The organism is Aeromonas sp. SrichE-2G, from assembly GCF_017939565.1.
GTDB lineage: Bacteria > Pseudomonadota > Gammaproteobacteria > Enterobacterales > Aeromonadaceae > Aeromonas > Aeromonas taiwanensis.
On sequence record NZ_JAGKRG010000004.1, the window covers coordinates 167912 to 223949 of the forward strand.

The 56038-nt window shown below is 64.0% G+C and carries 53 protein-coding genes, 2 tRNA genes and 1 other annotated feature (1 of these 56 only partly in view); of the genes, 30 read left to right on the forward strand and 25 right to left on the reverse strand.

Going from position 1 to position 56038, the window contains the following annotated elements:
- Positions 1 to 750 carry the 5' portion of a TraB/GumN family protein gene (locus J9885_RS02810; protein WP_210548022.1) on the reverse strand. 138 nt of this gene lie to the left of the window's left edge, so 750 of the gene's 888 nt are visible here — the first part of the coding sequence; its start codon is at positions 748 to 750; the stop codon falls past the left edge of the window.
- 70 nt (positions 751 to 820) lie between these two features.
- Here J9885_RS02810 and J9885_RS02815 point away from each other — a divergent pair, with 70 nt between their 5' ends.
- A complete protein-coding gene (locus J9885_RS02815) occupies positions 821 to 1153 on the forward strand; it encodes a DUF1904 family protein (protein WP_210548023.1) in 333 nt (110 codons plus the stop codon).
- 48 nt (positions 1154 to 1201) lie between these two features.
- Here the strand turns inward: J9885_RS02815 and J9885_RS02820 are convergent, their stop codons facing one another.
- The 10 genes from J9885_RS02820 to ltnD form a co-directional block, all read right to left on the reverse strand.
- Entirely contained in the window at positions 1202 to 2032 is an 831-nt protein-coding gene (locus J9885_RS02820; RefSeq protein WP_210548024.1) for an SDR family oxidoreductase, read from the reverse strand.
- 114 nt (positions 2033 to 2146) lie between these two features.
- On the reverse strand, positions 2147 to 3547 hold the full coding sequence (locus J9885_RS02825; protein ID WP_134695435.1) for an OprD family outer membrane porin: 1401 nt from the start codon (positions 3545 to 3547) through the stop codon (positions 2147 to 2149).
- Positions 3548 to 4188: 641 nt separating this feature from the next.
- Positions 4189 to 6129, reverse strand: coding sequence for a methyl-accepting chemotaxis protein (locus J9885_RS02830; protein ID WP_210548025.1), 1941 nt, complete (start codon positions 6127 to 6129; stop codon positions 4189 to 4191).
- A 59-nt stretch (positions 6130 to 6188) separates the two neighbouring features.
- Positions 6189 to 7079, reverse strand: a complete 891-nt coding sequence (locus J9885_RS02835) for a DMT family transporter (protein WP_210548026.1) — start codon at positions 7077 to 7079, stop codon at positions 6189 to 6191.
- Positions 7080 to 7169: 90 nt separating this feature from the next.
- A complete protein-coding gene (locus J9885_RS02840; protein ID WP_210548027.1) occupies positions 7170 to 8675 on the reverse strand; it encodes a gluconate:H+ symporter in 1506 nt (501 codons plus the stop codon).
- A complete protein-coding gene (gene denD / locus J9885_RS02845) occupies positions 8672 to 9622 on the reverse strand; it encodes a D-erythronate dehydrogenase (protein WP_210548028.1) in 951 nt (316 codons plus the stop codon). Before denD ends, J9885_RS02840 begins: the two co-directional genes overlap by 4 nt.
- Before the next feature lie 35 nt (positions 9623 to 9657).
- Complete coding sequence (otnI, locus tag J9885_RS02850; RefSeq protein ID WP_210548029.1) at positions 9658 to 10431, reverse strand: 2-oxo-tetronate isomerase; 774 nt, start codon at positions 10429 to 10431, stop codon at positions 9658 to 9660.
- Positions 10428 to 11060 carry an aldolase gene (locus J9885_RS02855; protein WP_210548030.1) on the reverse strand — a complete coding sequence of 211 codons (633 nt, stop codon included), beginning with the start codon at positions 11058 to 11060 and terminating at the stop codon, positions 10428 to 10430. Before J9885_RS02855 ends, otnI begins: the two co-directional genes overlap by 4 nt.
- Positions 11053 to 12303: a 3-oxo-tetronate kinase gene (otnK, locus tag J9885_RS02860; RefSeq protein ID WP_210548031.1), complete on the reverse strand. Its 1251-nt coding sequence runs from the start codon at positions 12301 to 12303 to the stop codon at positions 11053 to 11055. Before otnK ends, J9885_RS02855 begins: the two co-directional genes overlap by 8 nt.
- Complete coding sequence (ltnD, locus tag J9885_RS02865) at positions 12300 to 13208, reverse strand: L-threonate dehydrogenase (RefSeq protein ID WP_043758497.1); 909 nt, start codon at positions 13206 to 13208, stop codon at positions 12300 to 12302. Before ltnD ends, otnK begins: the two co-directional genes overlap by 4 nt.
- A 255-nt stretch (positions 13209 to 13463) precedes the next feature.
- On the opposite strand from ltnD, the gene J9885_RS02870 reads away from it, so the two are divergent.
- A complete protein-coding gene (locus J9885_RS02870; RefSeq protein ID WP_210548032.1) occupies positions 13464 to 14252 on the forward strand; it encodes a DeoR/GlpR family DNA-binding transcription regulator in 789 nt (262 codons plus the stop codon).
- A gap of 42 nt (positions 14253 to 14294) precedes the next feature.
- Here the strand turns inward: J9885_RS02870 and J9885_RS02875 are convergent, their stop codons facing one another.
- Complete coding sequence (locus J9885_RS02875; protein WP_210548033.1) at positions 14295 to 14450, reverse strand: entericidin A/B family lipoprotein; 156 nt, start codon at positions 14448 to 14450, stop codon at positions 14295 to 14297.
- A 16-nt stretch (positions 14451 to 14466) separates the two neighbouring features.
- Positions 14467 to 15528, reverse strand: coding sequence for a PQQ-dependent sugar dehydrogenase (locus tag J9885_RS02880; RefSeq protein ID WP_210548034.1), 1062 nt, complete (start codon positions 15526 to 15528; stop codon positions 14467 to 14469).
- A 190-nt stretch (positions 15529 to 15718) separates the two neighbouring features.
- Between J9885_RS02880 and J9885_RS02885 the strand changes: the two genes are divergently transcribed.
- Positions 15719 to 17398 (forward strand): SulP family inorganic anion transporter, encoded by a 1680-nt coding sequence (locus tag J9885_RS02885; RefSeq protein WP_246876787.1) that lies wholly within the window; start codon positions 15719 to 15721, stop codon positions 17396 to 17398.
- On the opposite strand, the gene ppk2 is transcribed toward J9885_RS02885, so the two are convergent.
- Both ppk2 and J9885_RS02895 read right to left on the reverse strand, forming a co-directional pair.
- On the reverse strand, positions 17379 to 18203 hold the full coding sequence (ppk2, locus tag J9885_RS02890) for a polyphosphate kinase 2 (protein ID WP_210548035.1): 825 nt from the start codon (positions 18201 to 18203) through the stop codon (positions 17379 to 17381). The two genes, J9885_RS02885 and ppk2, sit on opposite strands and share 20 nt — an antisense overlap.
- A gap of 321 nt (positions 18204 to 18524) precedes the next feature.
- Positions 18525 to 20549, reverse strand: a complete 2025-nt coding sequence (locus tag J9885_RS02895) for a TonB-dependent siderophore receptor (protein ID WP_210548036.1) — start codon at positions 20547 to 20549, stop codon at positions 18525 to 18527.
- A gap of 218 nt (positions 20550 to 20767) precedes the next feature.
- Here J9885_RS02895 and J9885_RS02900 point away from each other — a divergent pair, with 218 nt between their 5' ends.
- The gene (locus J9885_RS02900; RefSeq protein ID WP_210548037.1) at positions 20768 to 21652 is read left to right on the forward strand and encodes a LysR family transcriptional regulator; all 885 of its coding nucleotides are present in this window, start codon (positions 20768 to 20770) and stop codon (positions 21650 to 21652) included.
- A 37-nt stretch (positions 21653 to 21689) separates the two neighbouring features.
- Here J9885_RS02900 and J9885_RS02905 read toward each other — a convergent pair whose 3' ends face one another.
- Genes J9885_RS02905 through J9885_RS02920 form a run of 4 tightly spaced genes read right to left on the reverse strand, consistent with a single transcriptional unit; the run spans position 21690 to position 25547 of the window.
- A complete protein-coding gene (locus J9885_RS02905) occupies positions 21690 to 22499 on the reverse strand; it encodes an ABC transporter ATP-binding protein (protein WP_349237373.1) in 810 nt (269 codons plus the stop codon).
- Positions 22496 to 23536: an iron ABC transporter permease gene (locus J9885_RS02910; RefSeq protein ID WP_210548038.1), complete on the reverse strand. Its 1041-nt coding sequence runs from the start codon at positions 23534 to 23536 to the stop codon at positions 22496 to 22498. Before J9885_RS02910 ends, J9885_RS02905 begins: the two co-directional genes overlap by 4 nt.
- A complete protein-coding gene (locus J9885_RS02915) occupies positions 23536 to 24564 on the reverse strand; it encodes an iron ABC transporter permease (RefSeq protein ID WP_210548039.1) in 1029 nt (342 codons plus the stop codon). Before J9885_RS02915 ends, J9885_RS02910 begins: the two co-directional genes overlap by 1 nt.
- A gap of 5 nt (positions 24565 to 24569) precedes the next feature.
- Positions 24570 to 25547, reverse strand: coding sequence for an iron-siderophore ABC transporter substrate-binding protein (locus J9885_RS02920; RefSeq protein WP_210548040.1), 978 nt, complete (start codon positions 25545 to 25547; stop codon positions 24570 to 24572).
- Positions 25548 to 25724: 177 nt separating this feature from the next.
- Between J9885_RS02920 and J9885_RS02925 the strand changes: the two genes are divergently transcribed.
- Entirely contained in the window at positions 25725 to 26294 is a 570-nt protein-coding gene (locus J9885_RS02925; RefSeq protein ID WP_210548041.1) for an MSMEG_1061 family FMN-dependent PPOX-type flavoprotein, read from the forward strand.
- 418 nt (positions 26295 to 26712) lie between these two features.
- Here J9885_RS02925 and J9885_RS02930 read toward each other — a convergent pair.
- Positions 26713 to 26789: transfer RNA gene (locus tag J9885_RS02930), tRNA-Arg, on the reverse strand.
- A 50-nt stretch (positions 26790 to 26839) separates the two neighbouring features.
- Positions 26840 to 27991, reverse strand: a complete 1152-nt coding sequence (locus J9885_RS02935) for a flagellar assembly protein FlgT (RefSeq protein ID WP_134696890.1) — start codon at positions 27989 to 27991, stop codon at positions 26840 to 26842.
- A 263-nt stretch (positions 27992 to 28254) separates the two neighbouring features.
- Between J9885_RS02935 and J9885_RS02940 the strand changes: the two genes are divergently transcribed.
- Together J9885_RS02940 and J9885_RS02945 are read left to right on the forward strand one after the other, a co-directional pair.
- The gene (locus J9885_RS02940) at positions 28255 to 28875 is read left to right on the forward strand and encodes a FlgO family outer membrane protein (RefSeq protein WP_210548042.1); all 621 of its coding nucleotides are present in this window, start codon (positions 28255 to 28257) and stop codon (positions 28873 to 28875) included.
- 13 nt (positions 28876 to 28888) lie between these two features.
- Positions 28889 to 29314 (forward strand): LPP20 family lipoprotein, encoded by a 426-nt coding sequence (locus tag J9885_RS02945; protein ID WP_134696891.1) that lies wholly within the window; start codon positions 28889 to 28891, stop codon positions 29312 to 29314.
- Between the two features lie 107 nt (positions 29315 to 29421).
- On the opposite strand, the gene pheA is transcribed toward J9885_RS02945, so the two are convergent.
- Complete coding sequence (pheA, locus tag J9885_RS02950) at positions 29422 to 30594, reverse strand: prephenate dehydratase (protein WP_043758512.1); 1173 nt, start codon at positions 30592 to 30594, stop codon at positions 29422 to 29424.
- A gap of 38 nt (positions 30595 to 30632) precedes the next feature.
- Positions 30633 to 30766, reverse strand: a sequence feature (Phe leader region).
- 163 nt (positions 30767 to 30929) lie between these two features.
- On the opposite strand from pheA, the gene J9885_RS02955 reads away from it, so the two are divergent.
- From J9885_RS02955 to galE, 20 genes are all read left to right on the forward strand, one after another.
- A complete protein-coding gene (locus J9885_RS02955; RefSeq protein WP_210548043.1) occupies positions 30930 to 31529 on the forward strand; it encodes an HAD family phosphatase in 600 nt (199 codons plus the stop codon).
- A 143-nt stretch (positions 31530 to 31672) separates the two neighbouring features.
- A complete protein-coding gene (locus tag J9885_RS02960; RefSeq protein ID WP_210548044.1) occupies positions 31673 to 32503 on the forward strand; it encodes a hypothetical protein in 831 nt (276 codons plus the stop codon).
- Positions 32504 to 32597: 94 nt separating this feature from the next.
- Entirely contained in the window at positions 32598 to 33152 is a 555-nt protein-coding gene (locus J9885_RS02965; protein ID WP_210548045.1) for a DUF3157 family protein, read from the forward strand.
- 178 nt (positions 33153 to 33330) lie between these two features.
- Positions 33331 to 33960 (forward strand): autotransporter, encoded by a 630-nt coding sequence (locus tag J9885_RS02970; protein ID WP_134696894.1) that lies wholly within the window; start codon positions 33331 to 33333, stop codon positions 33958 to 33960.
- Between the two features lie 173 nt (positions 33961 to 34133).
- Positions 34134 to 35078, forward strand: a complete 945-nt coding sequence (locus tag J9885_RS02975) for a DUF523 and DUF1722 domain-containing protein (RefSeq protein ID WP_210548046.1) — start codon at positions 34134 to 34136, stop codon at positions 35076 to 35078.
- A 139-nt stretch (positions 35079 to 35217) separates the two neighbouring features.
- Positions 35218 to 36105, forward strand: a complete 888-nt coding sequence (locus J9885_RS02980; RefSeq protein ID WP_210548047.1) for a MerR family transcriptional regulator — start codon at positions 35218 to 35220, stop codon at positions 36103 to 36105.
- Complete coding sequence (phrB, locus tag J9885_RS02985; RefSeq protein WP_210548048.1) at positions 36102 to 37526, forward strand: deoxyribodipyrimidine photo-lyase; 1425 nt, start codon at positions 36102 to 36104, stop codon at positions 37524 to 37526. The genes J9885_RS02980 and phrB overlap by 4 nt, the downstream gene beginning before the upstream one ends.
- 1 nt (position 37527) lies before the next feature.
- On the forward strand, positions 37528 to 37956 hold the full coding sequence (locus tag J9885_RS02990) for a nuclear transport factor 2 family protein (protein ID WP_134696898.1): 429 nt from the start codon (positions 37528 to 37530) through the stop codon (positions 37954 to 37956).
- Entirely contained in the window at positions 37953 to 38687 is a 735-nt protein-coding gene (locus J9885_RS02995) for an SDR family NAD(P)-dependent oxidoreductase (protein WP_210548049.1), read from the forward strand. Before J9885_RS02990 ends, J9885_RS02995 begins: the two co-directional genes overlap by 4 nt.
- Complete coding sequence (locus tag J9885_RS03000) at positions 38684 to 39943, forward strand: FAD-dependent oxidoreductase (protein ID WP_210548050.1); 1260 nt, start codon at positions 38684 to 38686, stop codon at positions 39941 to 39943. The genes J9885_RS02995 and J9885_RS03000 overlap by 4 nt, the downstream gene beginning before the upstream one ends.
- Entirely contained in the window at positions 39940 to 40716 is a 777-nt protein-coding gene (locus tag J9885_RS03005) for a DUF1365 domain-containing protein (protein ID WP_210548051.1), read from the forward strand. The genes J9885_RS03000 and J9885_RS03005 overlap by 4 nt, the downstream gene beginning before the upstream one ends.
- Positions 40716 to 41972, forward strand: coding sequence for a cyclopropane-fatty-acyl-phospholipid synthase family protein (locus J9885_RS03010; protein ID WP_210548052.1), 1257 nt, complete (start codon positions 40716 to 40718; stop codon positions 41970 to 41972). Before J9885_RS03005 ends, J9885_RS03010 begins: the two co-directional genes overlap by 1 nt.
- 2 nt (positions 41973 to 41974) lie before the next feature.
- On the forward strand, positions 41975 to 42454 hold the full coding sequence (locus J9885_RS03015; protein WP_210548053.1) for a DUF2878 domain-containing protein: 480 nt from the start codon (positions 41975 to 41977) through the stop codon (positions 42452 to 42454).
- On the forward strand, positions 42451 to 42669 hold the full coding sequence (locus J9885_RS03020) for a TIGR02450 family Trp-rich protein (RefSeq protein ID WP_043758546.1): 219 nt from the start codon (positions 42451 to 42453) through the stop codon (positions 42667 to 42669). Before J9885_RS03015 ends, J9885_RS03020 begins: the two co-directional genes overlap by 4 nt.
- The gene (locus J9885_RS03025) at positions 42626 to 43168 is read left to right on the forward strand and encodes a chalcone isomerase family protein (protein WP_210548054.1); all 543 of its coding nucleotides are present in this window, start codon (positions 42626 to 42628) and stop codon (positions 43166 to 43168) included. The genes J9885_RS03020 and J9885_RS03025 overlap by 44 nt, the downstream gene beginning before the upstream one ends.
- 11 nt (positions 43169 to 43179) lie before the next feature.
- The gene (locus J9885_RS03030) at positions 43180 to 43722 is read left to right on the forward strand and encodes a DUF3833 domain-containing protein (RefSeq protein ID WP_210548055.1); all 543 of its coding nucleotides are present in this window, start codon (positions 43180 to 43182) and stop codon (positions 43720 to 43722) included.
- A 130-nt stretch (positions 43723 to 43852) separates the two neighbouring features.
- The gene (locus tag J9885_RS03035) at positions 43853 to 44320 is read left to right on the forward strand and encodes a Dps family protein (RefSeq protein ID WP_210548056.1); all 468 of its coding nucleotides are present in this window, start codon (positions 43853 to 43855) and stop codon (positions 44318 to 44320) included.
- 229 nt (positions 44321 to 44549) lie between these two features.
- A complete protein-coding gene (hcp, locus tag J9885_RS03040; RefSeq protein ID WP_210548057.1) occupies positions 44550 to 46199 on the forward strand; it encodes a hydroxylamine reductase in 1650 nt (549 codons plus the stop codon).
- Between the two features lie 101 nt (positions 46200 to 46300).
- On the forward strand, positions 46301 to 47308 hold the full coding sequence (locus J9885_RS03045; RefSeq protein WP_210548058.1) for a hybrid-cluster NAD(P)-dependent oxidoreductase: 1008 nt from the start codon (positions 46301 to 46303) through the stop codon (positions 47306 to 47308).
- 83 nt (positions 47309 to 47391) lie between these two features.
- On the forward strand, positions 47392 to 48405 hold the full coding sequence (gene galE / locus J9885_RS03050; protein ID WP_134696908.1) for a UDP-glucose 4-epimerase GalE: 1014 nt from the start codon (positions 47392 to 47394) through the stop codon (positions 48403 to 48405).
- A 99-nt stretch (positions 48406 to 48504) separates the two neighbouring features.
- On the opposite strand, the gene J9885_RS03055 is transcribed toward galE, so the two are convergent.
- Positions 48505 to 49254 carry a DsbA family protein gene (locus tag J9885_RS03055; RefSeq protein WP_210548059.1) on the reverse strand — a complete coding sequence of 250 codons (750 nt, stop codon included), beginning with the start codon at positions 49252 to 49254 and terminating at the stop codon, positions 48505 to 48507.
- A 200-nt stretch (positions 49255 to 49454) separates the two neighbouring features.
- Between J9885_RS03055 and J9885_RS03060 the strand changes: the two genes are divergently transcribed.
- Positions 49455 to 49542, forward strand: a tRNA-Ser gene (locus J9885_RS03060).
- Between the two features lie 231 nt (positions 49543 to 49773).
- Here the strand turns inward: J9885_RS03060 and J9885_RS03065 are convergent.
- Complete coding sequence (locus J9885_RS03065) at positions 49774 to 52902, reverse strand: multidrug efflux RND transporter permease subunit (RefSeq protein WP_210548060.1); 3129 nt, start codon at positions 52900 to 52902, stop codon at positions 49774 to 49776.
- Positions 52903 to 52916: 14 nt separating this feature from the next.
- Positions 52917 to 54074, reverse strand: a complete 1158-nt coding sequence (locus J9885_RS03070; protein ID WP_210548061.1) for an efflux RND transporter periplasmic adaptor subunit — start codon at positions 54072 to 54074, stop codon at positions 52917 to 52919.
- Between the two features lie 155 nt (positions 54075 to 54229).
- On the opposite strand from J9885_RS03070, the gene J9885_RS03075 reads away from it, so the two are divergent.
- Both J9885_RS03075 and J9885_RS03080 read left to right on the forward strand, forming a co-directional pair.
- Positions 54230 to 54958, forward strand: coding sequence for a response regulator (locus tag J9885_RS03075; RefSeq protein ID WP_210548062.1), 729 nt, complete (start codon positions 54230 to 54232; stop codon positions 54956 to 54958).
- On the forward strand, positions 54955 to 56034 hold the full coding sequence (locus tag J9885_RS03080) for an ATP-binding protein (RefSeq protein ID WP_210548063.1): 1080 nt from the start codon (positions 54955 to 54957) through the stop codon (positions 56032 to 56034). Before J9885_RS03075 ends, J9885_RS03080 begins: the two co-directional genes overlap by 4 nt.
- Positions 56035 to 56038: the final 4 nt, after the last annotated feature.

Genomic DNA, 56038 nt, shown 5'->3' on the forward strand with positions numbered 1-56038 from the left:
CCACTTCTTGATCCAGTTGCGGTTGCGCTCCGCCAGCAGGGTCTGCTCCAGCCAGGCTTGCAGCTTGGGCGGTGCCATCTCCTCCTTCAGCAGGCTGATGAGGGTGGCCTCGTCCCCACGCTGCCAGGCCGTCATCACGGCGGCGAACCCCTTCTCGAGTTCGGGCAGTTCATCCAGGGTGCTCTCCAGCATCAGGGTCTGGTTGTCGCCGACGCTCGCGAGGTAGCCGAGCTGTTCCAGCAGGGTCTCCAGCCCGACGATGGGCTTGCCGCCGTCGCTCGCCCGTTTCGCGAAGTGCTGATCCACCCCGAGATCGCCGCGAAAACCGGTGCGCTCCAGGGCCGCCTGGGTCAGGGTGATGGCCGCAAACCAGGGACGCAGCGGGGCCAGCATGCTCTCGTTCAGGCCGTTCTGGCCGGCGGCGATCAGGGTGCGCCGGTAGAGATCCTCCGGCAGGTGATCCTTGAGGGTCTTGCCGTCCACCAGCCGCGTGATGGCGCCCATCTCCTGCCACTGGGTCTGGCTGATGCGGGTCATGTCGACCTCCATCACCAGGGCCCGGCTCTGTTGCCAGGCCCGCTCCACGGGATCCGGCAGGGGATAGAGGGAGGGCTTGCCCGCATGGATGGACCCCAGCAGCCAGTGCTGCTCCTTGCCCTTGTTGATGCGGTAGAAGGCCGGATCCGCGAAGGCGTACAGCGGCAGCAGCAGGCAGAGCAGGAAGGAGAGCAGCGTGGGATGGAATCTCATGAGGCACCTTATGTGAGCGGGATGAGTGCTCTATGATAAGTCCTCATTTGTCACAGCCAAGAGGTTTCCCATGCCCCACCTTCGTTTTCGGGCAGTTTCTGTCGACACCCTTCAGCGGATAAGCGTGCCCCTGACGGCGGAGCTCTGTGCCCTGACCGGCGGCAAGCCGGAGTTCGTCACCCTGGAGTGCGTCCCCACGACCCAGGTGCGGGACGGGGTGATCGAGGCCGGTTCCCCCTTCGTGGAGCTGGTCTGGTTCGAGCGCCCGCAGGAGGTGCAGGATGCCGCCGCGGCGCTTATCACCCGTCATCTCAAGGCGGTCCTGGGAGAGCAGACCTATGTGGTGGTGCAGGTGTTGCCTATCGTGAAATCCCACTACTACAGCAACGGCCAGCACTACTGAAAGATGCCGCCCCCTGGCCTCTGGCTGCGGGGCGGCGTTTGTCTGGCGTCAGGCGGATTTGATCAGCAGCCGGTCCAGCAGGCGGCTTGGCAGCAGGCGGCGTAGCACGGCGAACAGCCGGGTCGGGAAGGTGACGGGGTAGCGGTGCTTGGGGCGCCGGCTGCTGAGCGCGTGGATCAGCGGCGGGATGCAGGCCTCGCTTGGCAGGGTGAAGCCACGGGCCCCCCCTTCACGCTCCAGCCTGGCCAGCGTCTGGGTGTAGGCGGCCTGATGGCGGCTCGCACTCGGGTCGATGTGGCGCAGGAAGGCGTCCCGGGCATTGGCGCGAAAGCGGGTGTCGATGGGGCCGGGCTCTATCAGGCTGATGTGCACGCCGCTGCCCGCGAGCTCCAGGCGCAGGGTGTCGCTGTAACCTTCCAGCGCGAACTTGCTGGCGTTGTAGGCGCCGCGATACTTCATGGCCACCAGACCGAGCACGGAGCTATTCTGCACGATGCGTCCCTCGCCCGCAGCCAGCATGGGGGGCAGCACCTGACGAATGAGGTGGTGCCAGCCGAACAGGTTGGTGTTGAACTGCTCCCGGAGTGCCTCGGTGGGGAGATCCTCCAGGGCACCGGGCTGACCGTAGGCACCGTTGTTGAACAGACCGTAGAGGCGGCCCCCGGCCAGGGCCAGCGCCTCTGCCGCACCGTGCTCTATGCTGGCGGTGTCGGCGAGATCCAGCTGCACCGCCAAGAGACCCTGCTGCTGCAACAGAGCGACGTCCCCAGCCTTGCGGGCGGAGGCGATGACGGTGAAGCCGTGGGCGCCGAGCGCCTTGGCGGCGGCGAGGCCGATGCCGCTGGAGCAGCCGGTGACAAGCACGAAGGGGTGGGGCATGAAGATCATCCTGATTGGCGGCCGGCGGGTGGCCCGAACCGGCATGGTAGCGTGGCCGCGCCAAAAACAAAACCGGGCCAAGGGGCCCGGTTTTCGGTCACGTCAGATGCGTTATCACAGGATGGTGAACGGCATGATGATGTGGAACTTGACGTCATGCTCGGAGCTGAACATGTTCGGGTAGTACCAGCTGCCCTTGTCGTCCTGTTCGTTGTTGTAGTCGGTGTAGTGCAGCTTGAACAGCGTGCCCTTCAGCTTGCCATCCTGCACCGTGTACATGACGTCGAAGTTCGCCGCCCACTCTTTGCCGCCTTCCAGGGAGCTGTCGCCGTTGTTGGCATCCCAGCCGTAGGCACCGGAGACACCGACACCCCAACCCGGTGCGCCCACCAGATCATCCAGGGAACGGGTCACGCCGAAGAACACGGCCTTCTCGTCGTTATGGTTCCAGTCAGAGCGGGAATCCCACCAGATCTCGTTCGCACCCTGGGAGTTGCCGTAGCCGCGGGTCAGACGGGGCAGGTAGTTGCCCTGATCACCCTCGGCCTTGGTCCACAGACCTTCCAGACGGAAGCCGTACTGGGCGTAGTTCCAGCTGGCGGTCAGAGCCTGTTGCCATGCCAGACCATCGTAATCGTTGTTGTCGGTCTCGGAGCCGTAGAACTGGTAGCTGGTGTTCAGGCCACCCAGTACGTCGAACTTGTGGGCCAGCTTGAAGTGGTAGCTGTCCATGTAGCCTTCGGACTGACCGAAACCACCTGTGATGGCGGTGCCGTTCTCGAAGGTGTAGCGCGCGGCCAGACCGTGGATGTAGTCGATCTTGTTCGCGTCGCTGAAGGGATCGCTGGCGTAGGGGCTGCTCTTGGAGAAGCCTGCGGTGTTCTTGAACCAGGGAGCCTTGTACTCGTCGGCGATGGCGTAGGTCAGGTAGAGGCCGCCGAAGGTGCCTTCGATCTGGCCGCCGCGGTAGGTACCGGGTTGATAGGACCAGTTGACCCCCAGGATACCCGGGACGTAGAGCTGGGTATAACCACCCTTGGCGGTGACATGCTCACCGAACTTGAATTTCAGGGCGGCGTTGGAGAGGCTGAAGCCGTTCTCGGGCACGCCGTCACCACCTGAACCCCACTGGTCGCCCCAGAAGGAGAATTCGTTCTCTTCGTTGACGCCATTGCTCTCGTCAACGGCCAGGTCATAGGCGCCGAAACCGCCCAGATCGATACCCACGACGTCCCAGGCATAGCCGGAGTTGAAGTTCAGGGCTGCCTGGGTGGTGGCATGGCTCAGGTTGGAGTGGTATTTGCCATCTTGGCCGGGACCGGCCTGCTTGCGGTCACGTTCACGCTGGAAGTAGAACAGACCGCCGGTGACTTTGGCATCGTCGGTGAACGCCTGGTAGGACTTGCCGTATTCCGGGCTCATCATGTCCTGGGCAGCCAGTGCCATGCCCGGGGCGACCAGCGCCGCGACCACGGCGGCACTCAAGGCGGCGCGCTTGAAGATCACTTTTTCCATTTGTTATTGCTCCTGATTTTATGGACTTAGCTTTTTTATCCGGCAGTCGGGTACGGGCCCGCCGCTCGGTATTGGCATTGCAATCAACACCCCGAAGGGCAAAAAAATTCTCTGTGTCGTGTCCCTGTGTCCGTATGCCTTGGCGCATCGTCACGGGACAATCTGCATCGTTTCAGTCGTTATTTTTTGAGTCTGGATCCTTGGCGATCTGACATCACCAAGAGTACGTTCGCGGTGCGAAATATCAACATGAAGTTCCCGCCAAGTTTCAAAAATATGACCGAGTGCAAATAATCATGATGCTTGATGTGGGCACTCTCAGGCCACTCATGTCGGCAATGAGAACGCTTTCAAGGTGTGTTCACCGTTATCCTGAGCGGATCTTGACGAGAAGGCTGAACTTTCTTTGTTAACTTGATGGCAACATATAATTTTGTGTCACAAAAAAAGATGTGGCCGACCCCGGGGCGGGCGCAGCCATGCTGGCATGGGGATCAGGCCTGCCACCCTGTGCGGGTGTCTGGGGTGGTCGCAGCCGCTCGGGAGGCGGCCTTGCAAGCCCGCCGGGGATGGCTGGCTCTTGCTGGAGACAGAGGGGGACGTGCGGGGAACCGCGACCCGGCGTGGTGCCGGGCCCGGAGTCAGGCCTGGCTCAGGATCCGTGGGATCTGCTGGGCCTGGTGGTGGATGTGCTCCGACACCTGGACGGAGAGCCGGCTGCCCTGGCGGGCGTGCTGGCTGATGCGGCCGATGAGGTCGGCAAAGCTCGCCAGCCTGCGCTCCTGGCTCTTGGCGTTGTCGGCCCCCTGCAGGGCGATGACGGCGGTGCTGCGCGCCATCTCCCGCACCGTCTGGGTGGTCTGGCGCAGCTGCTCGGCCTGCTGGCGCTGCCCGGCCGCCTCGGCGGTGATGCGGGACAGCACGGTGGCGAGCTGATCCCCCGCCTGGGTGAGACTCGCCAGGATCTCGGTGATCTGGCCGAGGGATCGCTGGGTGTCGGCGGAGAGGTGGCGCACCTCGTCGGCCACGACCGCGAAGCCGCGTCCCTGCTCCCCGGCCCTGGCCGCCTCGATGGCGGCGTTGAGGGCCAGCAGGTTGGTCTGCTGGGAGATGTGGCCGATGACGTCGACGATGGCGGTCACGTCCTCCACCGAGCGGGTCAGCTGGGCCAGGGCGCAGCTGCTCTCGTCGATGGCGAGCCCGGTCTGGGCGGTGGCCGTCAGCATGCCTCCCACCAGCCGCTCGCTCTGGCTCATGGAGTGCTCGTTGTGCTGGGCGTGCTGGGCGATTTCGGCGGCGACCTGATGCACCTCGCTGGCGAGCTGGTTGAGCTCCTGCATCATGGTGTCGCTCTCGTCCACCGCCTGTTCCGTGGTACGGGTGCTGTGATGGATCTCCTGCACCTGGGCCACCATCTCCTGCAGGCTGGAGGAGACGCTGGAGAGCTGCCCCGCCTTCTGCTGCTGATCCTGCTGCAGCCGCTGGATCAGGCGGTTGTAGCTCGCGACTATGTCGGCCAGCTCGTTGCGCTCGCGCCCCTGGGCCAGCAGCTGCGCCTGACCCGTGGCATCGAGCTGCAGGAAGGCGGCCCGCAGTTGGAGCAGCGGCCTGACCAGCCAGCGGCGCTGCACCAGGGCAAACAGCAGGGCGACCACCACCAGGCAGAGTGCCAGCACGCCGAGCACGGTGGCGAGCTCCCGGTTCACCGTCTGGCGGGCGGCGGCGAGCCGCTCACCGAGCTGCTCCCCCGCCTGCAGCAGGTGCGCGATGTCCTGCTGCACCATCTGACGGGCGGCCTGCTGCTGTTGCAGCGCCTTGCGGCTGTTCTCGAGCTCCATGGGGTAGCGTTTGAGCAGGGAGACCAGCTCGGCCTTGGGCAGATCCCCGAGCTCCTGGCGCTGCGGCTCCCCCAGGGTGAACTCGTCGGCGGGGGCCTCCTTGAAGAGGTTCAGGCTCGGCAGGGCCGCCAGAGCGTCCGCTTGCTTTTGCAGGGCGGCGAGCTCGAAACGCAGCCCTTCGAGGCGCTTGGCGCTCGCCTGCTCCATGTAGTTCTGGCGCTGGTGGGCGAGGGCGGGCAGGGCGGCCAGGATGTCGGCGGCCCCCTGGCGATACTGTTCGGCGAGCGCGGGATCGGCTCCCTGGGTGGCAGCCCCCTGCTGGCCATAGCGCAGCAGGGTACGGGCGTGGGCGGCGAGCTCGTTCTCGGCATTTTGCAGGAGCCACTGGCTGTTGCCCGACAGCTTGCCCGCCGCTAGGTAGTCGCCGTCGATGCGTGCGCCCATCTGCTCAAGCCGGGCGTTTAGCGGCTGGGTCTGGGGATCCGCCAGGCTGGACAGCAGCGCCAGCGCCTGCTGGCGCACCCCCTGGGCCTGGGCCAGCAGCAGGGGATCCCCGCTGCCGAGGTAGTCGCGAAGCGCCCCCTGCAGCGGGCCGCTCAGCTGCCGTTGCAGCTGCTCCTGCTGGCGCTGGGCCTGTTCGGCCCGATTGAACTGCTGCCACCCCTGATAGAGGGCGGCGGCCTGCACCCCGGCCACCAGCAGCAAGACGAGAGAGGAGAGGGAGGCATAGTGGGCAATTTTCACATCAGATTCCTGCTTGAACCACGCAATGGGCGCGAGCTTAAGCAGGCCTGATGGCGTTTTTATGACAGAGGCTCTGCAACTGGCTGAGTCTTGGGGTTTTTCACCAGCAGACCGAGCAGGGCGCCGCCCATGATGAGGGCCCCCGCCAGCAGGTGGCGCGGGGTGAGCGCTTCGCCGTTGAGCCAGACCAGCAGCAGGGTGCTCAGCAATGGGGTGAGGTAGGCCAGCGAACCGATGCGGCGAGGATCCCCGTCCCGCAGCGCCAGATACCAGGTGACAAAGGCCGCCCCCATGGGACCAAGTGCCAGCCCGACGATAAGCAGCCAGTCCGCGGTCGGGATCTGGACGAGGGGCAGGGGCCCTTCCAGCACCCATGCCAGCTGCAGGGCCAGGAGCCCGGCGGGCAGGCAGGCGGCGGCCGTCACCACGGCGGGGGCGGGGGGCAGGCGGCGGGAGAGCACGGAGTAGGCGCCCCAGACGATGGCAGCGCCGAGGGCCAGCAGGTAGCCGGGCAGATGGGCCTGTTGCAGCTGCAGGCTGCCATCGACCATCACCAGCACGGAGCCCGCGAGGCCGAGGGCCCCGGCCAGCAGATGGTGCAGGCTCAAGGGGTGACCCGGCAGCAGCAGTGGGGTGAACAGGATGATGCACAGCGGCCAGAGGTAGTTGATGAGGTTCGCCTCCAGCACGGGGGCGTGGCGAAAGCTTGTGAACAGCAGCAGGTGATAGAGCAGCAGGGCGGTGATGGTCACCAGCCAGGTGAGGGGGCTGGCGCGCCACTGACGCCAGAATGGCACGGTGCCCGCCCCGCAGAACAGCAGCACCAGCCCCACCAGCACCAGGGGCGAGACGCTGGTGATCCGGGAGGTGAGCGCGGCGAGGGAGGCCCACAGCAAGATGGTGAGCAGGGCAAAACCGGTGGACTTGTCCCACCAGGAAGACGCAGACATCCAACACTCCTTTGCAAGATGAATGAACGAAAAAGAGGGCCAGTCTAGCAGACTGGCCCTCGTCACACAGCGTTGCCGTGGCGCCCGGGATTATGACTCCCGGCTCGGGATGGCGTCGGCCACCGGAGCCAGGGACTGGCCCTTGACGTACCAGACGATGAGCGCCAGCACCAGCAGCGGCAGCACGGGGTCTAACCAGGTGCCGCCGGAGCCGAACATCAGGTTCAGCAGGGCGACGCCGGTGCCGCCGATGGCCCAGGCGATGGTGGTCGGGATGGACCAGACGATCATCTGCTGCTTCACGTCCGAGATGCCCATCATGCGGTTGACCACCCAGAACAGGCTGTCGTTGAAGTAGCCGAAGAAGAGCGACCCCATGGTGGCGGCCTGGGCGGCCAGCAGCATGTTGACCCCGGGGATCTGCGCCAGTATGGGGGCGGAGATGGAGGCCGCCGTCACCATGGCCACGGTGCCGGACCCCTGGATGAGGCGTACCAGGGTCGCCACGATGAAGGGGATCAGGATGGGGGAAATGGGCAGCTGGGCGATCTGCTCGGCCAGTTGCTGGCCCGCGCCGCTGTCGCGCAGCACGGCCCCCAGCGCCCCGCCGGCACCGGTCACCAGCAGTATGATGCCGGCGGATTGCAGCCCCTCTTCCAGGCGGGCGGCGGTGGCGTGCCTGTCCATATGCGGCACCAGGGTATAGACCGCCAGCAGCACGCTGATGGCCAGCGCTATGATGGGGGTGCCGATGAAGTTGACGCCCTGCACCAGGGGATTTGCCATCAGGCCGTCCATGCCCTCCAGGGTGGCCAGGGTGGTGAAGATGGCCTTCACGAAGATGAGCACAATGGGCACCAGGATCGGCAGCAGCGACAGGGTCAGGCTCGGCAGGGTCTTGCCCTCCTTCTCCTTGATGTACTGCTCGTAGGTGGCCTGCAGCTCGTCCGGGGTCTGGGCAACCTGGGCGCCGAACTCGGGGTACTTCTTGTCGAGCCACTGGGCGTAGAAGACGATGCCGAGCACGCAGGGGATGGCCAGGGCCATGCCGGTCAGCAGCATGGCGCCGATGTCCACGCCAAACAGGCCGGCAACCCCCAGCGGGCCCGGGGTCGGCGGCACGGTGTGGTGGGTCACCACCAGGCCGCCCGCGAGCGCCACTCCCAGGGTGAGCAGGGAGCGCTTGCCGCTCTTTGCCAGCGCCTTGGCAACCGGATAGAGGATGACGAAGGCGGAGTCCACGAAGATGGGGATGCTGACGATGTAGCCCGTGATGGCCAGAGCCCACTCCTCGCGACGCTTGCCGAGCCACTTGATGAAGCTGTAGGCGATCTGTTCGGCGGCGCCGGAGACCTCAAGCAGGCGACCCATCATGACCCCGAGGCCGATGACGATGCCGATGCTGCCAAGGGTGGAGCCAAAGCCCTGGGTGATCACGGTGAGGGTCTTGTCGATGGTCATGCCGCCGGTGATCCCGGCGATGCAGGCCGCCGCCAGCATGGCGATCAGGGCGTGCACCCGGGTACGGATGACCAGAAACACCAGCACGAAGACCGCGATGATGAGACCGATGATGGGGGTTGGGATGTCGCTCATGATGCCTCCTGCATGTCATGGGTGATGAAACTGTCGATGATGTCGGCAAACGTCCTGTCTGCCGCGAAGCCGAGGGCGTTGGCCCGCTGGTTGTCGATGCGTCCCGGCCAGCTGGCCACGATGCGCTCGATGGCCGGATCGGCGGCAAACTGCACCCGATCCAGAGCCTGCTGACCCCCGATTCTGGCGAGGGCCTCCAGCATTTCGCCGACGGTCACGCTGATGCCGGGCAGGTTGATGCTGCGGGCGTCACCGGTGGTGGGAAGCCTGGCCGCCAGCAGGAAGTTTGCGACCACGGTGGCGGGGCTGGAGAGCCAGAGGCGCAGCTCCGGGCTCACCGGGCAGAGGGCGCTCTCCCCTTGCAGCGGCTCGCGGATGATGCTGCTGACGAACGACGAGGCGGCGCGGTTCGGCTTGCCCGGGCGCACGCAGATGGTGGGCAGGCGCAATACCAGACCGTCGACGAAGCCCTTGCGGCTGTAGTCGTTGACCAGCAGTTCCCCCATGGCCTTCTGGGCACCGTAGGAGGAGGTGGGGGTCAGGGCGGTGCCGTCGTTCACCAGCTCCGGCAGTGGGCCGCCATAGACGGCGAGGGAGCTGGTGAAGACGAAGCGGATGCCGGGCCGGGCATGGCGGCACGCCTCCAGCAGGGTGCGGGTGGTGTCCAGGTTGACCTTCCAGCCCAGATCGAAGTCCTGCTCCGCGTGGCTGCTGACGATGGCGGCCAGGTGATAGACCACGGCGGTCCGCTCGCTGATGAGGGACTCGGCGACACCGGGTTCGGTGAGGTCGGCCCGCAGGCAGCGAACCCTGGGGTCCGGCAGGGGGGATTGCGGCTGCTGGATGTCCACCAGCAGCAGCTCGGTGAAGGGGTGGGGGCCTTGCAGCAGGGCCCGGGCCAGTTTCTGGCCCAGGAAGCCACCGCCGCCGGTGATGATGATCTGCATCTTGTTATCCTCAGACTCGTTCATGTTCAGGGTCGTTATTGTTGTGTCAGCCAGCCCAGCCCTTCCCGGGTGCCGGCTCTGGGGTTGTATTCGCAGCCTATCCAGTCGTGGTAGCCCGCCTGCGCCAGCGCCTTGAACAGGTGCGGGTAGGCGATCTCCCCTTCGTCCGGTTCGTGGCGATCCGGTACCGAGGCGATCTGGACATGGCCGATGGCCGGGCCCAGCTTGCCGATGAGACGGGTGAGATCCCCGTCCATGATCTGGGCGTGATAGAGGTCGAGCTGCACCCCCACGTTGGGTCTGTCTATCTCCTGCACCAGGGCCAGGGCGTCGAGCTGGTGGGCCAGGAAGTAGCCGGGGACATCCCGATCGTTGAGCGGCTCGAGCAGTACCTTGATGCCGTCCGCAGCCAGGAAGTCGGCGGCGAAGCGGATGTTGTCGATCAGGGTCTGGCGGTGGGCCGAGAGGCTATGTGCCGGGTCCACGATGCCGCTCATGGCGTGCACCTTGGTGCAGCCGAGCGCCAGGGCGTAGTCACGCACGGTTGGCAGGTGGCCGCGAAACTCCGCTTCCCGCCCCGGGATGGCGGCCATGCCGCGCTCCCCCGCGCCCCAGTTGCCCGGCGGCATGTTGAACAGGGCCTGGGAGAGCCCCTGCTCGCGCAAGCGGCGGCCCAGTTCGGCGGCCGGCCACTCGTAGGGGAACAGAAACTCCACCGCCTCGAAGCCGGCGTCGCGGGCGGCGGCGAAGCGATCGAGGAACGGCACCTCGGTAAACAGCATGGTGAGATTGGCGGCAAACTTGCTCATGGTTTAATCCTCCTCAATTCATCAATTTCGGGTTCGCCCAGGTAGCGGATGGACTGGCCATGGAGCATCAGTGCCAGGCGCGCCGTCTCCTCCAGCTCTTCCATGTTGTTGACCGCATCCACCAGATCCTTGCCCGTCACCACGGGACCGTGGTTGGCCAGCAGGAAGGCGTTGCCTTCGGGGGCGCGGCGCCCCAGCTCCTCGGCGATGCGGGCATCCCCCGGTTTGTAGTAGGGGATGAGCGGCAACTGGCCGACCCGCATCACGTAGTAGGGCGTGAAGGGGCGGATGACGTTGGCCGGATCCAGCCCTTCCAGACAGGAGAGGGCGGTCAGATGGGTGCAGTGCAGGTGCACCACGGCCCGGCAGTCCGGATTGTTGTGGTAGATGGCGAGGTGGAAGGCCACCTCCTTGGAGGGGCGATCTCCCCCCAGGTGTTCCCCCTGCAGGTTGACGTGGGAGAGCCTGTCGGCGCTCAGACGTCCCAGGCAGGAGCCGGTCGGGGTGGCGATCAGGGTGCCGTCCGGCAGCAGGGCGGAGAGGTTGCCGGCGCCTCCGGTGGCATAACCGCGCTGGAAGAGGGAGGCCCCCAGCATCACCATGGTGTCGCGCAGTGCCTGTTCAGTCATGGAAGTACTCCTGAGCCTTGTCGAAGAAGTCGTCGCTCCCGAAATTGCCGGACTTCAGTGCCAGGGAGAGGGGAGCGTCGATGGCCCGCACCCAGGGCACACCGGGGGCGATCTGCGGGCCTATGTGGAACGCCTTCACGCCGAGGGCCTGGGTGACCCGGCTCGAGGTCTCGCCACCGGCGATGATGAAGCGATCCACCCCGGCCTCCTGCAGCAGGCAGGCGAGGCGGCCAAAGCAGTGTTCCACCGCGTCGCTGGCCGCCTGCTGGCCGTGGGTCTCCTGAATGCGAGCCAGTTCCGCCGGGCTGGTGGTGGCGTAGACGAGCGGCGCCGGGGTGCGCGGCTGGGCCTGTACCCAGCGTGCCAGCTCGGCCGGGTAATCCGGGTTGGTGAGGCAGGCTTCCACCTGCAGCGCCAGGGCAGGAGCATGCTGGCGATAGCGGGCCACCTGACGGTTGGTCATCTCGGAGCAGGAGCCCGACAGCACCACGGCGCGGGTGCCTCTGGGCCAGCCCGCCTCACGGGCACCCTGCAGATCCCCGCTGCCAAGCCGGCGGGCGAGCCCGATGGCGAGGCCGGAGCCGCCGGTCACCAGGGGCATGTCGAGGGCGGCGGTGGCGATGTCCAGCAGGTGCTGCTCGGTCAAGGTGTCGACCACGGCGTAGCGCACGCCCGCCTCTGCCAGTTGCTCGAAGGCGTCGGTAATGGCGCCGGGACCCTGTGCGATGGTATTGAACGGTACCAGACCGGCGCGGCCCTGGGCCTGCCCCTCCATCAGCCGCAGCAGGTTGCTGTCCTGCATGGGGGTGATGGGGTGGTGGCGCATGCCGGACTCGGCCAGCGGCTGGTTCCCCACGAAGAGGTTGCCCTGATAGACGGTGCGACCGTTGACCGGCAGGGCCGGGCAGATCAGGGTGAACTTGCTCTCCAGCGCCGCCAGCAGGGCGTCGGTGACGGGGCCGATATTACCCGCCGCCGTGCTGTCGAAGGTGGAGCAGTACTTCTGGTAGATGCGGGGGCAGCCGCGGGCCTTGAGCCAGTCGAGGGCCGCCAGGGAGTCGCGCACCGCTTCGCCCGTGGGGCAGGAGCGGCTCTTGAGGCTGATCACCACGGCGTCGACCCCGGTCAGATCCGCCTCAGCCGGGATGCCGGCAAACTGGATGGTGGAGAGGCCGTTCTCCACCAGGAAACCGGCGATGTCGGTGGCGCCGGTGAAGTCGTCTGCGATGACTCCGAGTTTCATGCTTGCTCCTCCTGACCCGGCAGGGTAATGCCTGAGAAGATCTTGATGACGGCGCTGTCATCTTCCAGGCCGTGGCCCGCGTTGCTGGCACCGAGGAACATGTTCAGCGCCGTGCTCGCGAGCGGCAGCGGGAAGCGCAGCGCCTTGGCGGTGTCCGCCACCAGGGTGAGATCCTTGACGAAGATGTCCACCGCAGAGCGGGCCTGGTAGTCGCCGGCGAGCACGCGGGGCATGCGGTTTTCAAACATCCAGGAGTTGCCGGCGGCATGGGTGACCACGTCATACATGAGATCCAGCGATACGCCGGCCCGGCTGGCCAGGGCCATGGCTTCGGCCGCCACCGCGATGTGCACCCCGGCCAGCAGCTGGTGGATGATCTTGACTGTGCTGCCCTGGCCCGGCTCGCTGCCGACCCGGTAGAGCTTGCCGGCCACCGCATCCAGCACCGGGGCCAGCTTGTCGAAGGCGGCGTCTGAGCCTGCGGCCATCACCGTCATCTCGCCGGCATCGGCCTTGATGGCGCCGCCGGAGACCGGCGCATCCAGCATCGGCAACCCCATCTGCGCCAGCTCGGCGGCCAGGGTGCTCGCCTCTTCGGCGGCTATGGTGGAAGAGACCATGATGGCGGTGCCCGGCTTCAGGTGACGGGCCAGCCCCTCGTCGCCGAGCAGGATGCGGCGCACCTGAACGGCGTTGACCACCAGCAGCAACACCGCATCGAGCGTCTCCGCCAGGGGGCGGGCATCGGCCATGACGGCGGCGGCACCGGCCTGTTGCAGCTGGTTGCGCGCCTCTGCATTGAGATCGATGCCGTAGGTGGTGAGCCCGGCCCGCAGGCAGGAGCGGGCGGCGCCCATGCCCATGGCGCCCAGGCCGATGACGGCAACATGATAGGGAGTGCTCATCTCGTGATTCCTCGATAACGACTGATGAGCCGATAGTAGAGGCTTGTGGCGGTGAAATATCAGGCGCATGTCACAAAAAATAACTTAATCGGTGTTAATTTTTGTTATTCACGCGAGTTGAGATTCTTTTGAATCAAAAAATGATGCCTTTTGTGTGAATAAATGTGATTTGTGAGCCCATTCGAGGTTATTTATCATTTTTTACCATCTCACTGGGGTAGAATGGGGCCTCCTTTCCCCGAGGTGCGAGGCAAGATGATTCCCGTAGAGCGACAGCAACGTATCCTGCAACTGCTCGCCGAGCGCGGCGTGGTCAGCATAGTGGAGCTGACCGACTGGCTGCAGGTCTCCCACATGACCATCCGGCGTGACATCCAGAAGCTGGAGGAGCAGGGGCGGGTTCTGTCCGTCTCGGGCGGGGTCAGCCTCTCCCAGCGGATCAAGAGCGAGCCCTCCCACGCCGCCAAGCGCAGCCTGATGCAGGGGGCCAAGCTGGCCATCGCCCGGCTCGCCGCCGCCCAGGTGAGCGAGGGCAGCACCGTCTATCTGGATGCCGGCACCACCTCCCTGGAGCTGGCCCGGGAGCTGGCCCTGCGGGAAGACCTGATGATAGTGACCAACGACTTCATGGTGTGCGCCTACCTCATCGAGCACGGCCGCTGCCGCCTCTATCACACCGGGGGCCAGGTCATTCGAGAGAACCAGTCCTGCGCCGGGGAGGCCACCGCCCACTTCCTGCGCAACCTCCACCTGGACATCGCCTTCCTGTCCGCCTCCTCCTGGGACGGGCAGGGGATCTCCACCCCGAGCGAGCAGAAGGTGCCGGTGAAGCGGGCCGTGGTGGAGTCGGCGGCGAGCCGCATCCTCATCTGCGACTCGTCCAAATATGGCAAGGTGGGGACCTTCAACGTGGTGGGCTGGGATGCGATCGATCAGGTGATCACCGACGAGCAGCTGCCCCAGAGTGCCCGCGAGGTGCTGGCCCAGCATGGGGTCAGGGTGACCATGGCGCAGCTGGCCAGCCTGGTGGCAAGCGGCGAGTGAGTGGCTGGGGGCGTTGCAGCCCCTGATTGCCCCGGGGCGGGATCAGTGCCGGCCGGTGTCTTGCTCGCCCGTCAGGTTGGCGGAGCCCTGGATCACCTCACCCGCCTTCTCGATGTCTCGTCCCATCCCGTGAATGGTGTTGCAGCCCAGCAGCCAGAGGCTGGCGCAGAGCACCAGCAGCATTCGATGCGCGTTCATTTCTCTTCCTCCCATGCTATGGGGTCAGTTTGAGCAGGCGCCCGTTGCCTGAGTCCGTCAGCAGATAGAGGGCACCGTCAGGCCCCTCCTTGACGGTACGGATCCGCTCCCCCAGATCGGTCAACAGTCGCTCCTGTGACACTATGGTGTCCCCGTCCAGGCGCAGGCGCAACAGGGCCTGGCCGCGCAGGGCGCCGACCAGCAAGTCCCCCTGCCACCCCTTGAACAGGGTTCCCTGATAAAAGGTCATGCCCGAGGGGGCGATGGAGGGCACCCAGATCCAGCGCGGCGCCGTCAGGCCGGGTGCGCTCTGGCCCACGCCAATCTTGCCGCCCCCATACTCCTCGCCGAAGGTCACCTTGGGCCAGCCGTAGTTGTGGCCGGGCAGGATGAGGTTCACTTCATCCCCGCCCTGGGGGCCGTGCTCGTGGGCCCAGAGCTGCTGGCTGCCCGGGCGCAGGGTGGCCCCCTGCATGTTGCGGTGGCCCAGGCTCCAGATCTCCGGCAGGGCCCCCGGTGTCGTGACGAAGGGGTTGTCGGCGGGCACCCGGCCATCCTTGTGCAGGCGTACCGTCTTGCCGAGGTGGTTGTCGAGCGTCTGTGCCCGCTCCCGCTCGGTGTAACGATCGCCGAGGGTGATAAAGAGATAGCCATCCTCCGTCAGCACCAGGCGGGAGCCGAAGTGGGCGCCACCGGCCACCTTGGGCTGCTGGCGAAACAGCAGTTGCCAGTCGACGAGGGCGTCCTTTTGCAGCCGGGCCCGGGCCACTGCGGTGCCTGCCCCCCTGTCCCCCGGTTCGCTGTAGCTGAGATACACCCAGCCATCACCGTCCAGGGCGAGATCGAGCAGCCCCCCCTGACCCGTGGCGGCGAGGGGCGGCAGGCCGGAGACAATGTGGCGCTTGCCGCCTGCGTCGATGCGCAGCAGGCGGCCCGGGCGCTCGCTAATCAGGTAACCGCCATCGGGGAGAAGCGCGAGCCCCCAGGGGTGGCGCAGATCCCCTGCCACCGTGGTCAGGGTCAGCGCCCGCACCGGGAGCATCAGGCAGAACAGCAGCAGGGCAAGCAGTCGCAACACGACGTTTCTCCTCTCTCGGGTCTGGTCTGAACGTCGCTGAAGTATAGGGGAAGGGAGTGACAAAACGTCAGGCGCAACAAGCGATTGCATCACGCCCTGCATACACTTCAGGAGGTCATCAAGACGAACGCGGGGACCTGGCCGGTAGGTTCGCCGCGTCAGGAGGGTCCCGGGTTCATGGAGGATTAAAATGTCATCACTTGTGTCGGCGCCGGGGCGTCTTCTGCCCGATCTGCTGGCCGGTGTCACCGCGGCGGCCGTGGTGCTGCCCAAGGCCATGGCCTATGCCAGCGTGGCGGGGCTGCCGGTGGCGATCGGCCTCTACACCGCGTTCGTGCCCATGGTGATCTACGCCCTGCTGGGCTCCTCCCGGGTGCTCAGCGTCAGCTCCACCAGTACCCTGGCTATCCTGACCGCCACCCAGCTCGGGCTGGTGGTGCCGGACGGCGATCCCGGCCGGCTGCTGACGGTGACGGCCACCCTGACCCTGCTGGTGGGGGCCATGCTGATGCTGGCGGCCGCGCTGCGGCTCGGCTTCATCGCGAACTTCATCTCCCTGCCGGTGCTGGTGGGGTTCAAGAGCGGCATAGGTCTGGTCATCATCCTCGACCAGCTGCCCAAGCTGTTCGGGGGGCACATCCAGAAGGAGAACTTCTTCCTGGATCTCTATCACCTCGGCCAGGCGTTGCCCCAGACCTCCTGGCTGACACTGGGGGTGGCCCTCGCCACCCTGGCGGTGCTGGTGTTCATGGAGTGGCGCTTTCCCCACTCCCCCGCCCCCCTGCTGGGGGTGGGGATCGGCATCGCCCTGGTGTGGGGCCTTGGCCTGAACGAGGCGGGGGTCGCCATCGTCGGGGCCATCCCCACCGGGCTGCCCGGCCTGACGATGCCGGATCCGGCCCTGGTCATGCAGTTGCTGCCGGGGGCGGCGGGGATCGCGCTGATGAGCTTCACCGAGACCATCGCCGCCGGGCGGGCCTTCGTGGGCAAGGAGGAGCCCGAGATCAATCCGAATCGGGAGCTGGTGGCCACCGGGCTGGCGAATCTCGGGGGCGCCTTCTGCGGCAGCATGCCGGCGGGGGGCGGCACCTCCCAGACGGCGGTGGTGCGCGCCGTCGGTGGCATGAGCCAGCTGGCCTCTGCCGTCAATGCCGGGATGGCGCTGGCGACCATGATCTTCCTCGCCCCGCTGCTCTCCTGGCTGCCGAGCGCCACCCTGGCGGTGGTGGTCATCGTCTACTCGGTGGGGCTCATCCAGCCGCTGGAATTTCGCAAGATAGGGCAGATCCGCATGATGGAATTTCGCTGGGCCGTCACCGCCTGCCTGGGGGTGCTGCTGTTCGGTACCCTGCAGGGCATAGTGGTGGCGATCCTGGCCTCCCTGCTGGGGTTGGCGAGCCAGACTGCGCATCCGCCTGTCCATGTGATTGGCCGCAAGCCCGGGGAGGATGTGCTGCGCCCGCTCTCGGCGCGCCACCCGGAGGACGAGACGGTCCCGGGCCTGCTGATCCTGCGGCCGGAGGGGCGCCTCTTCTTCATCAATGTGCAGCATGTGGCGGCGAGGATGCGCGAACTGATCGCGACCCATCAGCCCGAGGTGGTGGTGCTCGACATGAGCCGGGTGCTGGACGTGGAGTATTCGGCCCTGATGGTGCTGAAGGAAGGGGAGCGGCAGGCCAGCGCCAAGGGGGTTACCCTCTGGCTGGCCGGGCTCAATCCCGGGGTGCTCGAAAACGTGCGTCGCAGCGGCCTGGCTGCCCGGATGGGGGACAGCCGCATGCTGTTCAATGCCAGGGCCGCCATCCGCCAGTATCAACAGATGAGGGGCGCGCCGGGGCCCGCCCCCTTGCCTAGAAGCGCTCCGGAATGATGCGCAGCGGATGCTCCGTTGGCTTGACCTTGCCAATCTTGCGCTTGGGCAGCTTGACCGGCTCGACCGGCAGTGTCTCGTAGGGAATGTGGGCCAGCAGGTGGGAAATGATGTTGAGGCGTACCCGCTTCTTGTCCTCTGAGCGGGCCACGAACCAGGGGGCCCAGGCGGTGTCGGTGGCGTTGAACATGGCATCCCGCGCCCGGGTGTAGTCATCCCAGCGATCGAAGGACTTGATGTCCATGGGGGAGAGCTTCCAGATCTTGCGGCCGTCGTCGATGCGATCCCGCAGTCGCCGCTCCTGCTCCTCTGGGGTCACCTCCAGCCAGTACTTCAGCACTATGATGCCCGAGTCGACCAGGGCCTTCTCCACCATGGGGGCACCTGCCAGAAACTTGTCGCTCGCCTCCTCGCTGCAAAAGCCCATGACGCGCTCCACGCCGGCCCGGTTGTACCAGCTGCGATCGAAGATGACGATCTCGCCCGCCGCCGGCAGATGGGGGATGTAGCGCTGGAAGTAGAGCTGGCTCTTCTCCCGCTCGGTGGGGGCCGGCAGAGCGACGACCCGAAATACTCGCGGGCTGACCCGCTCGGTGATCGCCTTGATGGTGCCCCCCTTGCCGGCCCCGTCGCGCCCCTCGAACACGATGCAGACCTTGAGCCCCTTGTGTACCACCCACAGCTGCAGCTTCACCAGCTCCTCGTGCAGGCGGCGCAGCTCCTTCTCGTATACCTTGTTGCCAAGGGGTTTCTGCGCCTCGGTCACAACCGGCTGTTCAGCCCTGGATTTTTTTTTGCTGCCCATGATGTCCTTCTCTTGATGCGAGCCCTGTTGCCCGGTCACCGGCATCGGCGACCGATTTTCTGAGTGTATATGAGGATGCAAACCATGATGGCCGCAGGCGAAGCCAGGGCGGCCGGGATCCCGGATGATCCTGTGGCTCTTTCAGGGCGGGCGCATCGGGGAGAGGGGAAGGTGGATCCGTGTTCGCCCGGCACTCAGCCTCTCTGGGCCGGTCGCCGGGGAGGGGTCATGGCTGGATGGAAGGGCCATCCCGGGCGGCATGAGCCTTCGAAAGCCCATGAAAAAAGAGCCGCAAAGGCGGCTCTTGGGAGGAGGGATGGCTTACCAGGCATAGCTGAGCGCCGCATTGAACGAGCGGCCGGGGTTATAGTAGTTGGCGGTTCCGGAGCCGACGACGTACTGCTTGTCGGTCAGGTTCGCCACGTTGACGGACAGGTTGGCGTCCCGGGTAATGCGGTACGCAAAGGCGGCGTCCAGCAGGGTGGCGGCTTCACTCTTGGCGGTGTTGTCCGCATCGAGGTAATAACTGCCGACGTAGCGGGCGCCCAGACCCAGATCCATGGTCTCGATGGGCAGGGTGTAGTAGCCCCACAGGGACGCGGAATGGTTCGGCGTGCTGGCGAACTCATTCCCTTCCAGAGAGGCGCCGGCGCGCGTCGAGCCGCGAATCACCTCGGACTTCATGTAGGAGTAGCCGCCGGTCAGGTTGAAGTTGTCCGCCACTTCCGCCTTCATCTCCAGATCGAAGCCTCTGACCCGGGTTTCCCCGACGGTTTCCCGCTCTATGGTGCCGTTGTCCTGCACGATGGCCATGGTGACATCTTTCTTGTTCAGGTCATAAATGGCGGCGGAGAAGAGGGCGTTGACCGACTCCGGGGCATATTTCACACCGAGTTCCAGCTGTTCACCGCGCTCGGGCTTCACCCCAATGGTGGGAGGGGCGACGGACTCGACCTGGCTCAGATAGGTCGACCACTCCCGGGTCATCTTGTAGGTCAGGGCCGCGCGCAGCGAAGTCTCAGAGAAGTCATCGCTGGTCTCGACGTCACTGATGTCGCGGCTCGACAGATCCATGTCGTCATGACGCGCCCCCAGGGTCAGGATATAGCGGTCATCCAGCGAGAGGTTCTGCTGCAAGAATGCCGAGGCGGTCTTGTAGTCCTGAGCGTTCTTGCTGTAGGGGGCGCCGACGACGGGGGCGCCACTGTAGACCGGATTGTCGAGATTGATGCTGCTGGCCGCGCCATAGACAGACTGGTCCTTGCTCGATGCATCGCGGTATTCCAGCCCGACCAGGGTGCTGCTGTCGATACGGCCAAAGTTCGTGTCGTATTGCACAATGGTGTTGCCGATCAGCTCGTTGGAGGAGGTGTCCGTGCCGAAGTAGTAGCGGGAGACATCGCGGCCGGTGCGCCCTTCGAAGTCATAGAGATAGAGGTAGCCAAAGTTGTCCTTCAGGTCGCTGTAGCGCAGGTTGGCGCTCAGCTTGAGGTCGCTGGAGAAGTAGTGGGCGATCTGGGCGCTGATGTTCGTCCGCTCCACATCGTGCTTGTTATAGTCGGGTTCGCCGTAGAACTGGCTGCGATCGTACTCTTTATCCAGGGGGTAACCGCCGCTGTTCGGGGTGGAGTCCCGGCCGAGGTAGTCAATGATCAGACTGGCCGTCGTATCCGACGAGGGTTGCCAGGTGATGCCGCCCATCACGAGCTGGGAGTCATCCTTCGAATGATCGTACTCCAGCTCCCCCTTCTTCAGCTTGGTGGTCACGCGGTAAGCCAAGGTCTTCTCTTCGTTTAGGGTGTCGCCAAAGTCCACCCCCAGCTCTTTGTTGTCGAACGAGCCATAAGAGACATAGCTGTCGCCGAAGCGCTTGAACTTGGGTCGCTTGCTCACAAAGTTGACCGAGCCACCGGGATCTGCCGGGCCAAACAGCGTCGAGTTGGCGCCGCGGATCACTTCCACCCGCTCATAGGCATAGGGGTCTTCACGCACCCCGCGCATGGACCCCAGGGTCAGGCCATCCCGATAGGTGGTTGCTTGAAAGCCCCGAATGGTGAAGTAGTCGTTTCTGTCATCCGAGCCATAGTAGTCGGTGACCAGGCCCGGGGAGTATTGCAACACCTCTTCCGTGGTCGTGGCGTTGCGCTGGTTGATCTCTTTCTCGGTGATCACGGAGACGAGGGCCGGGGTATCCAGCACACTGGTTGCGACCTTGCCGCCAACCCACAGCTCTTTGGCGACTGTGGTCTCGCTGTCGTCTGACAGGGGTTGGCCATATACGGTGATGGTATTGATGCGATAGGCCTCGGTCTGCGGATCGTCGGCCTTGTCCTGAGCATGGGTCAATCCTGAGCATGCGAGCACGGGGGCGCAGCATAGCCACAGGTATTTGGTTTGATAACGAGTTCTCGGCGAGAGGGTGCCACAGCTGATCTTATTCATTCTGTCCGGTTCCGTTTGACAAGCATTTTACCTTGCGGTAACACAAATGATAATACTTGTCATTTGCAACAAGTTAAATTAATATCGAGTCATCGATCGATGCCGACAGGGAAAGAAGTCGAGTGGAATTACGTCAGCTGAAGTACTTTCTAGCCGTCGCCGAAACGCAAAATATCCGTTCCGCCGCCCAGAGAGTTCACGTCACTCAACCTGCCATCTCAAGAAAGATCAAAGAATTGGAATCTGAATTAGGCGTGCAATTATTTGACCGCCTGCCAAGAGGTTTGCGCTTGAACAGGGCCGGCAAGGTGTATCAGAAAGAGCTCGGCGCCATCATTCGTCAAATTGACGATGCCAATGAGAGAATGCGTCAATTCAACCATACGGAATATGGTTCACTTACTCTGGGGGCGCCGGACTTTGTCTTGTGGGAAGGTGAAATAACGCAGTGTGTCAATCAATTCCACCACGCCAATATCGAGGTCGAGCTGGAGGTCTACTCCGATACGCCCATGGTCTTGCTGAAACGACTGGAGCTGGATCAGATAGACGGCGCCTTCCTGTATCACTTCTCCGACCTGCCTTCTGAATATGTCGTGCATCCTGTCGCACAAGACAGGCTGGTGCTTGCTTATCCCGCCTGTTGGGATATCGATATTCCTCGCTCCATTACGGTGGAGGAATTAAACCAGTTTTCCGCCGTGCGTCTGCCCAGAAGTACCGACCCCAATTATTACGACTGGCAGGAAACGCTATTTCAGGAAGTAGAGTGGCGGCCAGGTGTGACCCAGTGGGCACATGGTGAAGGCACCATGCTGGGGTTGGTGGCTTCCGGTAATGGCGTGGCCATCGTCAATGAACGTCACCTCAGTCGTCAGTCGAAAATGATCCGTTATACGTCACTGGATATTTTACCCCAGACGACCCCCCTTCATTTCATTTACAAACACACCTCTGACAACCCGGCGCTCAGCACCTTTCTCCAGCTCCTGTCCGGTCGTGAATAAATCCTGCCCATTGCTGTGTAATGGGTAGGATGACGGTTTACAGGGGCGGGTTATTTTTATGACGCCCGATCGGGATCATCATGGGAATATTCGAGACGGGATCTTGAATAATATGGTTGTGCAAGCCAAACACGGTCTGAATCATCTCTCGGGTGAACACCTCGGGGGGCGTCCCATGAATATGTACCCGGCCCTCCTTCATCGCCAATAGATAGTCTGTATAGCGCGCCGCCAGATTGAGATCATGGAGCACCATCACTATGGTGATCCCCCGCTGCAGATTCAGGTCGACCAGGAGGTCCAGCACCTCAATCTGATGGGTGACATCCAGGAAGGTGGTCGGCTCATCGAGTAGCAGAATGTCCGTCTCCTGCGCCAGGGCCATCGCAATCCATACGCGCTGCCGCTGGCCGCCGGAAAGCTGATCCACCTCCCTGTCGATGAGGTCTGCGGTCTTGGTCATGGCCAGGGCGTTGGCCACGGCCTGATCATCCTGGCTGCTCCAGCGGGACAGGAAGGTGTGATGGGGATGGCGCCCTCTCCCCACCAGATCCCCCACTGTGATGCCTTCCGGCGCGATGGGGGATTGAGGCAGCAAGCCCAGGGTGCGTGCCAGCAGGCGCGTGGGGGTGTGGTGAACGGATTTCCCGTCCAGCAGGACCTGCCCCCGGGTCGGGGTCAGCAAGCGGGAGAGGGTACGCAGCAGCGTCGATTTGCCGCAGGCGTTGGCCCCGACAATGGCGGTGATCTTGCCTGGCATGATGCCGAGATCCACATCCTGCAAGATGGTCTTTTCGCCGTAGCCGGCAGATAACTGCTCAACCACCATGTGATGGGCGATGGTCACAGGGCTCCCCCTTTTCGATTAACGCGGATGATGAGGTAAATCAGATACGGAGCCCCCAGGGCCCCGGTCACGACGCCGACCGGATAGCGGCTCGGCAATAAAAACTGGCCGATGTAATCCCCCACCAAGACCAGGCTGGCGCCCACCAGGGCTGCCGGGATCAATAACGAGCCGCTCGTGCCGACGATGCGTGCCGCAATCGGGCCAGACAAGAAGGCGACGAAGGCGATGGGGCCGGTCACCGCCGTCGCGACCGCGATCAATCCCACGGCGCACATCATCACGAGGAGGCGGGTCAGTCCAAGATTCACCCCCAATGCCGCGGCCGTGTCTTCCCCGAGTCGCAAGGCCTCGATGTCCTTGCCGCGATGCAGCAACACCCCACCAAACAGGACCAGAGAGAACAGCAATGGCAAGGCCTGATGGAGCTGGACGGCGTTGACGCTGCCGGCAAGCCAGCGCATCGCCTCCTGCAGATCCCATGAACTGGCCCGGGAGAGCAGATAGGCGATGACGCTCTCGATCATGGCCGACACGCCTATGCCGATCAGGATGAGCCGGGTCCCGGCGACCCCGTTGCGGTAGGAGAGTCCGTAGACCGACAGGGCCACCCCTAATCCGGCTGCGATGGAAAAGAGGGCGATGGCGGTGCCGTCCAGCCTCAGCACCACGATAGCGAAGACGGCGGCGGCACTGGCCCCCGATGACACGCCGACGATGTCCGGGCTGGCCAGGGGGTTGCGCAGCATGGTTTGAAACGCGACCCCCGCCATGCCAAAACTCATGCCGACCAGCAGGGAGATCAGCGCGCGCGGCAAACGCAGTTGCCCCACGGTGAAACTGGCGCCCGGGACAGGCTCGCCATTGAGCACTTGCCAGACGACTGCGGGGGGCGTGTAAGACTGCCCCAGTAGCAGAGTGAGCCACCAGGCTGCCGCTGCTATGGCCAGCAGCGTACAGACAACACGCATCCAGCAGCGGGAGCGCAGCACGCGTACCGCTTTGACCTGGCCACTCAGGGCCATACATTCACTCATCACAGCTCCCTGACCCGCTGACGACGGACGACCCAGATGAAGAAGGGGGCACCGATAAAGGCCGTCACCACCCCGACCGCCAGTTCGCTGGGGCGGGCAATCATGCGGCCGACAAGATCGGAGAGCACCAGCAGACTGGCACCACCGAGAGCGGAGAAGGGCAGCAGCCACCGGTGATCCACCCCCACGAGCAGCCGGCAGAAATGGGGCACCACCAGGCCCACAAAACCGATGGGCCCACAGATGGCGGTGGCGGCGCCACACAGCAAGATGGCGCCGAGTCCGGCACTCCCTCTGGCCCAGGCCACGTTTTCACCCAGGCCGGCGGCAAGATCGTCCCCGAGGGCCAGGGAGTTCAGCTTTCTCGCGGTCGCCACCGTGATGAGCAAGCCAGCCAGCATGAAGGGCAGCACATATTGCATGGCCTCGAAGGTGGCGCCGCCAACGCCGCCGATCTGCCAGGAGCGCACGCCGCCCGCGATGTCGTTGCGAGGCAGGACGACCGCCAGCGTAAAGCAGGACAGCGCGGCCGAGGTCGCGGCGCCGGCCAGCGCCAGTTTCAGGGGGGTTGCCCCGCCGCGTCCCATGGAGCCTATGGTGTAGACGAAGGCCGCCGTCACCGCGGAGCCCAGGATCGCCATCCACACATAGCTGTGCAGCTGATCGATACCAAACCACGCGAGGCCGATCACCACGAAGAAGGCGGCCCCGATGTTGACGCCGAGAATGCCCGGGTCTGCCAGCGGGTTGCGGGTCACCCCTTGCATGACGGCCCCGGCCAGGCCCAGGGCGGCGCCCACCATCACGGCCAGCAGGGTACGGGGAATGCGCATGGCGACGGCGGCCTCCCCCAGGGTGTTGGCCTGTCCCTGCAGTGCACCGGCGATCTCCGCCCAGGAGACCGCGCGGGTGCCGAAGGTCACCGACAGCAGGCTGAGCATGACCAGCACCAGGATCAGCATGACCAGGCTGGTTGAGCGGTTGAGCCGCGGGAAGGGGGCGCAGGCTGGGCGCCTTAGTGATGACATGCCGCTCATTGCACCTTGCGAGCAGCCGCTGCCAACGCCTCCAGATAATCGTCGAGCACCCAGGGGATGGACAACGGTGTGGGATTTGCGGCCGTCGCCAGGGGGCCGCCCCCCAGCATGACCATGGAGCCCTGCTTGACGGCGCGCATCCTGGCCATCAGCGGGTTGGCAGACAGCGGATCGAGCAAGGCCTTCCCGCCATAGGTGACAAAGATATCGACGTCATCGAAGGCATCGACCTGCTCGATGCTGGCCTCTCCGGAGAATTGCCCGGAGCGGCTGAGTGCCGCGATGCTGCCGGGGGAGGTGAGGCCCAGATCGGCAAAGAATTTGACGCGAGAATCGTTCGCCGTGTAGAAGCGCAGTACGCTCAGATCGGTGGGGTCGAGGTGGGTAATGAACATGGCGCTCTTGTTGCGAAGCTCCGGATAGCGAGCGAGACGCCGGGCAATATCCTGCTCAATCCGCTGGATGAGCGCCTCTCCTTCCTGCACCCTGCCCAACCCCAGGCTGTTGATGCGGATCATGCTGCGCCAGTCCGTTGCCCAGGGGGCGTCGGGATAGGCGACCACGGGGGCAATCATGCTCAGGGTGTCGTAATCCGAGCGGCTCAATCCGGAATAGGCAGCCAGGATCACGTCGGGCTCGGTGGCGGCAACGGCTTCGAAGTCGATGCCATCCCCCTCGTCAAACAGTGTGGGGATGGGGGTATGCAATGAGTCCAGTTGAGCCTTCACCCAGGGCAATACACCGTCCCCGTCGTCATCGCCAAATTTCGCGGCCGCGAAACCTACCGGAACAATCCCCAGTGCCAACGGCACTTCATGATTGGCCCAGGCCACCGTCGCCACGCGCAGCGGTTTTTTCGCAATGACAGTGGTGCCAAACGCATGGTTAATCGTGATGGGATAACTGACATTATTTTCTGCCAGGCACAGGGGGCTGGTCAGGGCCAATACAAGGGTAATGACCATGGCTTTCATATTAAGCATCAATTTGGCTTCTACTCAATCGAATCACTATTTGATTGCGGGGGCGACTCAAGGCTCGTTATCATGAACCAGATTATGATAATGGAAACTATTAGCAGTTAGAAGTGAGCTGCAAGCCGGTATTAATTACAAATAATTCATGACCGATAACCAAAGAGAATGCATACGATGAGTCAGATAACAACACTGGAACAACTCAGGGAACTTTACAGCCAGCCGGCACCGTTGGCGGTAGCGAAGGACCTTCACCATATTGATAAACACACCCGGACCTTTATTGAAAATAGCACCCTGTTTTTTTTGTCATCCCAGACGAGCGGCGGCTTTCTGGATATTTCCCCTCGCGGCGGTGAGGCGGGGTTTGTCAAAGTGCTCGATGATAATACTCTGGCTTTTCCCGACAGCCCGGGAAATAACCGTCTGGATACCCTGACCAATCTGCTGAAAAATCCAAGGGTCGGCATGCTGTTCGTGGTGCCGGGCATCGACGATATCGTCAGGATCCGGGGGACGGCCTCCATTCATGTTGACGAAAAGAGTCGTGAATTCTGTCTGGATGGGAATACAGTACCCAAGCTGGTTATCAAGGTGGCCGTCGAAACCCTGCTGTTTCACTGTCCCAAAGCCTTGATGAAGGCCGATATATGGAGCCAGAGCACGTATCAGTCCCGTGAATTCCTGCCATCACTGCTCACCATCATCAAGGAGCAGCAGGTCGAAAAACATCAGCGCGGCTGATATTTATTTCTCATGAAAAGCATGACGAAATAAGCAAGGTGTTCGCCATCTAAATGGGTGGCGACATGGCGGATGGAATATATAAATGACGATATATCCCTGGTGAGCGGTATTTAAATGTCGGAGCGTGTTGGGGCCGTAATACTGCCCTTTCGCAAGGATGGCTTTCCGGAACGCTGCCCGCTCAAATAAACCGGCGCAAAAAAAGGAGGGCATGGGTCCTCTGGTTTCTGGATGGCGCCGTTAGGCGGCAAAACGCGGCGGTTGTTTGCCAGGGGAGCATGGTTGAGTGCGTCGAGCGAGCCTCGGCCCTGCGGAGAAGGGAGGGGCCGAGGGGCAGCGGCCCAGATAACTCCGTGCCGGTGCCGGAAACGATCAAGGGGTTGGCACCATGACGATGCCAACCCCTTGTTTTGTATGGCGTTCCCGACTGGAGTCGAACCAGTGGCCTGTCCCTTAGGAGGGGACCGCTCTATCCTGCTGAGCTACGGGAACCTTGTGGCGGGCATTATACAAGAAGCCTTGTGCTTTTAAACCCTTGATTCCTATTCCAATACGGCCAAATCACCGATTTGGACGTTGAACGGCGAATATTTGTTCTGGCTGCTGATGACGGCGCCATCCTCGAACACCTGGACCACCTCGAACAGACCGTCGGCGGGATTGCGCATCACCCGGGACTTGCCGTAGGGATCGACGAAGTCGGCGCTGTGCTGCACGCGGAACTGGTCGCCGAGCTTGACGCCGTTGCGACGGCCCAGGTTGATGTGGGGACCGCGTTCATGCTGGGCTACGATCCGGGCGGTCACGGGGGCGCAGGCGAGTTCGGCGACGATGTCCTGGGCCGCCTCCTTCAGCTGGTAGCTCACCTCCTGGCCGTAGCTCGACTGCCAGAACAGGCCGCCGCTGCTGCCGACCTGCTCCCGCTTGGAGAAGGTCCAGTTGGCGCGCCCCTGGTACTCCTTGCGGCCGAGCAGGGTGCCGTTGATGCCGTCAAACAGGTAGAGCTGCATGCGAAAATTGCGCACGGGATCCTCGTACCAGCTGGTCAGGGCGTTGCCCTGGGGCTCGAGGGAGAGATCGTCGATGCTGCCAAGCACCAGGTACTGGCTGTCGGTGCGCAGGCTCAGGGCCTTGATCTCCTCGAGGGCGCTGCGATCCCCCTGCTGCAGATGGAGGGGGTCGATGCGCAGGTTTTCGTCGAGCCACTGTCGGGCGACCACCTGGGGCGTGGCGGCCAGGGTCTCGAACAGGCGGCGGGAGAGATCGGCGGGCATGTCGTCCAGGGCGCCGGTGCTGGCCTGATCCGGGTAGCGCATACGCAGGCGGACCAGCGTCAAATCCTTGGCGTAGTGCTGGGTCTGGCAGATCTGGCGCTCGGCCTGGATGTCGGCCACCAGCGTGATGTACATGCGGCCATTGCGCACCTCTTCACGCTTGAGGCGGTATTGGCGGATGTCGCCGCCGGAGCGGATCTGGATCTGCTCCGAGCGCAGGCTGCCATTTTCCAGGCGCTGGATGCTGGAGACGGATGCCCCGCTGGCCAGCAGAGCCTGGCGCAGCGCATCCCGGGTCGCCTGCTCGCGGGCATAGACCTCGTCCCCCCCCAGGATGGCGGCACTGCCCTGGGCTTCGATAAGCTCGGCCCGGGCCGACAGGCTGGCCAGCAGCAGGGTTAACAGCAGCGATACTTTCATGACGGACACCTTGAATAGATGGCCCCTGGGCCGCGACGAGGCGGGCAGGGGATCCTGGACACAGCCCGATGCGCACCGGGCAGGCAAATAAAAGCAAGATCCATGCCTTGTTCCTGGGATGGGGGGCTCCTCTTCGTCCCACCGGCCTGGGGCGGCAGGAGGGGGACTGGGCGGATCCTCGGGCGATCCTGTGTGCATTCCCGTCTCAAGTGTTGGCGTTTGCGACCGATAACAGGTCAGGTGCAGATGCAGGAAAGGTATCCATGAAGAGAATTATCACTGTGCTGGCGATAGCGCTGGCATTGGCCGGTTGCGGGTCGACCGACCCCATCAAGCGGGATCAGGGGGATCCTCGCCAGGCGGCGAAGGGGATGGAGCTGAACTGGCTGGTGGCCCGCATGACGGATCAGCTGATGGAGCGCAAGTCCCTCACTACCCTGACCGAGCCCATTGCGGTCGCGTCTTTCGTCGACCTCGACACCCTGAAGGACACCAACTGGATGGGTCAGCAGATCGAGGAGAGCTTCATCTACGAGCTGAACCGGCGCGGCGAGGTGGTGGTGGACTTCAAGACCACGGGCAACATCCAGGTGACGCCGCAGGGTGACTTCGTGATGAGCCGCAACTACAAGGATCTTTCGTCCCGTCTGCCCATCTCCCGCATCCTGACCGGCACCTTCAGCCGCAACCAGCAGGGGATCCTGGTCAACGCCCGCATCATCGATCTGCGCACCCGAATGGTGGAGACCACGGCCCAGAGCCTGATCCCGAAACAGTATCTGTCCGGCGCCAGCAACTCCTTTGGCCGGGCTTCCATCAACCGCGGTTACCTGATGCGGGGGGGCCAGAGCCCGTCCGGCCATCTGGTCAACCTGACCCCCTGAGGAGTAAACAGCGATGAAAATCTTGTTGGGTTGCCTGATGGCCATGTTGCTGACGGCGTGCAGCGGCAACCGTGTCGTGAACTACGACGTGGCCGAGAAGCCCGATGACTTCCCCGTGCTCAAGGCGGTGGGCTATGCGGTGATCGACATCCAGCCCGGTCCCTCCCAGTCCGAGAAGATGCTGCAGGCCATTCGCGCCTCCAAGATGGATGCCTACCGGGAGCTGGCCGAGCAGCTCAACGGTCAGCAGGTGCGCGGCCAGAGCAGCTACCGGGACTTGACCCAGACCTCCAACTCCCTGGATGTGTCGGTAGCCGGCATGGTGCGTGGTGCCCGCGTGGTGGCGACCTATCCCCGCGGCAACACCTATGCCACCGAGCTGGAGCTCGACACCCGCAACCTCTATCACCTGAACCAGCTGATGGCAGGCCAGTTCTGACGTCGAAGCGTTGAGGCGAATGGACGACAAAAAGGCGACCCCGGAGGGTCGCCTTTTCATTGGCGGTATCGGCCGGCAGATACCCAGGCCGGCCCAACCTTGGTGGGTCAGCTGCCCATCAGCACCGGCGGCACGGCGGTCGGCTTGACGTCTTCACTCGGGTAGCAGCCCAGCACCTTGATGTAGCGGGTGATCTTGGTCAGCTCCAGCAGGGCGGCCTGCATCTCCGGATTTTGCAGGTTGGCGGAGACGTCCAGGTAGAACATCTCTTCCCAGGGGTTGCCCTGCACCGGACGGGATTCCAGCTTGGTCATGTTGATCTCGTGGCTGCGCAGCACCAGGAGCGCTTCCACCAGGGAGCCCGGCTTCTGGGAGGTGGACATGATGAGGGTGGTCTTGGCCGGGATCTGGGGCGCCACGTCGATGGGCTTGCGCGCCACCACGATGAAGCGGCTGTAGTTCTCCTTCTGGTTCGCGAGCTGCTCGGCCAGCACGTCGAGGCCATAGAGCTCGCCGCCGGCGGCGCTGCCGATGGCCGCAGCCTCGGGGCTTGCCAGCTCCTTCACCTTCATCATGGCGCTGGAGGAGGAGTCGCAGATCTCGTGGCGCGCCCCTTCCAGCTTGCTCAGGTAATGGGAGCACTGCTGGAACACCTGGGGGTGGGCGTAGAAGGTCTTGATGCGGGACAGCTCGGTGGGCACGGCGGTGAGGATGCAGTGCTCGATGGGGTAGGTGAGTTCACCCACGATGGAGAGGGTGGTGTGCTGCATCACGTCATACACCTCGTTGATGGAGCCCGAGCTGGTGTTCTCGATGGGCAGCACCCCGAAGGCGGCGCGGCCAGACTCCACCGTGTCCAGCACCTCGCGGAAGTTCTGGCAGTTCACCTCGATTACCTGATCCTTGTAGCGGGCCAGGTACTTGCGGGCCGCCAGGCTGGAGTAGGAACCACGTGGGCCCAGGTAGGCGACGCTGGTCATGGGCTCCTGCTGCTGGGGGTTCAGCAGGCTCTGCAGGTAGGCCTGCTGGGAGAGCACGGAGTCTTCGATGATGGTGTGGTAGATGCGGGTGATGTACTGGGCATCCAGTCCGAGGGCGCGTCCCTTCTGGATCAGGGCGACCAGCAGATCCTGCTCGCGCTGGGTGTCACGGATGGGGCGGGGGTTGGCCTGCTTGGCACGGGCGACCTCGATGCTGAGGGTCTTGCGCTTGGCCAGCAGGGCGAGCAGCTCCTGATCCAACTGGGTGATGTCGTGTCTGATCTCGTCGAGCGTTGCCATGGTGGTTCCCTATCCAATTCTTCTGTTGTGTGTTGTGCAAAAAAAAGCCTCCGCTGGGGAGGCTCGATTCGTCTTTGGTTTCTGTTTACGCGAATGGTTCACGTGACGACGGGCCTTCCCTCATGAGGGCCGGGTAAACGAGAAAACAAAGAAGAATAGTGTGTGCATGAGAGTGTCCTGAATGTAACGCCATAACCATTAAGGGATTTGACGATGTGATGCAAGTAAAACTTGCCCGGGCGCGTTGAACCGTGCAGGGTAGATGGTCGGGGTTCGAGGGGTGATGAGTGCCATTGAGACCCCATTTTGTCGGGCAAGGCGAGGGAGGCGAGACGATGGCGATTATCTTTGATCTGGGTCGGGTGGTGGTGAGCTGGGATCCGGTCGGCATAGTGAGTGCGGTGAGGGGCCCCGAGGGGGCGGCGGCGCTGGCGGAGCGGTTGTTCAACCACCCGGACTGGCTGGAGGTGGACCGCGGCACTCTCTCCCTGCACACCATGGCGCGCCGGGCCGAGGAGCGCACCGGCCTGAGCGCGGCGGACAACCTCGCCATCCTGCAGGCGGTGCCGGCCTCCCTGCTGCCGGATCCCGCCATGGTGCGGCTCATCGAGGAGCTGCACAGTGCCGGCCATGTCCTCTACGCCCTCTCCAACATGGGCCACGCCAGCATCGACTGGCTGGAGCAGCATCAGGACTTCTGGCGCTTCTTCAGTGGCAAGGTGGTGTCGGCCCGGGTGCGCATGATGAAGCCGGAGCCCGACATCTATCGCTACCTGCTGGTGTCGTTCGACCTTGTTCCGTCCGATTGCCTCTTTATCGACGACAGCCCGGCCAACGTGGCGGCGGCCGAGGCCCTCGGCCTGCGGGGACTGGTCTTCACCGACCCGGTCCGGTGCCGTGACCACCTGGTCGGGCAGGGGCTGCTGCCGGCATGAGGAATGCGCTGCCGCTGCGGCGAATAAAATGAGCAAAATTCATCTTTAGAGCAAATAACATACAATATAACCATGCCGTTTAAGGGTATATTCAGCTTGGTGCGCGCAAAATGACATCCTGTTTATCATCCGGAGTGGTTGTGATGGATGCCAACGTAGTCGCGCTGAATCGGGGATACGATCAGCACTTTCAGGCCAGGGAACAGAGGCTCATCGATACCCTGGCAGGATATGGCGAACTACTTGTCTGCTTCTCCGGCCGCCTGGAATCCTGCTATGGCATGGATCTGTGTCGGGCCAGCGGGGTCCGCTTTCGTGCCGTGACCCTGGACAATCCCACCCTCAGCCGCAACTCGGTGGCCAGGGCCAGACGTTACTGCCAGCACTACGGCATCCCTCATCAGGTGATCAAGACAGACGAGATGATCTTCAGCGTGCACCTCGGCCACCTCGCCGAGGTGACGGATCCGGTGCGCTATCTGTGCCGACGCCTCGGGCAGGACGGTGGCCCGCCGATCCTGTTGTCGGCCTCCGTCGAAGAGATGCGGGAGTATCTGCGTCGCTTTCGCAGTCTGCCGGCCAACACGCTCTGGATCTTTGCCGAGCAGGGCATGACGAACCGGGATTTTCGCTATGGTTTCCACAAGCGGCAGCTGGCGCTCTGGGGCTCGGGAGGGGAGGCCTGCCTGAGCTGGCGCTTCTCCGACGTATCGAGCCTGGACAGACGCCACCTGCACATGGTCGACATGGCCGAGCAGATGCTGTTCGACATGGGGCTGGAGGGGGCCCAGGTCTTCTTCCACACCCTGGCGGACAGGGCCACCACCCTGGCGAGGATAAGGGTGCCCCAGCGCCTGCGCGCCCTGGTGTTCGACCTGCAGCCGACGATCCAGAAGGCGCTCAAGAGCGTCCATTTCGACCTGGTGACCCTGGATCTCGCCGCGGGCGAGGATCCCCAATCCCTGATCCTCTGATCCCGCGCAGGGGCACAACGTGAGTCGGGTCATAGGCAAGGGGGGCCCGACTCTTTATACTCCTCCTTTCGCATCCCTTACCGAGTTTCTGCCCATGAAATCCCTCTCCAGATTGCTGGTCGCCCTTTGCCTCTGCCCACTGCTGGCCGAGGCTGCCCCCCTGCACCAGATCACCCTGCCCGACGGTCGCCAGGTGCAGCTCAACGATGACTTCACCTGGGAATACCTGCTGATCAAGCCTGCCGAGACGAGTTCCGGCAAGGTGGTGACCACCAGCGTGGCGGCTCCCGTGCTGACCGAGCAGGCCCTGGCCAATCCCGACCTGCTCTCCCAGGCGACCCGGGACGGCATCACGGTGAAGCTCGACCAGATGGCGGGGGACGATCCCCTCAGCCTGCAGTTCCTGGTGAGCAACAGCGGCAGCCGCAATGTGGTGCGGGTGAACGGCAGCCTGACCCTGTTCAGCGCCGAGGGGGTGCAACTCTCGACCCAGCCGGCACGTTTCTGGGTCGGGGAGAACCGGCTGCCAGAGTCCTATCTGCGCAAGGGGGAGGCGCGCCCGTCCCGTGCCATCGAGCTGGCCCGCCCTGCCGGCCTCACCGGCAAGCCGCTGGTGCGGGTGCAGATCGACGAGGTGGAATTCCGCTGACAGGGTGGCGGGGGAGGCTGCGCTCCCCCGCCGATTGTTGCACCGTTAACGGCCTGCAACATCCGCTTACATCTGCCATGGTTTGGCAACAGCTTGCCGCTCGGCGCCTCCCCGTTTGCCCGTCACAATGACCCCATTCCAGTTAGGTCCGCCTAACTCAACACATGGAGTCAACGAAATGCAAAAGATCGCACTGTCTGTTCTGGTTCTGGCCGGTCTCTCTTCCACCACCGTCATGGCACAGGATGCCTTCAGCTACGCCAAGGGCTCAGCCACCTGGGCGCACACCAAGTCTGACTACATCGGCGGCAAGGATGGCGACAACCGCGACTTTGGCGGCCTGAGCGTGGATCTCTCCAAGAGCTTCGGCACCAACGTCTATGGCCGGGTCGGCACCGAATACACCTCCCGCAGCAGCGGCAACGACAGCATGGCCATCTCCAACCTGGGGGTCGGTGTCTTCACGCCCCTCAGTACCGGCCTGAACCTCTACGGTGAAACCGGTCTGATGGGTTACAGCATGGAGCGCGAGCTGGCCTCCGACGTGAACCACTCCGGCTGGGATACCCTGGCCCGCAAGCAGAGCGGCAGCCTGTACGGTGAAGTGGGTCTGCGCTACGACATCGGCGCGGTGGAGCTCTCCACCGGCTACCGCTACGCCAACATGACCGACGACATGCACGACTTCAAGGCGGGGGCGGCCTACAAGCTGACCCAGAACCTGGCCCTCACCGCCGATTACACCTACCGCAACTGGGATCTGCAAAAAGGCTCCATCTCCAGCCTGGGTGTGAAATACAGCTTCTGATCTTCCATCCTGTAGTGTCTTCCTATTTGCCCATGACCCCGGTCATGGGCTTTTTTGTTTGCCGGTGATCCACCCTTCACGCATGCGCCGTATCAGTCCGCAATAGTTATACAACTTTCATTTTTTTGTATAACTGCTATAACGAAAGTAAGGCTTATACAAGGGGTGTCATCATGTACAAGATTAAGGTCGGTATCAGCGCCTGTCTGCTCGGTCAGGAGGTGCGCTTCGATGGGGGTCACAAACGTTCCAGCTTCTGTGAGCGGGATCTCGGCCCCCATTTCGACTATCACCCCGTCTGCCCCGAGATGGCCATCGGCCTCGGCGCACCCCGCGCCGCCATCCGGCTGGTGAAGCGCCAGGGCGAGATCCGTGCCGAGGCGAGCAACGGCAGCTTTGACGTCACCGATCGGCTTATCGCCTTCAGCGAGCAGAAGGCGCGCCAGCTCGACTTTCTCTCCGGTTACATCCTCTGCGCCAAATCTCCCAGCTGCGGCATGGAGCGGGTGCGCATCTATGGCGCCAACAACGAGGGGAGCGCCAAGGAGGGGGTCGGCCTCTTTGCCAAGGCGCTGATGGAAGCCAACCCCTTGCTGCCGGTGGAGGAGGACGGTCGCCTGTGTGATCCCATACTGCGGGAGAACTTCGTGCTGCGGGTCTTCGCCTATCACGACTGGCAGCAGCTCTGTGCCCGGGGGATCACCGCCTCAGCCCTGATCCGCTTCCACTCCCGCTACAAGTACCTGGTGCTCTCCCACGCCACCACCCACTACCGGGCACTCGGCAAGCTGCTCGGCAACCTGGCCAAGGCAGACCTGCAGGAGGTAGCCGACAGCTACATCAAGGGACTGATGGCTGCGCTGACCCTTCGCGCCAACCGCCGCAGTCACACCAATGTGCTGATGCACCTGCAAGGCTACTTCAAGCGGGTGCTGACCCCGGCCCAGAAGCAGGAGCTGTGCGAGGCGATCGACAAATACCGCACCGGCCTCTTCCCGCTGCTGGTGCCCCTCACCCTGATCCGCCACTACCTGCGCGAGTACCCCAACCCCTATCTCGCCGAGCAGGTGTACCTCAATCCGCACCCCGACACGCTGAAGCTGCGCTACGGGCTCTGAAATGCGGTTTTGTACAGCTGAGCAGGTCTACCTCGACCTTCATCCCGACACGCTCAAGCCGCGTTACGGGCTCTGAATGCCCTGTGCGGGTCCCGGCCGATGGCCGGGGCCGCTCTCCCAATCTTTGATGGACACTGTCATGTCTGATGAATCGCAAGCAGCCGCGCCTCTCCCCGATGAGGGCGTCTACCCCATTCGCGAGGTCTCCCGCCTCACCGGCGTCAATGCCGTCACCCTGCGTGCCTGGCAGCGCCGCTACGGCCTGGTGCAGCCGGCCCGCACCGAGAAAGGGCACCGCCTCTACAGCGAACAGGATATCCGCCAGATAGGGGAGATCCTGAGCTGGCTGGAGCGGGGGGTGAGCATAGGCCAGGTGAAGGGGCTCCTGAGCGAACCCCAGAGTGCGCCGGTGAGCGATCACTGGCAGCAGACCCTGGAGCAGTTCAGCCTTGCGCTGCTCGCCTTCAACCAGCGCAAGGCGGAGGCCGAACTGAACGACCTGCTGGCGAGCTACCCCTTCGAGCTGGTGCGCAGCCGGGTGCTGCAACCTCTGGTGGAGCGGCTACTGGGGCTGTGGCGCGAGCGACCGGATGGCGAACTGCTGCAGCAGGTGTGGCTGGGCTGGCTTCATACCCGCTTCGCCCGCCACCTCATCGAGCAGGAGAAGGGCGTACCGGTTACCCTGGCGAGCTGGGGGCAGGTGGGGCCGCTGGATCTGGTCTGGGCCGCTTATGAGCTCATCAGCCAGGGTTATGAGGTGCAACTGCTGGGGGCGGTGGAGCCGCGCCATGTTGCCCTGCTGGAAGGGCGCGCCACTCCCCCCTGGCTGATACTGCTGGGGGCCGGGCTCGGCAAGCAGGATCTGGCCGCCGGGTGGCCTGCCGGCACCCGCTTCTTTGGCGAGCTGGGACGCCTCTACGACGAGGAGTGGCTGCGTGCCCGGCACTGGCACGCCACCCTGGCCGAGGCCAGTGCGACCCATCGCACGGCCAAGACGAAGGGCAAGGGCGGGAGAAAACCATCATGAGGCTGGTCTGGTTTCGCAACGACTTGCGTCTGGCCGACAACCCGGCGCTGCGGCATGCCTGCGCCAGTGATGAGCCGGTCGCCGCGCTCTTTATCCTCTCCCCCACCCAGTGGCGGCAGCACAAGCTGGCCCCGGTCCGCCAGCGCTTCCTGCTGGCGCAGGTGGATGTGCTGGGCCACGAGCTGGCGGCCCTTGGCATCCCGCTGCATCTGCTGCGGGTCGAGACCTTTGCCGAGGTGCCGGCGGCGCTGGCAGATCTTTGTCGCGAACTCGAAGTGAGCGAGCTCTATGCCAACCAGGCCATCGAGATAGACGAGCTGCGCCGCGACCAGGCGGTTACCGCCGCGCTGGCGGAGCAGGGCATGACCAGCCACTGGTTCAACGGCTGCTGCGTGCTGCCGCCGGGGCGGGTGCTGACCGGGTCGGGGGAGATGTTCAAGGTCTTTACCCCCTTCAGCCGCGCCTGGCTCAAGGCCCTCGAGGAGGATGGCTTCGTCATTCACCGTGCCCCCGCACCCCGCGGCGAGCCGCTGGTGTGGCAGCCGCTGGCCGAGCGGGGCTTCGTTGATGCTGCCCTTGGCGAGCTGACGGCAGACCCCCGCTGGCCGGTGGGAGAGTCAGAGGCGATCCGCCGGTTGCACGCTTTTCTGGATCAGGCGGTGCTCGATTATGGCGAGACCCGGGATTTTCCCGCCATGGCGGGCACGTCCGTACTCTCCCCCTATCTGGCGGCCGGCATCATCAGTGCGCGCCAATGCGTGGGGGCGCTGCAGCAGCGCCTCGGTTACCGGCCCCAGTCGAAGGCCCAGCCCGGCTTTGTCTGGCTCAACGAGCTCATCTGGCGCGAGTTCTACCGCCACCTGCTGGTGCGGATCCCGAGCCTCTCCATGAATCGCCCTTTCAAACCGGAGACATCGGCCCTGCCCTGGAGCTGGGATCCGGATGCCTTCGCCGCCTGGTGCGAGGGGCGTACCGGCTACCCCATCGTCGATGCGGCCATGCGCTGCCTCAACGCCACCGGCTGGATGCACAACCGGCTGCGGATGATAGTGGCGAGCTTCCTCACCAAGGATCTTCATATCCACTGGCGACTCGGGGAGGACTATTTCATGAGTCGGCTCATCGACGGGGATCTGGCGGCCAACAACGGCGGCTGGCAGTGGGCGGCGGGGACCGGGGCCGATGCGGCGCCCTATTTCAGGGTCTTCAACCCCACCACCCAGGGGCAACGATTTGATCCACAAGGGGAGTTTATCCGTACCTGGGTAACTGAACTTGCCGAAATCCCCCCGGCTTATGTGCACCAGCCCCACGACTGGCTGCGGCTCAAGGGGCGACAGGATTATCCGGCCCCCATGGTGGACCACGCCGTTGCACGGGTGAGGGCCATCGAGATGTTTCGCGAACTGGAGAGAAACTAGCATGGATGAGCCGCTGGCCCGCTTTGTCGCCCTCTATCAGCAGCTGGACAGAGACGAGCTGCACCGCTTGCCCGAGGTCTATGCAAGCGAGGTGCTCTTTACCGATCCCGCCCACCGCATCGAGGGGCTGGCGGCGCTCACCGACTATTTTTCCGCCCTCTATCGGCGTCTGGCCTACTGTCGCTTCGTCATCACCAGCCAGTTGCAGCAGGGGCGGCAGGCCTGGCTCGGCTGGACCATGACCTTCTCCCACCCCAGGCTGCGCGGCGGCGCCCCGGTGACGGTGGAGGGGGCCACCCGCCTCGAGTTCGACGAGGAAGGCAAGGTGTGCCTGCACCGGGACTATTTCGATCTCGGCGCCATGCTCTACGAACAGTTGCCGCTGCTGGGCCCCGTGGTGCGCACCCTCAAGGGGAGGCTGGGGGCATGAGCGGCCGGGTGCTGATCACCGGTGCCACTTCCGGTATCGGCCGCCAGCTGGCGCTGGATTATCGGCGTGCGGGCTGGGAAGTGTGGGGCTGCGGTCGGGACGAGGAGCGCCTGCAGGCACTGGCCGACGAGGGGGTCACGCCCCTGGGGTTCGACGCCCGCGACAGCGCGGCCATGACGGGGATCGCCGCCAGCCTGCCCCCCCTTGACCTGCTGATCCTCAATGCGGGCAACTGCGAATACATGGACCCGGCAGAGGGCTTTGACGGCGCCCTGTTTGCCCGGGTCATCGAAATCAACCTCATCGCCACCGGCAACGCCCTGGCCGCCTTTTTGCCGCGCTTGGGGCAGGGGGCACGGCTGGCCATCGTCAGCTCCTCGGTAAGCTGGCTGCCCCTGCCAAGGGCGGAAGCCTATGGTGCCTCCAAGGCCGCCCTCGACTATCTGGCGGATACGTTGCGCCTGGATCTGGCCAGCAAGGGCATAGGGGTGACCCTGATCCGCCCGGGCTTCGTGCAGACGCCGCTCACCGACAAGAATGATTTTCCCATGCCCTGTCTGGTGACGGTGGAAGAGGCTTCCCGCGCCATCATGGCGGGGCTGGCAGCGGGCCGCCACCAGATCCACTTTCCCCGCCGCTTCATCTGGCTGCTGCGCCTGCTCGGCGCCCTGCCAACGGGGCTCTGGCTGCGCCTTGGCCGCACACTCGTTTCGAAAGGACGCCCTTCATGAAGAAAAAGATCGCCATCGTCGGCTCCGGTATTTCCGGTCTCACCGCCGGTTTTCTGCTCCACAAGCTGCACGATGTCACCCTGTTCGAGGCAGCAGCGACCCTGGGAGGCCACACCGCCACCGTCGAGGTGGAGCAGGGGGGGAGAGGTTACGCCATCGACACCGGCTTCATCGTCTTCAACGACCGCACCTACCCCAACTTCCTCAAATTGCTGACACGGATCGGGGTGGGGCGCCAACCCGCCGAGATGAGTTTTTCGGTCAAGAGCCCCGAGGGACTGGAGTACAACGGCCACAACCTGGACACCCTGTTCGCCCAGCGCAGCAACCTGCTGAGTCTGCGTTTCTATCGCTTCGTCGCCGAGATCCTGCGCTTCAACCGGGAGGCGCGGGCCTGGCTGGCCGATGGGCCGCAGCAGGGGGCTGGCCTCGCGCTGACCCTGGGGGACTTTCTGCAGGCGGGGGCGTTTAGCGACTACTTCGCCCGTCACTACATCCTGCCCATGGGGGCGGCCATCTGGTCATCCACCCTGGCTGACATGCGCGCCTTCCCCTTGAGTTTCTTCCTGCGCTTTTTCGCCAACCACGGCTTGCTCGAGGTGGCGAACCGGCCCCAGTGGTATGTGATCCCCGGCGGTTCGCGGGAATACATAGGCCCGCTCACGGCCGGTTGGCAGTCGCGCATCCGCCTCGCCTGTCCGGTGCAGGGGATCCGGCGCCAGACGGACGGGGTGCTGCTCCAGAGCAGCCATGGGGAGGAGCGGTTTGACGAGGTGATCCTCGCCTGCCACAGCGATCAGGCGCTGACCCTGCTGACGGATGCGAGCGACGGTGAGAGGGCCATTCTCGGCGCCATGCCCTATCAGGCCAACGATGTCTGGCTGCACACCGATGCCTCCTGCCTGCCCGTGCGCCGCAAGGCGTGGGCGAGCTGGAATTACCGGCTCGGCGAGGATGACGGGGCGCGGCCCCTGGTGAGCTACAACATGAACATCCTGCAGGGGGTGAGTTCGCCAGAACCCTTTTGCGTCAGCCTCAATCCCCGTGGGTGGGTGGACGAGCGCAAGGTGCTGCGCCGTTTCGTCTATCATCATCCGGTATTCAATCAGGCCTCCATCACCGCCCAGCAGCAACGGGGGGAGATCTGCGGCCGACAGCACACCCACTTCTGCGGTGCTTACTGGTACAACGGGTTTCATGAGGACGGGGTGCGCAGCGCCCTGGACGTGGCCAGACGCTTCGGGGCCGAGCTATGAGCGGCGCCGCAGTCTTGACGCAAGGGGACGAGGAAATGGGGGAGGGGGTCAGCGCCATCTGGCAGGGCTCGGTGCGCCATCGCCGCTTCGCCCCCAGGGCTCACGCTTTTTCATACAGCCTCTTCATGCTGGGGCTGGATCTGGACGAACTGCCCGGGCTCGAGCAGGGGCGCTGGTTTGCCGTGGAACGGACGGGGCTGCTTTCGTTTCGCCGCGAGGACTACCTGAGAGGCAGCGAGGGGCCCCTCAAGCAGGCGGTCTGGGACAAGGTGGCCGAACTGGGTGGCGAGGCCGAGCCCGGGGGGCGGGTGCTGCTGCTTGGCAACGTGCGCTGCCTCGGGTTTTATTTCAGCCCGGTCAACTTCTACTTCTGCGATCGGGCGGGAGAGACCCGCTACCTGCTGGCGGAGGTGTCCAATACCCCCTGGAACCAGCGTCACTACTACCTGCTGGATCTGGCGGCGCTCGTCCCCCACGACAAGGATTTTCACGTCTCCCCCTTCATGGGGCTGGCCATGCGCTACCACTGGCGCATCCGGCCGCCGAAGGAGGAGGCATTGATCCATATCGAGAGTCACCCCGTATCCGGTGAGGCGAAGCTGTTTGACGCCACTCTGGCCCTGCGTCGGGCACCGCTGTCGCGCCAGGGGCTGGCGGCGCTGCTGGCCCGATGGCCCTGGATGACCCTGAGGGTGCTGCTCGGGATCTACTGGCAGGCCCTGCGCCTTTTCATCAAACGAACGCCCATCTTCACCCACCCGGAGAGCCGCTAATGGAACTTGCTCAATCAACCCTCTCTGCCTCTTTCATCGACAAGGTGGCCAGGCAATTGCTGCTCAGGCTGCTTGGGCGCCTCGAACATGGCCAATTGCTGCTGCGCGATGGCGGCGAGCGTCAGAGCTTCGGCGCAGTAGGCAGCGATCTGCACGCCGAGGTGGTGGTGCAGGATCCCGCGTTTTATCGTCGCCTGCTGCTGGGAGGCAGTATCGCAGCCGGGGAAACCTGGGTAGAGGGGCTCTGGACCAGCCCGGATCCGGTGGCGCTGGTGCGGCTGCTGGCCCGCAACCTGGCGCTGCTCGACAACCTGGAGCGGCGCCTCGGCTGGCTCAGCTTCCCCTTCAACAAGGTGCGTCACTGGCTTAACCGCAATACCCTGACCGGGTCGAGATCCAACATCGCCGCCCACTACGATCTCGGCAACGCCCTCTATCAGGGCTTTCTCGACAGCCACATGCAGTATTCGAGCGCCATCTATCCCCACCTGGATGCCACTCTGGAGGAGGGGCAGCTGGCCAAGCTGCGCACCATCTGCGAGCGGCTCGAACTGGGGCCGGACGATCACCTGCTGGAGATAGGTACCGGCTGGGGCGGGCTTGCCGTCTATGCCGCCCGTCACCATGGTTGCCGGGTCACCACCACCACCATCTCCCGGGCCCAGCACGACTATGCCAAGGCGTGGATCGAGCGTGAGGGGCTGGGGGATCGCATCACCCTGCTGCTGGAAGACTACCGCAAGCTGGAAGGCACCTATGACAAGCTGGTCTCCATCGAGATGATCGAGGCGGTGGGGCACGCCTTTCTGCCCGACTACTTCCGCCAGCTGTCGCGCCTGCTCAAGCCCGGTGGCCGCCTGCTGATCCAGGCCATCACCATCGCCGATCAGCGTCACGCCCAGTATCTGCGCGGGGTGGACTTCATCCAGCGCTACATCTTCCCGGGGGGGTGCCTGCCCTGCGTCTCCCAGATGGCGGGGTTGCTGGCGCGGGAGACCGACATGCAGCTGGTGCGGCTGCACGATCACGGCCATCACTATGCCCGCACCCTGGCCCACTGGTGCGAGCGCTTCCTGGCGCTGGCCCCCGAGCTGCCGAGGCTCGGCTACAGCCAGGACTTCATCCGGCTGTGGCACTTCTACTTCGCCTATTGCGAAGGGGGCTTCTGGGAGCGGGCCATCAGCTTGGTACAACTGGAGGCGGCCAAGCCGGGGCCCCATGGCTGGACCGGAGACCTGCCAGTAAGCGGTCGCTGACCATGTGGCAGTGGGCCCACCTGCTGGGGTTCAACCTTTACTGGTTGCTGGCGGTGAAATGGCAGCAACCGGGCCTGCTGCTGGGGATGTTGCTGCTCCATTTTCTCTTCTCCCCCCGCCGCCAGCAGGACTGGCGGCTCATTCCCGTTGCCCTGGCTGGCTGTCTGCTCGACATCCTGCTTTGGGGGCTCGGCCTGTTTCACTTCCCGTCCGGTTTCCCGCTCTGGCTGGTGCTGCTCTGGTGCGGTTTCGCCCTGACCCTCTCCCACGGCCTGCGCTGGCTTCGCCCCCTGCCGCGCTGGCAGCAGGGGCTGTTCGGCATGGTGGGGGGCGCCTCTTCCTATATGGCGGGGGCCGCCATGGGGGCAGTAAACTTACCCTGGGGCATCTGGATCAGCACTGCACTGCTGGCAGTGATCTGGATGTGGTGGTTACCCGTACTCCTGTGGGTAACGGTCAAGCTGGAGGGTGAGACGAGATGAACACCTTTTCGACCGACGCCTTGTTGTTTTCCAAGTGGACCAGGGATGGCCAGTGCGAGCTGGCCGAGCGTTTCTATCTGGTGGTGGCCTGTCAGCGCGATGCCCGTGGGCAGCTGGCGAGCGTGGTGATGCAGGATATCAACACCCTGCAAGAACAGGAGATGGACTGGCATGAACTGGAGGATCCCGCCCGTTGGCACATGGGGTGGAACTAGCCTGCTGCTGGCAGTGTTGACTCTGCCCCTGTTGGCAACCGCCCAGGGCTCTGCCCCCCCCTGGCAGGGACTGCGCACCGTGGGGCAGGGGGAGATGCGCTGGCTCTGGTTCAAGCTCTATGACGCCACCCTCTACAGCGAGAGCGGCCGTTATCAGCCGGGGCGCTATCCCCAGGCTCTCAGCCTCACCTATGCAAGGGCCATCGAGCGCCAGGATCTGCTGGAAGCCACCGCCGCCGAGTGGCAGCGGCTCGGCCTTGGTAGCGAGAGTGAGCGCCAACGCTGGCTGGCAAGACTGGCCACTCTCTGGCCGGATGTGGTCCCCGGTGACAGGCTGGTTTTCTATGTGGACGCGCAAGGGAGAGGTCATTTCTGGTTGCGTGAACGGCTGCTCGGTACCCTCGATGATCCCGCTTTCGCCCCCGCGTTTCTTGCCATCTGGCTGACCGATGACAGCCGGGATCCCGCCCTGACACGCCGCCTGCGCGGCCAATCCTGATGGAGTTCTCCATGTCGTTGAAGCGTACCTGTCGTCTGTTGATGCTGTTGCCGCTGCTCTGGCTCTCCGGTTGTGGCGCCAGTCTCGAGGATTATCGCGGGCAGCAGCCGGGCTGGGATCTCGCCCGTTTCTTTGATGGCAAGCTGGTGGCCCACGGCCTGGTGACGGACCGCAGCGGCGAAGTGACCAGTCGCTTTCGGGTCGAGATGCAGGGGCGCTGGCGAGAGGGCAAGGGGGAGCTGTTCGAGCAGTTCTACTTCGATGATGGCCGTCGGCAGACCCGCACCTGGTTTTTGAGCAAGGGGGCGGACGGTCATTGGCGTGGCACCGCCGCCGACGTGGTGGGAGAGGCCGTGGGCAAGAGCGCCGGTTTTGCTCTCAACTGGCGCTATCAACTCGATCTGGCGTTGCTGGATGGCGAGGTGGTGCGGGTGAGCTTCGATGACTGGATGTACCTGCTGGATGAAGATCGCTTGGTCAACCGTGCCGCGATCAGCAAGTTCGGCATTCACCTCGGCGAGGTGATCCTCTATATCGAGCGGCTTGAGCGATGACGGGGTGACTTTCTCTTGTTGTCGATAGCCAGTCACTATTGATCAGCAAGGGAGGGACGATTGTCCTTTGAGTCTATGCGGGGATATGCTGACCTCATTCCCGATAATGCTTACCACCTGGAGGTGAATCATGAAGAGCCCCATTGGTCTTGATACCGTTCAATCACAGGCCCTGGCCGCCGAGCTGAACAAGCTGCTGGCAAGCTACCAGATCCTCTACATGAACGTCCGTGGTTTTCACTGGAACATCCGTGGCCACCAGTTCTTCGAGCTGCACCTGAAGTTCGAGGAGATCTACAACGATCTGTTGCTCAAAGTCGATGCTTTAGCGGAGCGTATCCTCACCCTTGACGGGGTGCCGTTGCACAGCTTCAGCGACTACCTGAACGTCTCTGCCATCCCCGAGCAGAAAGGGCTGCACGATGGCCGTGCCTGTATCGAATCCCTGCTGGAAAGCTTCCGCGAATTGCTGGTGGCCCAGCGCCGCATCCTGGGTCAGGCCGCCGAAGCCGGTGACGAGGGGACGGCGTCCATCCTCTCCGACTATGTACAGCAGCAGGAGAAACTGGTCTGGATGCTGCGAGCCTACCTGGCCTGATGCTTTGAAAGAGGGGGCGGCACCTTGATCCGGCCCGTTTCTCCACTACCCGATCCCTGAGTTGTCTCTCCATTTATCCACCCGCTTGCCGCCCTTTGGGCGGCTTTTTTGTTTTTGATCTGCATCAATGAAATATTAATTGGTAAATTGAATGCCTATTAAGTTTCGGGCCGGAGGAATAGAATCGCCACAAAACAAACAACTGAAATGTCCAATTAGGAGAGGCATGATGTTTTGTGTGCAATGTGAACAGACGATTCGTACCCCCGCAGGCAACGGCTGCGCCTATGCACAGGGCATGTGCGGCAAGACGGCCGAAACCTCGGATCTGCAGGATGTGCTGATCTATACCTTGCAGGGCCTCAGCGCCTGGGCGCTGGCCGCCCGCGAGCACGGCATCATCGACAGCGAGATCGACGCCTTCGTGCCCAAGGCCTTCTTCGCCACCCTCACCAACGTCAACTTCGACTCCGCCCGCATCGTTGGCTACGTCAACCAGGCCCTGGCCTATCGCCAGCAGCTGGCTGCCAGGCTGGCACCGCTGGCCGTGAATGTTGACGAGCTGCCCGCCGCGGCTCGCTTCGAGCCGGGTAGCGAGCTGCTGGAACAGCTGGCCCAGGCGCCCCAGACCGCGGTCAACCGCGGCAAGAACGAGGTCAACGAGGATATCATGGGGCTGCGCCTGCTCTGCCTCTATGGCCTGAAGGGCGCCGCCGCCTACATGGAGCACGCCCGGGTGCTGGATCAGCAGGATGCCGGGGTCGCCGCCGAATTCCACCGCATCATGAGCTGGCTTGGCTCTGACCCCTGCGATCTGGATCCTCTGTTCAAGTGCGCCATGGACATCGGCCTGCTCAACTTCAAAATCATGGAGATGCTGGATCTCGGTGAAACTACCGCCTTCGGCCATCCGGAACCGACCCAGGTTCGCGTCACCCCGGTGCCGGGCAAGTGCATCCTGGTCTCCGGCCACGACATGGTGGATCTCAAGCTCATCCTGGAGCAGACCGCTGGCACCGGCATCAATGTCTACACCCACGGCGAGATGCTGCCGGCCCTGGCCTACCCCTTCTTCAAGCAGTACCCGCATCTGGTGGGCAACTACGGCTCTGCCTGGCAGAACCAGCAAAAAGAGTTCGCGAACTTCCCGGGCGCCGTGGTGATGACCTCCAACTGCATCATCGACCCGAACGTGGGCAACTACAGTGATCGCATCTTCACCCGCTCCATCGTCGGCTGGCCCGGCGTGACTCATCTGGAAGGGGAAGATTTCTCCGCCGTTATCGCCAAGGCCCAGGCGCTGGACGGCTTCAAGCACGTTGAGCTCGAGCACTTCATCACCATCGGCTTTGCCCGCAACGCCCTGATGCAGGCGGCCCCGGCGGTGATCGACAAGGTCAAGGCCGGGGAAATCAGCCACTTCTTCCTGGTGGGCGGTTGCGATGGCGATCGCGCCGAGCGCGCCTACTACACCGAGTTTGCCAAGGCGGTGCCGCAAGACAGCCTGCTGCTCACCCTGGGCTGCGGCAAGTACAAGTTCAACAAGCTCGATTTTGGCGACATCGGCGGCATTCCCCGTCTGCTGGACGTGGGTCAGTGCAACGATGCCTACTCCGCCATCCAGCTGGCGCTGGCGCTCAGCGAGGCGTTCGAGTGCGGCGTCAACGATCTGCCCCTGACCCTGGTGCTCTCCTGGTTCGAGCAGAAAGCCATCGTCATCCTGCTCACCCTGCTGGCGCTCGGCGTGAAGGACATCCGTACCGGCCCGACCGCCCCGGCCTTCCTCACCCCGGCCCTGCTCAAGGTGCTGGAGGAGCAGTTCGGTCTCAAGGGCACCACGACGGCAGAGGCGGATCTCGCCGAGATCCTGGCGGCCTGACTCGAGACACAGCCTGACACGCTCAGCATGTTGTAAGCCTTTGGCGAGCCTGATGGCTCGCCTTTTTTCGACGCCATTCTTTCAACAAGAGGAGCCTTGCGATGACTTCCACCTCTTTCACCCTGCGCTGCGTTGGCCGCCTGGCGGATACTCACGACGTGGCGAGCTGGCGGTTTGTTCCGCTGGAAGGCACCCTGCCCCCCGTGCTGGCCGGCCAGTGTGTCACCCTGCACACCGAGATTGATGGTCAGCCCCACTGCCGCGCCTACACCCTCTCCTCCAGCCCGCAGGACCCCTTCTGGCAGGTCACCATCAAGGACGTGGGGCTGGTCTCCCACCACCTGCACCAGAGCCTGCAAGTGGGGGACGAGATCCGGGTGGACGGCCCCTTCGGCGATTTCAACCTGACCGCGCTGCCCTGCGAGCGGCCGCTGCTGCTGAGTGCCGGCTCCGGCATCACCCCCATGTGGGCCATGCTGCGGGACGAGCTCGCCAGGCGGCCCGAGGCGGATATCCGCTTTATCCACAGCGCCAGATCCCCCGAGGACGTGATCTTCGCAAATGGACTCGCTGCGCTGGCCGAGGCCCATGCCGGTGTGCGCCATGCCCTGATACTGGAAGAAGCCCCTTCAGAGCACCCCTGGGTAGGCCGGCTCACGCCGGAGATGCTCAAGGAATTGGCGCCGGATCTCTTGAGCCGCCATGTCTATCTGTGCGGCCCGGCCCCTTACATGGAAGCGGTCAGCACCATGCTGGCAGCGCTCGGGCTGCCGACTGAGCAGCTCCACCAGGAGTCCTTCGGTCTGCCCGCTGGTGCATCGAGCGCGGCGCCAGTGGACACCGGCAGCGACCACTTCTGGCTGACCCTGAAAAAGAGCGGCAAGAAGGTGAAGATACTGCCGGGCCAGACCCTGCTGGCGGCACTGGAGGGGGCGGGGGAGACCATGATGGCGGCCTGCCGCGCCGGGGTATGCGGCGCCTGTCGCTGCACCACCACGGGGGAGATCGAGCGCCAGAGTGTGATGACCTTGAGCGCGCAGGATCTGGAGAGCGGGGTGGCACTGGCCTGCTCCTGCACCGCCAGGGGGGATATCGGCCTCGACTATTGAGGGAGTCATGGGTATCTCCTGCTTTTCCCGCCGGAGCCGGGCGAGTAAACTCGCTCCAGTTGCAACAGAAAACGGGATAGACAATGACAATTCTGGTCACCGGGGGCGCCGGTTATATCGGCTCCCACACCCTGGTTGAGCTATTGAACGCCGGACAGCAGGTCGTGGTCTTGGACAACCTCTCCAACTCCTCGCCGGAGTCCCTCAAGCGGGTCGAGCGGATCACCGGCAAGGCGGTCACCTTCGTGGAGGGAGACATTCTGGACCGGACCTGCCTGCAGCGCCTGTTTGCCGAGCACAAGGTCGAGTCGGTCATTCACTTCGCCGGCCTGAAGGCGGTGGGGGAGTCCGGCCAGATCCCGCTCACCTACTACCAGAACAACGTGACCGGCACCCTGGTGCTGTGCGAGGAGATGGCCAGGGCGGGTGTCTTCCGCCTGGTGTTCAGCTCCTCCGCCACCGTCTATGGGGATCCGGCCTCTGTGCCCCTGCGAGAAGACTTCCCCACCAGTGCCACCAACCCTTATGGCCGCTCCAAGCTGATGGTCGAAGAGATCCTGCGGGATCTCTCCAAATCCGATCCCCGCTGGGCCATCGTGCTGCTGCGCTACTTCAACCCGGTCGGTGCCCACGAGAGCGGCCTCATCGGGGAAGATCCCAACGGCATCCCCAACAACCTGCTGCCCTATATCAGTCAGGTCGGTGTCGGCAAGCTCAAGGAGCTGGGGGTCTTTGGCAATGACTACCCGACGCCGGACGGCACCGGGGTGCGCGACTACATCCACGTCGTGGATCTCGCCATCGGTCACCTCAAGGCGCTGGCCCGTATCAAGAGCGATACCGGCGTCTTCACCTACAACCTCGGCACCGGTCAGGGTTATTCGGTGCTGGAGATGGTCAAGGCGTTTGAGGCAGCGAGTGGCCGTGCCATTCCCTACCAGATCAAGCCCCGTCGCCCGGGGGACATTGCCGAGTGCTGGGCCGAACCCACCCTGGCCCGTGACGAGCTGGGCTGGCAGGCCGAGCGGGGCCTAGAACAGATGATGGTGGACACCTGGCGTTGGCAAAGTCAGAACCCCAACGGCTACCAGGTCTGAATCCCCGTCCCTCGCTCCCTCCTTGATGGGGGACCCCAGGGCACCACGGAAACAAAACGCCCCGGCCATGCCGGGGCGTTTTCTATGGAGAGCGCGGGCTTACTGGATGCGCTTGCCGGCCCGCACGTCCTTGACGATCTCCTTGAGACTCGCCAGATCTCGCGGTGCGCCGCGCAGGATCTGATCGCCGATGATGAATGCCGGGGTGCCCGAGATGGCCAGGGCTTCGGCCAGCGCCCGGTTGGTACCGAGGTTCTGATCGATGCTGCCATCCTTGAACTTGGCCTCGACCTTGCTCCAGTCGATGCCGGCCGCCTGTGCCACTTGTTTCACCTGGGCCTCATCGGCCAGCGGTCCCTGATGGGCATACAGCTTGTCGTGGAAGGCCTGATACTTGTCCGGTTGGCCCAGCTGCACCGCCAGGGCGACACGAGCGGCATAGTAGGAGGTCTCGCTCAGGATGGGGAACTGTTTGTAGACGTAGCGAATGTCCTTGTCTTCGGCGAGCAGCTGCTGGACGAGGGGGTGGGCGCGCTTGCAGTAGCCGCAGTTGTAGTCGAAGAACTCGACCACGGTCAGGCTGCCCTTGGGGTTGCCGCTCTCGGGATCCTTGTTGGTGAAGAGCTGCTTGGCGTGGGCCTCGATCAGCGTCTTGTCATTCTCGGCCTGCTGGCTCTCCTGCTTGGCGCGCAGGGCATTGGACATCTCGACCAGGATTTCCGGATTCTTGACCAGATAGTCGCGCACGATCTGCTCGACATCGCTCTTGGTCAGCTCACTCGCCTGCACCGGGGCGGCAAGCAGGGTCGCGCCGCTCAGGGCGGCGAACAGGGCACGTTTGATTCTCATAAGTCCATCTTGTCTGGGGGGAATTGTAGTGGTGACTATAGTGGGTGACTCTGTTTTCAAGTCAAGCCATCCGTCTGAAAAACCCCCTTCTGGCGTGAGTTGGCCGGTTTTGTGCGCCATTTAGCCCAATAAATGGGCAAACAAACAGGGTGGGGATTTACAAGGGCGGGGGGCATGGGTAATATGCGTCGCACTGCTGCGGAGGGGTGGCAGAGCGGCTGAATGCACCGGTCTTGAAAACCGGCGATGGGCGACCATCCGTGGGTTCAAATCCCACCCCCTCCGCCACACATCAGAGCCCACCTCATTGATTGAGGTGGGCTTTTTCGTATTCGCGAGTCACATGCAGGTGTCATTGAGTGACAACCTGAGCGGGGCTCTCCCACCCACCTGTTCCTTCAATGGCCGCCACCACAGCACCCGTGATGACACTGGAAGTACCCGTCAGACCGAGGGCTGAGAGCCACTCCCTGCAGCCCCCAGCCGGCATTGCCGAGCGCCAGACATCAGGGGGCAACATCATGACGCTCCCCGCTGCGTGGCTCGTCTGGCCCGCCAGACTTGCAGGCGCTCCTGCGCCCCGATGATGAAGACAAAAAAGACCGGCACGAAGAAGATGGCCAGCAGGGTGCCGCTGATCATGCCGCCGAACACGCCGGTGCCGATGGCATGCTGGGTCTCCGCGCTGGCGCCGCTGGCAAGCATCAGCGGCACCACGCCGAGGGTGAAGGCGAGCGACGTCATCAGGATGGGGCGCAGACGCAGGCGTGCGGCGGTCACCGCGGCATCAAGCAGCGTGCGTCCTTCGCCGTGCAACTGGCGCGCAAATTCCACGATGAGGATGGCGTTCTTGGCCGACAGCCCGATGATGGTGATCATGCCCACCTTGAAGAAGACGTCGTTGGGCATGCCGCGCAACATCACCGCCGCCACGGCGCCGAGCAGGCCCAGGGGGATCACCAGCATCACGGAGAGCGGGATGGACCAGCTCTCGTAGAGCGCGGCCAGCACTAGGAAGACCACCAGCGCCGACAGCAGCATCAGCAGGGGGGCTTGCGCCGCCGACTGGCGCTCCTGCAACGATTGGCCCGTCCAGGCCAGGGCAAATCCCGGCGGCAGCTGTGCCATCAGTCGCTCCATCTGTGCCATGGCGGCGCCGCTGGAAACCCCGGGGGCGGCGCTCCCGGAGAGACGCACGGCGGGGAAGCCCTCGAAGCGCATCATCTGTTGCGGCGACTGGCGCCAGGTCGGCGTCACCACCTCCCGCAGGGGCACCATGCCGCCGCTGGCATTGCGCACCCGCAGACCGAGCACGTCATCAAGCTGCATGCGCGCCTTGGCATCGGCCTGCAGGATGACCTGTTGCATGTGCCCGCCGTTAGGGAAGTCGTTGATGTAGAGCGACCCCATCGCCGCCGACAGGGTGCTGCTCACGCTGGTGAACGAGAGTCCCATGGCCTCGGCCTTCTGCCGGTTGATCTCGAGGTGAATGCTCTCGCCGGGGGGCAGGCTGTCCGGATAGACATCGCTCACCACCTCGCTTTGGGCGGCCAGTGCCAGCAGTTGCGCCTGGGCGGCCAGCAGCGCGGCTTCCCCCTGATTGGCCCTGTCTTGCAGGAAGAGCGTGAAACCCGAAGAGGTGCCCAGTTCGTCGATGGCGGGCGGCAGCAGGCTCATCACTGTGCCTTCCTTGCTGTTGGCCATGGCGGCTTGTGCCAGCTCTGCCTCTTCGGCAGCCGTGGCACCATGACGCTGGTCCCAGTCTTTGAGCATGGTGAAGGCCATGGCCGCATTGGGGCCGGCGCCGGAGAAGCTGAAGCCCTGCACCACCAGGTTGGTGTCGAGCGCCTTGCGAGAAGCCACATGGGCCTCGAACTCCTTGATGACGGCCAGGGTGCGCTCGCTGGTGGCGCCGGTCGGCAGCTGGATGGAGGTCATGAAGTAGCCCTGATCCTCGTCCGGCAGGAAAGAGGAGGGTAGCTGGGCGGCGGCGATGGCCAGCACGGCACAGAGGGCAAGGAAGGCCGCCATCATGCGTCCGCTGCGCCCGACCAGCCGGGTGACCCGAACGCCGTAGCCCACCGTGAGGCGCTCGATGCCCCGGTTGAAGGCACCGAAAAAGCCGCGCTTCTCATGATGACTCGGGCTGACCGGACGCAGCAAGGTGGCGCAGAGCGCAGGCGTCAGGGTCAGGGCGAGGAAGGCGGAAATCAGGATCGACACCGCCATCGACAGGGTGAACTGCTGGTAGATGACCCCCACGGAGCCGCTGCCGAATGCCATGGGAATGAACACCGCCGTGAGCACCAGGGTGATGCCGATCACCGCCCCGGTAATCTCCTTCATGGCCCGCGATGTCGCCTCTCGGGGCGAGAGCCCCTGGGTGGCCATCAGGCGCTCGACGTTCTCCACCACCACGATGGCGTCGTCGACGATGATGCCGATGGCCAGCACCATGCCGAACATGGTCAGGGAGTTGATGGAAAAGCCGGCCAGTAGCATCACCGCGAAGGTGCCAAGCAGCGCGATGGGGGCGACGATGGCCGGGATCAGGGTGTAGCGCAGGTTCTGCAGGAAGAGAAACATCACCAGGAACACCAGCACCATGGCTTCCAGCAGGGTGTGGATCACCTTGTCGATGGAGACCTTGACGAAGGGGGCCGAGTCGAACGGGATCGAGTAGGCCATGCCCGCCGGCAGGGTGGGAGCGAGCTGGGCGAGACGGGTGCGCACCGCATCGGCGGTGCGCACGGCGTTGGCACCCGGGGAGAGCTGGATGGCGGCGCTGGTGGCGGCCACCCCGTTCTCGCGGTTGGCAAAGGCGTAGGATTGCGCCCCCAGCTCGACCCGGGCGACATCACCCAGCACCAGCTTGGCGCCATCGGCACCTGCCCGCAGCACTATGGCGGCGAACGCCTCTGGGGTCGTCAGCTGCCCTTGAACCGTAAGGGGCACCGTCACACGCTGCCCCGGCAGGGCGGGTTCATCGCCGAGGCGTCCCGGTGCAATCTGCACGTTTTGCTGCTCGATGGCCTGCGCCACCTCGCTGATGGTCAGCCCGTAGGCGGCGAGCTTGCCCGGATCCACCCAGATGCGCATGGCCTGTTCGGCGCCGAACAACTGCACCCGTCCCACCCCCTCGATGCGGCGCAGCTCCTGGACGATATTGCGCGCCATGTAGTCGTTCAGCGCAATTTCGTCGAAGCGGCCATCCGGCGAGGTCATGCCGACCATCATCAGAAAACCCGAAGAGGCGGACTCCACCTGCAGGCCGTTTTGCCGCACCGCCTGTGGCAGGCGAGGCTCGACCCCCTTGATGCGGTTTTGCACGTCCATCTGGGCCAGCTCGGGGTCGGTGCCCGGCTTGAAGGTGGCGGTGATCTGCGCGCTGCCCGAGGCGTCCACCGACGACTCGAAGTAGAGCAGGTTCTTGACCCCCGACAGCTCGCGCTCGATCAGGCTCACCACCGCATCGTTCAGGGTCTGTGGCGTGGCGCCCGGATAGGTGGCATAGAGGGTCACCGACACCGGCGCCACCGAGGGATAGCGGGAGATGGGCAACTTGGGGATGGCGATGACCCCCGCCAGCACGATGAAGAGGGCGATCACCCAGGCAAACACCGGGCGATGAATGAAAAACTGCGGCATGAAATGTCTCCGATTCAGCGGGTGTGGGTGCCGGCTTGCTGGCCGGCAACAAGGGGCTGCCAGGGGTGGGCAATAACCTGAACACCCGGGGTCAGGCGGTCTATCCCTTCGATCACCACCCGTTGTCCGGCGCTGAGCCCGGACGCGATGCGGTACTGGCGCTCCACCAGCTCACCGGTTGTGACAGCTATCTGTTGTGCCTGCCCATTGGCATCCAGCACCCACACGCTGGTTTGGCCCGATGTGCGCACCACGGCTTGCTGGGGCACGCTCAGAGCGTTGGCATAGCGGGCACGGGGAATGCGTGCCTGTACGTAGAGGCCGGGCAAGAGCCGCCGCTCCGGGTTGTCCACCAGCACCCGCAGCAGCACGTCGCCGGTCCCGGCATCCACCTCGATGCCGGAGAAGAGGATGTGCCCCTGCATGCCGAGCGGCTTGCCGTCGCTGCCGAGGATCTCCACCGTCAGTTCAGGTGCCGTCGAACCAGCCTGCTGGCGCAGGGTGTCCAGTACCGAGGCAGGTTGACGCACATCGACGTAGACCTGATCGATCTGCTGGATCCTGGCCATGGGGGTGGCATCGGTGGGGGACACCAGGGCCCCTTCGCTCACCAGCGCCTGATCGATGCGTCCGGCGATGGGAGCCTCCACGCTGGCAAATTGCAGGTTCAGCTGGTGCCGGGCCAGGGCCGCCCTGGCCTGAGCCACGTCGGCGGCAGCCTGATCCCGCTGGGAGACGGCGTCATCATAGGTCTGGCGGCTGATGGCCTCGGTGCGCAGCAGCGGCACCAGGCGGTCAATCTGGATGCGCGCGCGGGCCAGCACGGCCTCGGCCCGCTGCAATGCCGCGGCGGCGCTGTCGACATCCGCCTTGAAGGGGGCCGGGTTTATCTGGAACAGCACTGTGCCTGCGCCGATTTCGGCGCCCTGCTCGAACAGGCGGCGCTGCACGATGCCGCTTATCTGGGCGCGAATTTCGGCGCTGCGCACCGCGGCCACCCGGGCGGGCAGATCCTCGCTGATGACCAGGTCCTGTCCTGCCAGCGTCATCACCGACACCTGAGGAAGGGCCGGCGCGTCTTGCGCTTGCGGCGCCCCATCGCAACCGGCCAACCCGAATACGGCAATGACGGCGAGCAGAGCGCCCGCATACCGCTGTCTGACAAACATCATACTCACCTCGTTAAACCGTCTCCCCGGCATGGTGTTGCCGCGAGAGCACATCGAGCGGGCATTATGGAGAGGGGCTATTGCGAATGATTCGAGGCTTTGTGGAGAATCCATGGAGGCGGTGATAAAGTTCAAACCCACCATTTTCGAGGCCGACCATGTCGTATCTTCCTGCCTCCGCCAGCCCGGCGGCCCAGTCACTGGTACTGATTGCAGAGGATGAAGCCGAGATCGCCGACATCCTCGCCGCTTACCTGCAACGCCAAGGCTTGCGTACCCTGCATGCCGCCGATGGCCGCGCAGCCCTGGCCATGCACCAGACATGCAAACCCGATCTCCTGCTGCTGGATGTGCAGATGCCGCAGCTCGACGGCTGGCAGGTGCTCAGCGAGATCCGGGCCCGTGGCGACACGCCGGTGATCATGCTGACCGCCCTGGATCAGGACCTCGACAAGCTGATGGGGCTGCGCATGGGGGCGGATGACTATGTGGTCAAACCCTTCAATCCGGCTGAAGTGGTGGCCCGGGTACAGGCAGTGCTCAGACGCAGCCAGGCAGCAAAACAGGCCACGGCCCGGGTGTTGCGGGTCGGCCCCTTCGAGATCGATCTGGAGAGCCACGAGGCCAGCCTTTGCCGCGATGACGGGCAACTGGTGCTGGATCTGACCCTGACCGAGTTCAAGTTGCTCGCCTCCCTGATGCGGGCGCCGAAACGGGTGTTCAGCCGCGCCGAACTGCTGACCCACTGCCTGCCGGAGGGGGATACCCAGGAGCGCACGGTGGACAGCCACATCAGCAAGCTGCGCAAGAAGCTGGAGGCGCACGGCATCCAGGGGGTGCCCGCCAGTGTCTGGGGCGTAGGCTATCGCTTCGGGGGCGATGCATGACATCGGCCCCCGGCCTGCGCAGGCAGATCATCCGCTCCCTGGGGCTGATGGCGCTCGGCATCATCTCCCTCGCGGTGATCGGCACCTATGTGTTCTACGCCATTGCCGTGACCTATGTGCCTGGCAGCATCTCCGAGAGCTGGATACCCTCCAGGGTCGAGATGATCTGGATTGGCTCGACCATTCTGATTGCATTGGGGGTGGCGCTGTACGTGGCGGTGCGCCTCTCTCGGCGCATCCTGACCCCGCTCAATTCGGTGGCGAACAGCCTGCGCGAGGTGGCAGAGGGCAAACTCGATGCGCGCGTGCCGCTGGATGAGCAGGCGATCGGGGAGACGGCGCAACTGGTGCGCGACTTCAACACCATGGCCGAACGGCTGCAGAGCATGACCCGGGAGCGGGAGTTCTGGAATGCCGCCATCGCCCACGAATTGCGCACCCCGGTGACCGTCTTGCGCGGCCGCTTGCAGGGGCTGGCCGAAGGGGTATTTCCGCCAGAGCGTGCGCTCTTTGAAGGCTTGCTGCGTCAGGTGGAGGGATTGACCCACCTGATCGAAGACTTGCGGGTGCTTAGTCTCAACGACAGCGGCCACCTGGAGTTGCAACGAGAGGAGAGCAGGTTGGCAGACGAGCTTGCCGTGGTGCTCGAGGCGTTTGCCGCCTCTCTGGCCGCGAGCGGTTTCCCCCTCAAGGGGGAGCTCGATACCGAACTCCTTGTTTGTTGCGATGCACTTCGCATCCGTCAGGCCCTGATGGCGCTGCTGGAGAATGCCCAGAAGCACGCGGTGCCTGGCCTGCTGACCGTGCGCCTGCATCGCTCGGGCGCCCAGTGCGTCCTGAGCGTGGAAGACGAGGGGCCCGGCATCAGCGAGGAGGTCGCCGCCCATATCTTCGAGGCGTTTCGCCGAGGAGATCCGTCACGTTCGCGCAAGAGCGGCGGCAGCGGGCTCGGACTCGCCGTGGTCAAGGCCATTGCCGAGGCCCACGGCGGCAGCGTCACCTGCCAACCCGGTGAGCGGGGCGGCACCACCTTCCTGCTTTCCTGGCCCCTCCAGCTACCTGGCGGCAAGCCATGACTCC

Bases quoted from the DNA above. Each gene is read 5' to 3' on its own strand.
- J9885_RS02995 (WP_210548049.1), top strand. From the start codon at position 37,953: ATGAGCGGCCGGGTGCTGATCACCGGTGCCACTTCCGGTATCGGCCGC.
- J9885_RS03005 (WP_210548051.1), top strand. From the start codon at position 39,940: ATGAGCGGCGCCGCAGTCTTGACGCAAGGGGACGAGGAAATGGGGGAG.
- J9885_RS03030 (WP_210548055.1), top strand. From the start codon at position 43,180: ATGTCGTTGAAGCGTACCTGTCGTCTGTTGATGCTGTTGCCGCTGCTC.
- galE (WP_134696908.1), top strand. From the start codon at position 47,392: ATGACAATTCTGGTCACCGGGGGCGCCGGTTATATCGGCTCCCACACC.
- J9885_RS03070 (WP_210548061.1), bottom strand. From the start codon at position 54,074: ATGATGTTTGTCAGACAGCGGTATGCGGGCGCTCTGCTCGCCGTCATT.
- ltnD (WP_043758497.1), bottom strand. From the start codon at position 13,208: ATGAGCACTCCCTATCATGTTGCCGTCATCGGCCTGGGCGCCATGGGC.
- J9885_RS02975 (WP_210548046.1), top strand. From the start codon at position 34,134: ATGTACAAGATTAAGGTCGGTATCAGCGCCTGTCTGCTCGGTCAGGAG.
- J9885_RS02925 (WP_210548041.1), top strand. From the start codon at position 25,725: ATGAGTCAGATAACAACACTGGAACAACTCAGGGAACTTTACAGCCAG.
- J9885_RS02820 (WP_210548024.1), bottom strand. From the start codon at position 2,032: ATGCCCCACCCCTTCGTGCTTGTCACCGGCTGCTCCAGCGGCATCGGC.
- J9885_RS03045 (WP_210548058.1), top strand. From the start codon at position 46,301: ATGACTTCCACCTCTTTCACCCTGCGCTGCGTTGGCCGCCTGGCGGAT.
- J9885_RS03020 (WP_043758546.1), top strand. From the start codon at position 42,451: ATGAACACCTTTTCGACCGACGCCTTGTTGTTTTCCAAGTGGACCAGG.
- denD (WP_210548028.1), bottom strand. From the start codon at position 9,622: ATGCAGATCATCATCACCGGCGGCGGTGGCTTCCTGGGCCAGAAACTG.
- J9885_RS02885 (WP_246876787.1), top strand. From the start codon at position 15,719: ATGTCATCACTTGTGTCGGCGCCGGGGCGTCTTCTGCCCGATCTGCTG.
- J9885_RS02815 (WP_210548023.1), top strand. From the start codon at position 821: ATGCCCCACCTTCGTTTTCGGGCAGTTTCTGTCGACACCCTTCAGCGG.
- J9885_RS03015 (WP_210548053.1), top strand. From the start codon at position 41,975: ATGTGGCAGTGGGCCCACCTGCTGGGGTTCAACCTTTACTGGTTGCTG.
- J9885_RS03025 (WP_210548054.1), top strand. From the start codon at position 42,626: ATGAACTGGAGGATCCCGCCCGTTGGCACATGGGGTGGAACTAGCCTG.
- ppk2 (WP_210548035.1), bottom strand. From the start codon at position 18,203: ATGGGCAGCAAAAAAAAATCCAGGGCTGAACAGCCGGTTGTGACCGAG.
- J9885_RS02935 (WP_134696890.1), bottom strand. From the start codon at position 27,991: ATGAAAGTATCGCTGCTGTTAACCCTGCTGCTGGCCAGCCTGTCGGCC.
- J9885_RS02870 (WP_210548032.1), top strand. From the start codon at position 13,464: ATGATTCCCGTAGAGCGACAGCAACGTATCCTGCAACTGCTCGCCGAG.
- J9885_RS02990 (WP_134696898.1), top strand. From the start codon at position 37,528: ATGGATGAGCCGCTGGCCCGCTTTGTCGCCCTCTATCAGCAGCTGGAC.
- pheA (WP_043758512.1), bottom strand. From the start codon at position 30,594: ATGGCAACGCTCGACGAGATCAGACACGACATCACCCAGTTGGATCAG.
- J9885_RS02960 (WP_210548044.1), top strand. From the start codon at position 31,673: ATGGATGCCAACGTAGTCGCGCTGAATCGGGGATACGATCAGCACTTT.
- J9885_RS02945 (WP_134696891.1), top strand. From the start codon at position 28,889: ATGAAAATCTTGTTGGGTTGCCTGATGGCCATGTTGCTGACGGCGTGC.
- J9885_RS03055 (WP_210548059.1), bottom strand. From the start codon at position 49,254: ATGAGAATCAAACGTGCCCTGTTCGCCGCCCTGAGCGGCGCGACCCTG.
- J9885_RS02980 (WP_210548047.1), top strand. From the start codon at position 35,218: ATGTCTGATGAATCGCAAGCAGCCGCGCCTCTCCCCGATGAGGGCGTC.
- J9885_RS02920 (WP_210548040.1), bottom strand. From the start codon at position 25,547: ATGAAAGCCATGGTCATTACCCTTGTATTGGCCCTGACCAGCCCCCTG.
- hcp (WP_210548057.1), top strand. From the start codon at position 44,550: ATGTTTTGTGTGCAATGTGAACAGACGATTCGTACCCCCGCAGGCAAC.
- J9885_RS02965 (WP_210548045.1), top strand. From the start codon at position 32,598: ATGAAATCCCTCTCCAGATTGCTGGTCGCCCTTTGCCTCTGCCCACTG.
- otnK (WP_210548031.1), bottom strand. From the start codon at position 12,303: ATGAAACTCGGAGTCATCGCAGACGACTTCACCGGCGCCACCGACATC.
- J9885_RS02840 (WP_210548027.1), bottom strand. From the start codon at position 8,675: ATGAGCGACATCCCAACCCCCATCATCGGTCTCATCATCGCGGTCTTC.
- J9885_RS02910 (WP_210548038.1), bottom strand. From the start codon at position 23,536: ATGAGTGAATGTATGGCCCTGAGTGGCCAGGTCAAAGCGGTACGCGTG.
- J9885_RS02915 (WP_210548039.1), bottom strand. From the start codon at position 24,564: ATGTCATCACTAAGGCGCCCAGCCTGCGCCCCCTTCCCGCGGCTCAAC.
- J9885_RS02855 (WP_210548030.1), bottom strand. From the start codon at position 11,060: ATGACTGAACAGGCACTGCGCGACACCATGGTGATGCTGGGGGCCTCC.
- J9885_RS02875 (WP_210548033.1), bottom strand. From the start codon at position 14,450: ATGAACGCGCATCGAATGCTGCTGGTGCTCTGCGCCAGCCTCTGGCTG.
- J9885_RS03080 (WP_210548063.1), top strand. From the start codon at position 54,955: ATGACATCGGCCCCCGGCCTGCGCAGGCAGATCATCCGCTCCCTGGGG.
- J9885_RS02940 (WP_210548042.1), top strand. From the start codon at position 28,255: ATGAAGAGAATTATCACTGTGCTGGCGATAGCGCTGGCATTGGCCGGT.
- J9885_RS03035 (WP_210548056.1), top strand. From the start codon at position 43,853: ATGAAGAGCCCCATTGGTCTTGATACCGTTCAATCACAGGCCCTGGCC.
- J9885_RS03000 (WP_210548050.1), top strand. From the start codon at position 38,684: ATGAAGAAAAAGATCGCCATCGTCGGCTCCGGTATTTCCGGTCTCACC.
- J9885_RS02825 (WP_134695435.1), bottom strand. From the start codon at position 3,547: ATGGAAAAAGTGATCTTCAAGCGCGCCGCCTTGAGTGCCGCCGTGGTC.
- J9885_RS03065 (WP_210548060.1), bottom strand. From the start codon at position 52,902: ATGCCGCAGTTTTTCATTCATCGCCCGGTGTTTGCCTGGGTGATCGCC.
- J9885_RS03010 (WP_210548052.1), top strand. From the start codon at position 40,716: ATGGAACTTGCTCAATCAACCCTCTCTGCCTCTTTCATCGACAAGGTG.
- J9885_RS03075 (WP_210548062.1), top strand. From the start codon at position 54,230: ATGTCGTATCTTCCTGCCTCCGCCAGCCCGGCGGCCCAGTCACTGGTA.
- J9885_RS02970 (WP_134696894.1), top strand. From the start codon at position 33,331: ATGCAAAAGATCGCACTGTCTGTTCTGGTTCTGGCCGGTCTCTCTTCC.
- otnI (WP_210548029.1), bottom strand. From the start codon at position 10,431: ATGAGCAAGTTTGCCGCCAATCTCACCATGCTGTTTACCGAGGTGCCG.
- J9885_RS02835 (WP_210548026.1), bottom strand. From the start codon at position 7,079: ATGTCTGCGTCTTCCTGGTGGGACAAGTCCACCGGTTTTGCCCTGCTC.
- J9885_RS02955 (WP_210548043.1), top strand. From the start codon at position 30,930: ATGGCGATTATCTTTGATCTGGGTCGGGTGGTGGTGAGCTGGGATCCG.
- phrB (WP_210548048.1), top strand. From the start codon at position 36,102: ATGAGGCTGGTCTGGTTTCGCAACGACTTGCGTCTGGCCGACAACCCG.